Below are 57671 nucleotides of genomic sequence, written 5' to 3' on the forward strand. Positions count from 1 at the left end.
CATTGCCATGGTATTCACCGGCATCAGACACTTCAAACATTAAGGGGATGAAAACGACGTGAATGTATTAATTATCGGTAAAGGCGGAAGAGAACATACGCTGGCGTGGAAGGCAGCGCAAAGCAGCCTCGTAGAGAATGTATTTGCCGCTCCCGGAAATGACGGCATGGAAGCTTCCGCACAGCTTGTAAACATTGAGGAAAGCGACCACGCAGGGCTTGTCTCGTTTGCAAAAGAAAACCAGGTCGGCCTGACCATTGTCGGCCCTGAGGTTCCTTTAATTGAAGGTCTGGTGGATCAATTTGAAAAAGCGGGTCTGCGCGTGTTCGGCCCGTCAAAAGCCGCGGCGATCATCGAAGGAAGCAAACAGTTCGCTAAGGATTTAATGAAGAAATACGACATTCCGACCGCAGAATACGACACGTTTACATCCTTTGAAGAGGCGAAGGCATATGTGCAGGAAAAAGGTGCTCCGATTGTGATAAAAGCAGATGGACTTGCAGCTGGAAAAGGCGTTACTGTGGCTATGACAGAGGAAGAAGCAATTGCATGTCTGCATGACTTTCTTGAAGATGAAAAGTTCGGTGATGCGAGCGCGTCCGTTGTCATTGAAGAATATCTTTCTGGTGAAGAATTTTCTCTGATGGCCTTTGTCAAAGGGGAAAAGGTGTATCCGATGGTGATTGCCCAGGATCACAAGCGTGCGTTTGACGGAGACAAAGGCCCGAATACGGGCGGAATGGGCGCTTACTCTCCAGTTCCGCAAATTTCGGAAGAAACGGTCCGCCATGCTGTAGAAACCATCGTTAAGCCGGCCGCAAAAGCAATGGTACAAGAAGGCCGTTCCTTCACTGGCGTTTTGTACGCTGGATTGATGCTTACTGAAAATGGCTCGAAGGTCATCGAATTTAATGCCCGTTTCGGCGATCCGGAAACACAGGTCGTGCTTCCGCGCATGGAATCTGATCTGGTACAGGTGCTTCTTGATCTTTTAGATGATAAGGAAGTTGACTTAAGATGGAAGGATACCGCGGCAGTGAGTGTTGTGCTTGCTTCAGAAGGGTATCCGGAAAGCTACGCAAAAGGCACGCCGATCGGCAGCCTTGCAGTAGAAACTGAGCAGGTCGTGGTCTTCCATGCCGGAACGAAAGCAGAAGGCGGAGAGTTCGTTACAAACGGGGGGCGCGTCGCCAATGTGACAGCTTTTGATGAATCGTTTGAAGCGGCTAGAGACCGAGTGTACAAAGCGGTTGATGAAATATTCAAACCGGGACTCTTTTTCAGAAAAGACATTGGGGCACGCGCTTTAAAGGCTGCCCAAAAATAAGTGAGGAAAACCCGCAGATTAGCTGCGGGTTTTTTTGTTATCAAAAAGCGGGATGGCAGCTGGAAGAAGAAAGCACAACGAGCGTGGTTGGTTTTCCATGGGCCATCGAGGCGTCAATAAAATCCTCAAGCGTATGTACCGATTCAGTCACGACCTTTGTCACATAGCTGTACATACCCGTGATGCGGTGGTTTTCTGCTACATCAGGGTGCGATGTTGCAAAGGCGGCGTAGTGCTTGCAGCTTTTTGGCTCCATGAGAATAAAAGCGGTGACATGCTTGTTTAGTTTTTCGTAACAGATATTCGCGCTGTAGCCGGTAATCACTCCTTTGTCTTCAAGCTTCCTGACACGCTCCGCCGCGCTTGGCGAACTGAGTCCGACAAGCTTTCCCAGCTCAACCATCGTTAATCTGCCGTTTCGCTGCAAATGCGAGAGAATCTGAAGGTCTGTATCGTCCATTTGTCTGACTCCTTTACATATTTAGGCGAATGAATGAAAATTCCTTTGATCGTAAGGTAATGCTGTTGATTTACCTTCATTGTAGCATATGGATGCCGTCTTATTTTTTCTATAATAAAGTCATCAACGGGAGAGGAGGCATCATGTTGCCAGAATTACAGCGCTCTATTACTTGGATGCAAGGAACGGCGTTAACGATTGGAGCGGTTTTAGGATGCGGGATATTAATCCTGCCGTCTGTTACCGCGGATACGGCCGGTCCGGCTTCTTTATTTATCTGGGTATTCATGTCTTTTTTATCTTTTCTTCTCGTCGGCACGCTGGCACGGCTTGTGAAAATCGCGCCCAGCGCGGGAGGAATCACGGCTTATGTGCAGCTGGCTTTTCAGCAAAAAGCCGGAGCGATTTTGGGCTGGATCATGTTAGGGTCTGTGCCGATAGGCGTTCCTGTCATCGCTTTGACTGGCACGCATTACGTCAGTTACGTCACAGAGGCGGCGGATTGGCAGATTACATTGATTGCTGGTTGTATGCTGGCTATATCTATTTTGCTTCATATGAGAGGAATTCAACTATCTGCAAACATCAGTACACTCGTTATTTTCGTCATCGTATTTCTGCTTGTCACTTCTATTGCTGTGTCATTGCCACACGTCACGATAGCAGAATTCAAGCCGTTTCTTCCGCATGGCTGGTCTGCCGCGGGATCTGTTTCAGTTATGATTTTTTTCTCTTTTGTAGGCTGGGAAATGATTACCCCGTTGGCTGAGGAATTTCATCGCCCTGAAAAAGATGTCCCGCTCAGCTTGTTTTTGGCAGCGTCTTGTGTGGCAGGGCTGTATATCATGCTGTCATTTGTGACGGTGGGAACTCATTCATACGGTGAGAATGGAGAAATTGCATCGCTTGCCATGCTCATCTCAAAAGGAGCAGGGGAAAGCGGTGTATATGTCACGGTATGTTTAGCGCTGTTTATTACATTCGCCACCATTCATGCCAATATTGCTGGTTTTTCCAGAATGGTGTACGCATTGGCGAGGGAGGGGCACATTCCCGTATATTTTGGAAAACTGAATGCGACAAAACGTACGCCTATTCGCGTTTTGACAGCGATGACTGCAGTGTTTGGTTTAGTGCTTGCAGCGCATGGCGTGTTTCAAATCGATTTGACAACTCTGTTGAAAGGGCCGAGCGCAGCTTTCATCGCATCTTACATATGTACAATGGCGGCAGCACTGAAACTCCTGAGCTGGAGAGATTTAGGCTGGTGGATGGCGCTCGGAGCGTTTGTGGCGTGCACAGTGATTTACTCATTCAGCGGCTGGGCACTTCTTTATCCGGCAGTGCTGGCAGCTGCAGGATATTTCTATATGAAAACAAAGGGAGGGCATAAAAAAAAGCTTGATCATGTTTTGTGATCAAGCTTTTCCATTTATCCGTTTTGATGCTCGTTATTTCCAGAATCGCTATTTTGAAACATGTAGGTCACAGGGCAGAATCGAAGGATTCCCGAACCCGCTTTCATGGCCCCCATAAAGATGTAAAAGAGATGCATTCTGCACCAAGGTTTTTTCGTAAACTTTGCGCTGGCGGCTGACATAATCGTCAATCCGCAGGCGATTCTGAACACGGCATTGATGAGACTGATGTTTGGCTTCAAGGAAATCCGCTCCTTTTACTTAAAAAAGTTTTTTAATCGAACCTTCAAAAATTTGTAACGTTTTTATCGTGCGTGATGAGGAAGGATGTGATACCATGAGTCTAATACATGTAAAGGAGAGTATGTGAATGTCCGAACGCACCTTTAACTGGAAAAACAAAGACATCAGGGCACAGGTTGATGTTGTAGACTCAAAGCTGCTTCCAACGCTCCTTTTACGGAATGCTCTCGTCTTAAATCCATATGTAAAACAATGGCTGAAAAAAAACATTTGGATTTATCAGGACCGCATTGTTTATGTGGGTCATGAACTTCCGAATAGAGCCGAAGAAATTCATACAATTGATTGTGAAGGAAAATACATTGTGCCAGGTTATATTGAACCGCACGCACATCCTTTTCAAATATATAATCCCCAAACACTGGCGGAATATGTGTCTCAATACGGAACAACGACATTCGTGAATGATAACTTATTTTTGCTTTTGCAAAGCGGAAAAAAGAAAGCGCTTACGATTTTGAATGAACTCAAAAAACAGCCTGTCCAGTATTTTTGGTGGTCACGCTATGACCTCCAGACCGAGGTTTTGAACGAGGACCACGTCCTTCCGTTTGACGTCAGAAAACAGTGGATTGAACATCCGGATGTGATTCAAGGCGGAGAAATGACCGGATGGCCTCGCTTGGTAGATGGTGATGATTTAATGCTCCACTGCATGCAAGCTACAAAGAAACAGCGAAAACGCATTGAAGGGCATTTTCCCGGCGCTTCTGATAAAACGCTTACAAAAATGAAGCTGTTCGGTGCGGATTGTGATCATGAAGCGATGACAGGTGATGAAGTGATGAGAAGGCTGGAACTGGGCTATTATGTTTCCCTTCGGAACTCTTCCATTCGCCCCGATGTAAGAAAAATCTTGCAAGAACTGCATGAGAAGGGCTTCCGCTATTATGACCACTTCTTTTACACGACAGATGGCGCAACCCCGAATTTCTATAAAGGCGGCATGACAAACGAGCTGATTCGTATCGCGTTAGAAGAAGGCGTACCTGCAATCGATGCCTACAATATGGCATCATTTAATATCGCAAAGTATTACCAAATGGATGACTATTTAGGAGTTATCGGACCGGGTAGACTGGCATCGCTGAACATACTGGAAGATCCGTTAAATCCGAATCCAGTGACTGTTCTGTCAAAAGGGACCATTCTGCGTGAAGACGGCTGTGATTTGAAGGCGTTTACAAAGACGGACTGGCACAAAGGCGGTCTTGTCCCGCTTGAGCTTTCATATGATATGACGATGGATGACTTGCAGTTTTCTATGCCGATGGGCGTGAAAATGCGGAATGCGGTTATTATGGAGCCGTATATGATTGAGATCGACAATTCGATGGAACAGCTCTCGTTTGACCATGATGAAAGTTATTTGACGATGCTCGACAGACACGGGAAATGGCGCGTCAATACGATGATAAAAGGGTTTGCCTCAAGCGTGCAGGGATTTGTAAGCTCCTTTACGACGACGGGCGACATTGTCGCGATTGGAAAAAATAAAGCGGATATGCTGCTCGCTTTTGCCCGCATGAAAGAAATCGGAGGAGGAATTGTTTTAGCGGAGAATGGAAACATTCTGCATGAAATCCCGCTTGCGCTGTGCGGCTGCGCCTCTTCGGAAGCGTATGAAGACGTGCTTGAGAAGGAACAAAAGCTGAGAGATCTTTTGACTGAAAGAGGCTATGAGTTTTGCGATCCTATCTATACGCTGCTCTTTTTGCAAAGTACGCACCTTCCGTATATACGCATTACGCCAAGAGGAATCTTCGACGTCATGAAAAAAACTGTACTCTTTCCATCGATAATGCGTTAAAATATAAAAGAGCAGGGAGCCGACATATGAAAAAATGGATGACAGTTTGCGCGCTGTGTTTCGTGTTTTTTCTGCTGGTATCCTGCCAGCAGAAGGATGCTGTCCCGGATACTGCAAAGAAGCTGAAAGCTCCTTTAACGGGGCTAAAGACTGAACAGAAGGTGACTGAACGCCGGCCTGTTGCTGTTGTGGTGAACAATCACCCGAAGGCGAGGCCGCAGTCGGGTCTGTCCAAAGCCGACATTGTCATAGAAGCGCTAGCCGAAGGGCAAATCACAAGATTTCTGGCCATTTTCCAAAGCCAGATGCCTGAAACTGTCGGACCTGTGCGGAGCGCGCGGGAATATTTCGTCACTCTCAGCAATGGCTTTGACAGCATATTTGTCCATCACGGCTGGAGTCCCGGCGCCAAAGAGCAGCTGGAATCCGGAGCTGCCGATTATATGAACGGATTGGATTTTGACGGAAGCTTATTTTGGAGAGCTGATTTCAGCAAACCGCCCCACAATTCCTATACGTCTTATGATTACATAAAAAAGGCGGCAGAACAAAAGGGTTATAAGCTGAAGCAGGAAACAAATCCGCTGCTGTTTCAAACATCAGATGCAAAACCTGCAAATGAATCTTACAATGTTCGGGTAGATTATGGAACAAATAACGTTACAAATCTTGTCGAATACAACTATGATAAAAAAGCTGAATCTTATACAAGAAGCTCTGATGGTGTCATAACGACAGACCGGGAAACCGGAAAGCCGGTTGCAATGCAAAATATTTTCATTGTTGAAGCCAGCCATCATATTATTGATCAAGATGGAAGGCGGGACATCGACTTGGAATCAGGAGGAAAAGGTCTGTTGTTTCAGCACGGAAACGTCATTGAAACAGACTGGAAACAAGTGAATGGCAGAATTGTGCCGGTAAAAGACGGCAAGTGGCTTCCGTTTGTGCCAGGAAAGACTTGGATCAATATCGTACCTGATCTTGATGCGGCTTCCATTAGTAAAGGAGAAGGTGTGTAACGATGCAAATCGATAAATTACGCGGCAAAGAGCTGGACCAGTTATTTAACTCGATCTTATCGCTGAAAGACCTGGAGGAATGTTACCGATTCTTCGATGATCTATGCACAATTAACGAAATTCAATCGCTGGCTCAGCGCCTTGAAGTGGCGCGCATGCTTCGCGAAGGAAACACGTATCATAAGATTGAAACAGAAACAGGCGCTTCCACGGCTACGATTTCCCGTGTGAAACGCTGCTTAAATTACGGGAATGACGCTTATGAAATGGCGCTTGACCGTGTGAAAGAGACGGAAACTGAGTCTTCTTCAAAATAATAAACAACCGCCCTGCCGTTCGGCAAGGGCGGTTTCTTTATGAAACAAATTGGTGAATCAGGTTGTCGATATCGATGATACTGCCATCCTCTTTCCGATAGACAACATGCTCCTTGGAAAAATGAATCGGCGAATTGATCCCTGCTGCAGCTGCAAGATTAAACAGCCCCTCGCGCAGGGAAATGACGTAGTTGCAGACACGATGCTGTTTTTCCTCAACGCTCAATGCTTTTTGCAATTTCGGATCTGTCGTCGCCACACCTGCCGGACAGGTGTTGGTGTGGCAGACGAGAGCGCGGATGCAGCCAACGGAAAACATCATGCCGCGTGCGATGTTGACAAAGTCAGCGCCGAGGGCTAAGGCGACCGCGATTTTATCAGGAGTCAGGAGCTTTCCGGAAGCAAAGATTTTCAGCTGGCTGCGCAAGCCGTACTGTTTAAGAAGTGTATCAACAATAGGCAGCGCTGTCATAATTGGAAGGCCGACTGTATCCGCGAGCTCGTAAAAGGAAGCTCCGGTACCGCCTTCACTTCCGTCGATCGTGATAAAATCCGGATGCTTTCCGCTTTTCTGCATATAAGAGAAAAGCTCATGCAATTCTTCAGGATGCCCTGCGACCAGTTTGATGCCGACTGGCTTTTGTCCGACATCTCTAAGTTTTTCAATAAAGTCGAGCATTTCAGGAGGGTTTGAGAATTCATAAAAGCGGTTCGGGCTGTCAATCGACTTTCCAGGTTCGACATTCCGAATATCTGCCACTTCCTCTGATACTTTGGCGCCGTCCACATGGCCGCCGCGGGTTTTCGCTCCTTGTGCCAGCTTTAGCTCAAACGCTTTAATTTGGTCAATCCTGCTTTTTCTTTTAAATTCCTCCCATGAAAATTCCCCGTTTCTTTTGCGCACGCCGAATAGGCCCGGCCCGATTTGGCAAATGATATCGGCGCCGCCCTTTAAGTGATACTCAGACAATCCTCCCTCACCTGTATTCATCCAGGTGCCGCCTGCCTGATGGAGCCCTTTTGAGAGCGCCGTAACAGCCCGTTCTCCAAGAGAACCGTAGCTCATGGCAGACTGGCCGACTAATCCCTTCACATAAAATGGCTTCTCGCATGTATGCTCGCCAATCACCTGTACATCATCAGGATGGAGAAAATACGGGTCTGCCTTGATATGTTCGGCATGCTCCTTGCGTTTGAACAGATTGTCAGCATCCATTTTATAGATTTGGGTATCAATTTTTGGCGTTTGATTTACGTGCATTTCTTCCCTTTGTTTTGGAAACATAGCGTTACGGATATAATAGCCAGGTTTATCAAAATCTCTTACAGATCCAAAGCCCATCATTCTGCTTTTGTATTTGCCGGAGATGACGGTTTGCTCATATTCCTTTCGTGAAAAAGGCTGCTCCTCATTGTCATTGCTGTATAAATACTGTCTGAGCTCCGGCCCGATTTTTTCAAGGATATACCGAAACCTTCCGATGACGGGATAGTTGCGAAGAATTGAGTGCTCCTGCTGTTTTTCATCCTTTATGTAGATCCAGGCAAACAAGACGATCGGGATAGCGATGATCCCAATGATAAATGCGATGAGTGCTATTATGATGGTTTCCATCTCTCAGCCTCCCTTTTTATGTAACCATTTCCACAGTTGAACACTTTCCAAACAATAGCAGAAGGAATCTGGTGAAAAATGTGTGCTTCTGCCGATACAGGACTCACCATGCAGGTACTGCCATATGCTCTCTTTTTTTATGAAAATAGAATCAAAACACCTTTTTCAGTGAATAACGAGATTAACGGCTTTTTCCGTTTTTCCGCGCTATGTGAATTTGTTATAATGTTTAAATGGTAACAAACGAATGGAGGAACGTATGACGTGTACGATGTAACAGAGTGGAAGCATGTCTTTAAACTCGATCCAAATAAAGATTTGCCTGACGAACAGCTGGAGATTCTTTGCGAATCAGGAACGGATGCGGTCATTATCGGAGGCAGTGATGGTGTGACAGAGGATAATGTCCTGCGGATGATGTCTAAGGTAAGACGGTTTTTGGTGCCGTGTGTCCTTGAGGTATCAGCGATTGAAGCAATCGTTCCCGGCTTTGACTTATATTTTATTCCGAGTGTATTAAACAGCAAAAACGCGGATTGGATTGTCGGAATGCACCAGAAAGCCATGAAGGAATACGGAGAACTGATGTCTATGGAAGAAATCGTGGCGGAGGGCTACTGCATCGCAAATCCAGATTGCAAAGCCGCGGCACTGACTGAAGCGGACGCCGATCTGAATATGGATGATATTGTCGCCTATGCGCGTGTGTCGGAGCTGCTGCAACTGCCGATTTTTTATTTAGAATACAGCGGCGTGCTTGGAGACATAGAAGCTGTCAAGAAAACGAAGGCTGTATTGGAAACGTCCACCTTGTTTTACGGCGGCGGCATCAAGGATGCGGAAATGGCCAAACAGTATGCAGAGCATGCGGACGTGATCGTTGTAGGCAATGCTGTGTATGAAGATTTTGACAGGGCTTTGAAAACAGTAGCGGCTGTGAAAGGCGAGTAGTAAATTGTACGGATTTGGTTTATGATAGAACATATGTTTTGTATAGGCGGGTGAACAAATTTTGAATTATATTAGCAATCAATTACTAAGCGGTTTAAACCCCGTTCAGCAGGAAGCAGTCAAAACAACGGACGGGCCCCTTTTGCTGATGGCGGGAGCGGGAAGCGGAAAGACGCGTGTCCTGACACATAGAATTGCTTATTTAATGGCGGAAAAGCATGTGGCGCCGTGGAACATTCTGGCGATCACATTTACAAATAAAGCGGCACGCGAAATGAAAGAACGTGTGGAAAGCATCCTCGGACCCGGCGCGGACGATATCTGGATCTCCACATTCCACAGCATGTGCGTGCGGATCTTGCGCAGAGATATCGACCGGATTGGGATCAACCGAAATTTCTCCATTCTTGATACGGCGGACCAGCTTTCAGTGATCAAGGGGATTTTGAAGGAGCGCAATCTTGATCCGAAGAAGTTTGACCCGAGAAGCATCCTCGGCACGATCAGCAGTGCAAAAAACGAATTGACCGAACCGGAGGAATTCTCTAAAGTTGCCGGCGGCTACTACGATCAGGTGGTCAGCGATGTATATGCTGATTATCAGAAGAAGCTATTGAAAAATCAGTCGCTTGATTTTGACGATTTGATTATGACGACGATTAAACTGTTTGACCGAGTGCCGGAAGTACTTGAATTTTATCAGCGCAAATTCCAGTACATCCATGTTGATGAGTATCAGGATACGAACAGGGCGCAATACATGCTCGTTAAGCAGCTTGCCGAGCGTTTCCAGAACCTTTGCGTTGTCGGGGATTCTGATCAGTCAATCTACAGATGGCGCGGCGCGGATATCACCAACATCCTTTCATTTGAAAAAGATTATCCGAATGCAAGCGTGATTTTGCTAGAACAAAACTATCGTTCAACGAAACGGATTTTGCGCGCGGCAAACGAGGTCATTAAAAACAACTCTAACCGCAAACCGAAAAATTTGTGGACGGAAAACGATGAAGGCATCAAAATTTCCTATTATCGCGGTGATAATGAATTCGGTGAAGGACAGTTTGTGGCCGGTAAAATTCATCAGCTTCACAGCTCAGGCAAGCGGAAGCTGTCTGATATCGCCATATTATACCGGACAAACGCGCAGTCCCGTGTGATCGAGGAAACGCTTCTCAAAGCGGGCTTGAACTATAACATTGTCGGCGGCACAAAGTTCTATGACAGAAAAGAAATTAAAGACATTCTTGCGTACCTGCGCCTCGTATCCAATCCGGATGACGATATCAGTTTCACGCGCATTGTCAATGTGCCGAAGCGCGGAGTCGGCGCGACATCACTTGAAAAAATCGCTTCGTATGCGGCCATAAACGGCTTGTCATTTTTCCAAGCGATTCAGCAGGTTGATTTTATCGGCGTCAGTGCCAAAGCGGCAAACGCGCTTGACAGCTTTAGACAGATGATTGAAAACCTGACCAATATGCAGGATTACTTATCCATTACAGAGCTGACAGAAGAAATTCTTGATAAGACGGAATACAGAGAAATGCTGAAGGCTGAGAAATCGATCGAAGCCCAAAGCCGTTTAGAAAATATCGACGAGTTCCTGTCTGTTACGAAAAACTTTGAACAGAAAAGTGAAGACAAGACACTCGTTGCGTTCCTGACAGACTTGGCGTTGATCGCAGATATTGATCAGCTCGACCAGAAGGAGGAAGAGTCAGGCGGCAAGGATGCGATCACCCTGATGACACTGCACGCCGCGAAAGGACTGGAGTTCCCGGTTGTTTTCTTGATGGGGCTTGAAGAAGGCGTCTTCCCGCACAGCCGTTCACTCATGGAGGAAGCGGAAATGGAAGAAGAACGCCGCCTTGCGTACGTTGGGATTACAAGGGCGGAACAGGAGCTTTATCTGACCAATGCTAAAATGCGCACCTTGTTTGGCCGGACAAATATGAACCCGGAATCTCGCTTCATTGCTGAAATACCGGATGATTTATTGGAAAACCTAAATGAGAAAAAAGAAACAAGAGCGACGTCTGCGAGAAAAATGCAGCCGAGACGCGGCCCTGTTTCACGCCCGGTATCCTACGCCAGCAAAACAGGCGGCGACACCTTGAACTGGGCAGTCGGAGATAAGGCGGGCCATAAAAAATGGGGAACAGGAACTGTCGTCAGCGTAAAAGGCGAAGGAGAAGGGACGGAGCTCGATATTGCCTTCCCGAGCCCTGTCGGCGTGAAACGCCTGTTAGCAGCATTTGCTCCTATTGAAAAGCAGTAATTGAAGAGGAAAGGAAGAAGCAGATGGACAAAGAAACAGCGAAGCAGCGGGCAGAAGAACTGCGCCGCACCATCAACAAGTATAGCTATGAATATTACACCTTAGATGAACCGAGCGTCCCAGATGCCGAATACGACAGATTGATGCAGGAGCTGATTGCGATCGAGGAGGAGCACCCAGACCTCAGAACGCCTGACTCTCCTACGCAGCGCGTCGGCGGAGCCGTGCTTGAAGCGTTTCAAAAAGTCACCCACGGCACACCGATGCTCAGTCTGGGCAACGCCTTTAATGCTGATGATCTTCGTGATTTCGACCGCCGTGTGCGCCAAGCCGTCGGTGACGATGTGGCGTATAATGTGGAGCTGAAAATAGACGGTCTTGCTGTTTCTCTCCGTTATGAAGACGGCTATTTTGTCAGAGGAGCCACCCGAGGTGACGGAACGACGGGAGAGGATATTACGGAGAATCTGAAGACGATTCGCAATATCCCCCTCAAAATGAACCGTGAGCTGTCGATCGAAGTGCGCGGCGAGGCGTATATGCCGAAGCGTTCGTTTGAAGCACTCAATGAGGAACGGATTAAAAATGAGGAAGAGCCGTTCGCCAATCCGCGAAATGCCGCGGCGGGATCTCTCAGGCAGCTCGATCCGAAAATTGCAGCGAAACGAAACCTCGATATCTTCGTCTACAGTATAGCGGAGCTTGACGAGATGGGTGTGGAGACGCAAAGCCAAGGGCTTGATTTTCTCGACGAACTCGGATTTAAAACGAATCAGGAACGAAAAAAATGCGGCGACATAGAAGAAGTCATTACGCTGATCGATGAGCTTCAGGCGAAGCGCGCTGACCTGCCGTATGAAATAGACGGCATTGTCATTAAAGTCGATTCTCTCGATCAGCAGGAGGAGCTCGGTTTTACGGCGAAAAGCCCGCGCTGGGCCATCGCGTATAAGTTTCCTGCTGAAGAGGTCGTGACGAAGCTTCTCGATATCGAATTAAATGTCGGCCGAACGGGTGTGATTACGCCGACCGCGATTCTTGAGCCGGTAAAAGTTGCCGGCACAACGGTCTCAAGAGCATCCCTTCATAACGAAGATTTAATTAAAGAGAAGGACATTCGGATTTTGGATAAGGTTGTCGTCAAAAAAGCGGGCGATATCATCCCGGAAGTTGTGAATGTCCTCGTTGAACAGCGCACAGGAGAAGAAAAGGAATTCAGCATGCCGACGGAATGTCCTGAATGCGGCAGTGAGCTCGTCCGGATCGAAGGAGAAGTGGCGCTTCGCTGCATAAATCCTGAATGTCCGGCGCAAATCCGGGAAGGGCTGATCCATTTCGTTTCCCGCAATGCCATGAACATTGACGGGCTCGGCGAACGAGTGATCACACAGCTGTTTGAGGAAAACCTTGTCCGCAATGTGGCAGATTTATATAAGCTGACGAAGGAACGAGTCATCCAGCTCGAGCGCATGGGTGAAAAGTCCACTGAAAACCTGATCAGCTCCATCCAAAAATCAAAAGAAAATTCGTTAGAGCGTTTGCTGTTTGGGCTTGGCATCCGTTTTATCGGATCAAAGGCTGCAAAGACGCTTGCCATGCATTTTGAAAGCTTGGAGAACCTGAAAAAAGCCTCTAAAGAGGAACTTCTCGCGGTAGATGAAATCGGTGAAAAAATGGCTGATGCTGTGATCACCTATTTTCATAAAGAAGAAATGCTGGAACTCTTGAATGAACTTCAGGAGCTGGGCGTAAACACGCTCTACAAAGGCCCGAAAAAAGTAAAAGCAGAGGACAGCGATTCTTACTTTGCCGGTAAAACAATTGTTCTGACAGGAAAGCTGGAAGAGCTGTCAAGAAACGAAGCCAAAGCGCAAATTGAAGCGCTGGGCGGAAGGCTGACTGGAAGCGTCAGCAAAAACACAGACTTGGTCATCGCCGGAGAAGCGGCGGGAAGCAAGCTGACAAAAGCACAAGAGCTGAACATTGAAGTATGGAATGAAGAACAGTTAATGGGAGAGCTAAAGAAATAAGAGGAGTGTTTTCTATTGAAAAAGACGTTGGCATTGGCGGCAACGGCGGCAGTATTAATGCTGTCTGCCTGCTCGTCAGGTTTCGGGGGGGAGAAGGAGGAAGAGATTACGCAAAAGACGGCGAAATCGTCAGAAAAAGCGATTGTCCCGAAATATAATATCTCTGACTCCTATTACAAAATGGTGCTGCCGTTTAAGGCAGGCAAAGCGCGCGGCTTAACAACGGAACAGCTGAATACTAGGCTGGACATTGACGAGTTTGAAACAGGGCTGATGCGTCTTGCCCAAGATTCTTTCTCGACTGACGATTATCTGTTTCAAGAAGGACAATATTTAGATGAGGATACAGTATTAAGCTGGCTGGCACGGAAAAAAACGGGTTCTGATTTGAAAAAAGCCGAAAAAGAAGATAAAAACTTCAAAAATGAAGGCTTGAACCCAGCGCTCCCGAGCTCTGGTTCAACAGAAGAAAAGAACGAAAGCAGCCCGATTTATTTAGCCTCCATGCTTGAGCACGATTATTTAGTCAGAAAAGACAAGAATTCTATCCAGCTTGGCGGCGTCATGATCGGACTGGCGTTAAACTCCGTGTATTACTATCGTGAAAAAACTGGCGACCCGCAAAAAGAAGTGGAGATTAAAGACAGCACGCTTCGCCAGCAGGGAGAAAAAATTGCACAGGAGGTTATTAACCGCCTCCGTAAAAAGGATAATTTGAAGAATGTGCCGATTACCGTCGCGCTTTATAAGCAGGCGTCAAAAACATCGATTGTGCCAGGGAACTTCATCGCCAAAACAGAGGTCAAAGCAGGCTCTACTGATATCTCAAATTGGGATGACATCAATGAAAAATATGTATTCTATCCGGCGGATACAACCACAGCAGAAAAATACCCGGATGACACCGAGGTCTTTAAGCGGTTCAAAAATTCAATTGAAGAATATTTCCCGAACTATACAGGCGTTGTCGGTACAGCGCTGTATGATAATGATGAAATGAAGAAAATGAAGATTGACATACCAATGCAATTCTACGGAAAAAGTGAAGTTGTCGCGTTTACCCAGTTCTTAACGGGTGAAGTGATGGACTACTACTCTAAGAGCTCAGTTGATGTCGAAGTCAATATCACGTCCTCAGACGGACAGGAAGCGGTCATTATCCGCAATGCTGGAGATAAAGAGCCGACTGTTCACATTTATGACTGATAGAAAACCCTTGTGCCATATTGGCACAAGGGTTTTTATGTTACAATTAACAGGAAAAGGGAAAATATTTCCGCTTCTGCCGAAACACAAATCAAGGGGAGGTATGTTGATGCTGGAAATCGTGTGAAAACAATCATTATCAAATCTATAGCAATGAAAGGATGTTAGACGTGCATAAAGATATCAAAAAAATATTTCATGAAGAGCAGGTTTTGGCAGAAGCTGCAGCGAGATACGGTTTCTCAAAAGATCAGGTGCGTTTTCTGGCTGATGCGGAAAACTATGTATATGAATGTATGAAAGACAATCAACCTTATATTTTAAAGATTACCCATACGATTCGGAGATCTTCTGATTATATAATGGGAGAGATGGAATGGCTCCGTCACCTTGCAATAGGGGGAATTTCAGTAGCCAAACCGCTCCCGTCGCTGAACGGAAAAGACGTAGAAGCAGTGCCGGACGGAAACGGCGGGTCATTTTTATTGAGAGTGTATGAGAAAGCGCCAGGGCAAAAAGTGGATGAATCGGACTGGAATGAAACGCTATTTTATGAGCTTGGCAGATACACAGGCAGCATGCACAGCCTGACAAAAAGCTACAAATTGAGCAATCCCGCTTTCAAAAGACAGGAATGGGATGAAGAGGAGCAATTAAAGCTGAGAAAATATGTGCCTGAAGATCAGATAAAGGTGTTTCAGCAAGCCGATTCTTTGATGAATGAACTGCGGAGGCTCCCGAAAAGCCAGGACAGCTACGGCTTGGTACATGCGGATCTGCACCACGGCAATTTTAACTGGGATCATGGCAAAATCACGGCATTTGATTTTGATGATATCGGCTACAACTGGTTTGTTAACGATATTAGCATTCTTCTCTACAATGTCCTGTGGTATCCTGTTGTGCCATATGATGATAAAGCTGCGTTTACAGAAAAATTTATGACGCATTTTATGAAAGGGTACTGGGAGGAAAATGAGCTTGATCCTGCATGGCTGATGATAATACCTGATTTCCTCCGCCTTCGCCATATGCTGATTTACGGATTGCTGCATCAGATGTTTGACCTTAACACAATAGGAGAAGAGGAAAAAGAAATGCTGGCCGGTTTCAGAAGAGATATAGAGAATGGCACGCCGATTACAGCATTTGATTTTTCAGCACTGGTGTAGATAGAAAAAGCCAATGGGATTCCAGTCCCATTGGCTTTTATAATGTATCACACTTCACGCCGACTACGCCTTCAATGGCTTTAATGTCATAGTAGACATCGGTCGTGTATCTGTTTTTATGGACGCGGACCTTTACTTCCATAATTGGAAAATCCTTTTCGCCCAGGTCGTCGATCCGAACGGAGTGTGCTTTGATATCTCTTCTTTTCATTTCTTTTAAAATCTCTGTCATTTTGTCTTTATCAGAAAGTGACATTCTGATGCGGATGTCTTTTTCCTGCAGGCGGTCGGGGCCGATTTTTCTGACCACCCATGGGAGAAATTCCACGCTGATCAGGATGAAAAGAAGACTGGCAAACGCTTCTTTATAAAAACCGGCTCCCGTAGCCAGCCCGAGCCCCGCTGCCCCCCAGATCATGGCCGATGTCGTCAGGCCGGAAATGACATCATTGCTCTTTCGCAGGATGACACCGGCTCCGATAAACCCGACGCCGGAGATGATTTGTGCCGGCAGACGAAGCGGATCCATCATGATGCGGTAGTATTTAGGGAAATGATATGCCGCATTAATACTGACGATCGTCAGCATGCATGAGCTGACTGCGATGACGATACAGGTTTTTAATCCGAGCGGCTTATTTTTTAATTCGCGTTCAAGCCCGATGACCATGCCAATCAATGTGGCAATGCCCAATTTCAATAAAATATCAGGATCAATATACCAGCTCAACAGCAACTTCCCCCTTCTCTATGGTGTTTTTAAATAAATATGATTTTCTCACAGTATTTATAGCAAAACAAGAGCACAAAAGCCACCAAGCTGCGCTTGATGGCTTATTGCTTACTTTTTGCGTTTTAACAGCTTTTCCATGACACCGAATAATCGGTAAGAGGCTTTTGCAGGACGTTTTGTGATCATGCTGACAATGATGCCGGCAATCATACTGAGAATAAACCCAGGGATGATTTCGTACACACCGGTTGATTTTGCCAGGCCGGTTGTAATCCAGATCAACACGGTCGCAGCCCCGACAATCATGGCAGCAAGCGCGCCCCATTCGTTCATTCGCTTCCAGTACAGACTGAGCAGAATCGCTGGCCCGAAAGCTGAACCGAAGCCGGCCCAAGCGTATCCGACCAAATCAAGAATGGTGCTGTTCGGGTTCAATGACAAGAGTACCGCGATAACGGCAATGACTAAGACGGACAATCGCCCGATCATGACCAATTCTTTATCAGAAGCTTTTCGTCTGAAAAATGACCGGTATAAATCCTCTGTTACAGCACTTGCTGTGACTAAGAGCTGTGAGGAAATCGAACTCATGATGGCAGCCAAAATAGCTGACAATAAGAACCCTGTAATTAATGGGTGGAACAAGATTTTAGAGAAGATAATGAAAATCATCTCCGGATCCTTTACAGCAACTCCGAATTTATGGGCGTATGCAACACCGATTAAACCCGTCAGCACGGAACCTAGAACTGTAATGATCATCCAGCTCATACCGATTCGGCGTGCAGGTTTTAAATCTTTAATGTCTTTAATGGCCATAAATCGGACGATGATATGAGGCTGGCCGTAGTAGCCCAACCCCCAGGCTAAATAGGAAATAATGCTAATGACGCTCGCGCCTTTAAAAATATCCAATAAATGTGGATTAACAGCGTCGATTTCATGGAAAGTCGGAGCAACGCCGCCCACATGGGTAAAAGCAACGATCGGCACAAGCACTAGTGCTGCAAACATGATCGCACCCTGCACGAAGTCAGTCAGACTGACAGCAAGGAAACCGCCAAACAGTGTGTATAACACGACAACTGCAGTGGTCAGAAACAAGCCTAATTTGTAATCCGCACCAAAAGCAGATTCAAACAGCCGTCCGCCAGATACCATACCGGAAGAGGTATACAATGTGAAAAAGATCATGATGATCAATGCAGATACGATTTTCAGCAGTGATGAAGAATGCTGGAATCGTTTATCAAAGAAATCAGGAATCGTAATCGCATCATCCGCCGCTTCTGTATAAGCACGCAGCCTTGGAGCCAGCAGCAAGTAATTTGAGTACGCCCCGATTGTAAGACCTAAAGCAAGCCATAAGGTGGACAGCCCTGTCGCAAACATCGCGCCGGGAACACCCATCAGCATCCATCCGCTCATATCGGCCGCACCGGCAGACAAAGCAGTAACGAATGGTCCGAGGCCTCTTCCTCCAAGCATGTAATCATTGATGTCAGTGGTTTTCTTGAATGCATACCAGCCGATTAACAGCATGGCAATAAAGTAAATTCCTAAAGATATAATAATTTCAATACTCACGTTTTACCCTCTCTTCATTTCTAATAATGTTGCATCACCTCTCAAATTGATGGTGCCAGTTAAGCAGCCTGGCGTAAGTGCAAATCAAAAGAAATTCTTTTGCGGGTGCACTTGGTAACTTAACCTAACAAAGTATTCCCGGCCATTCAAGCGATGAAACCTTGATCATGAGCGAGAAATACCGTTACAAACCTAGAAGGGAATAAAGAATAAAACGCTTTCAAAAAATAATTAAAGTAAAAATATTCAGAAAAATATTTCGTTTCTCCTTCTCCTCATTTTAGTATAAAATATATAGGGTATTGTTTCGAAAACACAGGCCTGTCTTAAGGCGTTTTGTTGCTTTAAAGGGCTTGTTTTTGATATGATCAGTATTATATGACTTAACGGAGAAATATGTGGAGGTGGATCATATGTCACGAATTTCAATAGAAGAAGTAAAGCACGTTGCGCACCTTGCAAGACTTGCGATTACTGAAGAAGAAGCAAAAATGTTCACTGAACAGCTCGACAGTATCATTTCATTTGCCGAGGAGCTTAATGAGGTTAACACAGACAATGTGGAGCCTACAACTCACGTGCTGAAAATGAAAAATGTCATGAGAGAAGATGAAGCGGGTAAAGGTCTTCCGGTTGAGGATGTCATGAAAAATGCGCCTGACCATAAAGACGGCTATATTCGTGTGCCATCAATTCTGGACTAAAGGAGGGACACAAGAATGTCATTATTTGATCATAAAATCACAGAATTAAAACAGCTCATACATAAAAAAGAGATTAAGATTTCTGATCTGGTTGACGAATCTTATAAACGCATCCAAGCGGTTGATGATAAGGTACAAGCCTTTTTGGCATTAGATGAAGAAAGAGCGCGCGCATACGCGAAGGAGCTTGATGAGGCGGTTGACGGCCGTTCTGAGCACGGTCTTCTTTTCGGTATGCCGATCGGCGTAAAAGATAATATTGTAACAAAAGGGCTGCGCACAACATGCTCCAGCAAAATTCTCGAAAACTTTGATCCGATCTATGACGCTACTGTCGTTCAGCGCCTTCAAGACGCTGAAGCGGTCACAATCGGAAAACTGAACATGGACGAATTCGCCATGGGGTCATCTACCGAAAACTCTGCTTACAAGCTGACGAAAAACCCTTGGAACCTGGATACAGTTCCCGGCGGTTCAAGCGGCGGATCTGCGGCTGCGGTTGCTGCGGGAGAAGTTCCGTTTTCTCTTGGATCTGACACAGGCGGCTCCATCCGTCAGCCGGCATCTTTCTGCGGCGTTGTCGGATTAAAACCTACATACGGACGTGTATCTCGTTACGGCCTGGTCGCATTTGCGTCTTCATTAGACCAAATCGGGCCGATTACACGTACGGTTGAGGATAACGCGTTTTTACTTCAAGCGATTTCCGGCGTAGACAAAATGGACTCCACGAGTGCAAATGTGGACGTGCCTGATTTTCTTTCTTCATTAACTGGAGACATCAAAGGACTGAAAATCGCCGTTCCGAAAGAATACCTTGGTGAAGGTGTCGGCAAAGAAGCGAGAGAATCTGTCCTGGCAGCGCTGAAAGTCCTTGAAGGTCTCGGCGCTACATGGGAAGAAGTGTCTCTTCCGCACAGTAAATACGCGCTTGCGACATATTACCTGCTGTCATCTTCTGAAGCGTCAGCGAACCTTGCACGCTTTGACGGCATCCGCTACGGCTACCGCACAGACAATGCGGATAACCTGATCGACCTTTACAAGCAAACGCGCGCTGAAGGTTTTGGAAATGAAGTCAAACGCCGCATCATGCTTGGAACGTTTGCTTTAAGCTCAGGCTACTACGATGCGTACTACAAAAAAGCGCAAAAAGTGCGTACGTTGATTAAGAAGGATTTCGAAGACGTATTTGAAAAATATGATGTTATTGTTGGACCGACTACACCGACACCTGCGTTTAAAATCGGTGAAAACACGAAGGATCCGCTCACAATGTACGCAAACGATATCTTAACGATTCCGGTCAACCTTGCCGGCGTACCGGGAATCAGCGTGCCATGCGGATTAGCAGACGGTCTTCCGCTCGGCCTGCAAATCATCGGAAAACACTTTGATGAAAGCACTGTATACCGCGTTGCTCATGCATTTGAACAAGCGACAGACCATCATAAAGCAAAACCTGAACTGTAAGGGGTGAAAAGAATTGAACTTTGAAACGGTAATCGGACTTGAAGTCCACGTTGAGTTAAAAACAAAATCAAAAATTTTCTCAAGCTCTCCAACGCCATTCGGCGCGGAGGCGAATACGCAGACAAGCGTTATTGACCTCGGATATCCGGGCGTCCTGCCTGTCCTGAACAAAGAAGCCGTTGAATTCGCAATGAAAGCCGCTATGGCGCTCAACTGTGAGATCGCAACGGATACGAAGTTTGACCGCAAAAACTATTTCTATCCTGACAACCCGAAAGCGTATCAGATTTCTCAATTTGATAAGCCAATCGGCGAAAACGGCTGGATCGAAATTGAAGTCGGCGGCAAAACAAAACGCATCGGCATCACGCGCCTTCACCTTGAAGAGGATGCTGGAAAACTGACGCATACGGGCGACGGCTATTCTCTTGTTGACTTCAACCGCCAAGGAACGCCGCTTGTTGAGATCGTATCAGAGCCGGACATCCGCACGCCGGAAGAAGCGTACGCGTATCTTGAAAAGCTGAAATCCATCATCCAATATACAGGCGTTTCTGACTGTAAAATGGAAGAAGGCTCACTTCGCTGTGACGCCAATATCTCTCTTCGTCCGATCGGCCAAGAGGAATTCGGCACAAAAACGGAATTGAAAAACTTGAACTCCTTTGCGTTTGTTCAAAAAGGCCTTGAGCATGAAGAAAAACGCCAGGAGCAGGTTCTTCTTTCCGGCGGCGTCATCCAGCAAGAAACTCGCCGTTATGATGAAGCAACGAAGAAAACCATTCTTATGCGTGTCAAAGAGGGATCTGACGACTACCGTTACTTCCCAGAGCCGGATCTAGTCGAGCTCTACATTGATGATGAATGGAAGGAACGCGTAAAAGCAAGCATTCCTGAGCTTCCGGATGAGCGCCGCAAGCGTTATATCGAAGAGCTTGGCTTGCCTGCATATGACGCGATGGTTCTGACGCTGACAAAAGAAATGGCTGATTTCTTCGAAGAAACCGTTCAAAAAGGCGCTGAAGCCAAACAAGCGTCTAACTGGCTGATGGGTGAAGTGTCAGCTTACCTAAACGCAGAACAAAAAGAGCTTGCCGACGTTGCCCTGACACCTGAAGGCCTTGCCGGCATGATCAAATTGATTGAAAAAGGCACCATTTCTTCTAAGATCGCGAAGAAAGTGTTTAAAGAATTGATTGAAAAAGGCGGCGACGCTGAGAAGATTGTGAAAGAGAAAGGCCTTGTTCAGATTTCTGACGAAGGCGTGCTTCTGAAGCTTGTCACTGAGGCGCTTGACAACAATCCTCAATCAATCGAAGACTTTAAAAACGGAAAAGACCGCGCGATCGGCTTCCTAGTCGGACAGATTATGAAAGCGTCCAAAGGACAAGCCAACCCGCCGATGGTCAACAAAATTCTGCTTGAAGAAATTAAAAAACGCTAATAAAAAAGCAGCCCGCAGAGGCTGCTTTTTTTATGGTCAAATTGAGATAAAGACTGAGATGAGGGCCCGGAGCCTTTCAACTTCTTTGTCGTTGGTTCCGGTCAAATTGAACAGCATGCCTTTAATAATCGGCTTGCGCGGTTTATCCTGAGTCAATTCTTCCTCGATAACATCAAGTGACACGGTGATATCCTCGGGCAGCGTGCTGTTTTCTTTCACTTTCTGAATGTCCTCAAGCAGCTGGTCCTTCCCCGCAGGCATCGGGTTGAAAATGTCTTTTGACACAATCGGATTGAGTGCAGAACGGCTCAGCCCCTGTACAAGATCATCCAGTCTCTCAATAATAAAGGCTGAGATTTCTTCTGCATCGATATTAAGCTCACCGTTAAATACCATCACGTTCATATAAGAATGCACAATGCCTCTTGCCATGATGGACAGATCTGCGACATACCGCTCGATTCCTTCGCCATAGGATACCAGCAAGGCGTTCCGGTACAGCTTATCCGTCTCCATGGTTACTTTGTAAAAGTATTGCTTGATTTCTTGATTTTCCGGAATGATATTTTCGGTAAGCAAAAGAACGATAAAATCTTTATGATCACGAAAATCCTCAAATTGTGCGCCAATTTGTTTTTTCAAAACTTCTTTAGGCGGCTTTCCTGCGAGATCTTCTTCTATATTTTTCATTTTGTTCATAGACATACCGATATAATATTCACAGGCAGATAACAGCAGCGCTTCTTTCGATTTGAAGTGCAAATAAAAAGCGCCCTTCGAAATGCCGCATTCACTGGCGATTTCTTGGATCGTCGTAGCTGCGAATCCTTTTTTCGCAAATAAACGAATGCTGGTTTTTATGATTCTCTCTTTTTTTTCATTCATGACGTGCTTCCCCTTAATCCTTGAAAAATTTAGTAAAATTTTCTGGTATATGAGTTGACGTTGTTGCGTTATAACGTTTAGTATTATATAGAATGACCAGTCAGTCAATAAAAAATGTAATGGAGGATATGATGAATCACGTTATTAATTTCGTTCTGAAAAACAAATTCGCCGTATGGCTGATGACGATTATTGTAACGGCAGCCGGCTTGTATGCGGGTATGAATATGAAGCAAGAGTCTATTCCTGACGTGAACATGCCTTACTTGACGATCAGCACGACATATCCGGGTGCGACACCAAGCCAAGTGGCTGATGAAGTGACCAAACCGGTTGAACAAGCCGTGCAGAACTTGGACGGTGTCAGTGTTGTGACTTCGACGTCCTATGAAAACGCATCGTCGGTCATGATTGAATATGATTATGAGAAAGATATGGACAAAGCGAAAACAGAAGCAGCTGAAGCGTTAGAAAACGTCAGCCTGCCTGATGACGCGAAGGATCCGGAGATTTCACGCTACAGCTTGAACTCATTCCCGATTCTGACGCTGAGCGTGTCCAGTGATAAAGATAACCTGCAAGAGCTAACGAAACAAGTGGAGGACAGCCTCGTTTCTAAACTTGAAGGCATAGAAGGCGTTGCGTCCGTCCAAGTATCTGGCCAGCAGGTGGAAGAGGTTGAATTCTCTTTCAAAGAAGACAAACTGAAAGAATACGGCCTTGATGAAGATACAGTCAAGCAAGTGATTCAAGGTTCAGATGTGACAACTCCGCTTGGATTGTACACATTCGGAAATGAAGAAAAATCTGTCGTCGTCAGCGGCGATATTGAAACAATTAAAGATTTGAAGAATATGAGAATCCCGACGGCATCTGCTTCAAGTGCAGGCAGCAGCGCAGCATCTCAAGCGGGTGCGCAGAGTGCTCAAGCAGCTCAAAGCGCGCAAGCGGCAGCACAGGCGCAGCAAAGCGCAAGCACAGCAGTGCCGACGGTCAAGCTTTCTGACATTGCTACAATTAAAGATGTGAAAAAAGCTGAATCCGTTTCACGCACAAATGGCAAAGACAGCATCGGCATCAACATCGTCAAAGCAAACGATGCGAATACGGTAGAGGTTGCCGACAATGTCAAAGCTGAGCTGAAGAAGTTCAAAGAAGACCATAAAGGCTTCAATTACAGCGCAACTCTCGACATGGCGGAGCCGATCACACAGTCAGTTGACACGATGTTAAGCAAAGCCATTTTCGGTGCTATTTTTGCGATTGTGATTATTCTCTTATTCTTAAGAGATATCAAATCAACATTAATTTCGGTAGTTTCAATTCCATTATCATTGCTGATCGCACTCCTTGTGCTTCAGCAGCTTGATATCACATTAAATATTATGACGCTCGGCGCAATGACCGTTGCCATCGGACGTGTAGTCGATGACTCCATCGTTGTGATCGAGAACATTTATCGCCGAATGAGACTCAAAGACGAGCCGCTCCGCGGAAAAGCCTTAGTTCGTGAAGCGACGAAGGAAATGTTTAAGCCGATCATGTCATCGACGATCGTGACAATCGCGGTATTCCTGCCGCTCGCACTTGTAGGCGGACAAATCGGTGAATTGTTTATTCCATTTGCCTTAACGATTGTTTTTGCGCTTGCCGCATCCCTGGTGATTTCGATCACGCTTGTGCCGATGCTTGCACACAGCCTGTTCAAAAAATCATTAACGGGCGCGCCGATTAAAGCAAAAGAACACAAACCTGGCAGACTTGCAAACATCTATAAAAAAGTATTGAACTGGGCGCTGAGCCACAAATGGATCACGTCTATCATCGCTGTTCTGATGCTCCTTGGAAGCTTGTTCCTCGTACCGTTAATCGGTGCCAGCTACCTGCCGTCCGAGGAAGAAAAAACGATGCAGCTCACATACAGCCCAGAACCGGGTGAAACGAAAAAAGAAGCCGAAAATGAAGCTGAAAAAGCAGAAAAAATCCTGCTTGACCGCAAGCATGTCGATACGGTTCAGTATTCATTAGGCTCTGGAAGCCCGCTTGCCGGAGGAGATTCTAACGGTGCGTTATTCTATATCAAATATGAAAGCGACACACCTGACTTTGATAAAGAAAAAGATAACGTTCTGAAGGAAATCCAAAAGCAATCTGACCGCGGAGAATGGAAGTCACAGGACTTCAGCTCTTCAGGCAATAACAACCAATTAACATACTATGTGTATGGCGATTCTGAAAACGATATTAAAGACACGGTCAAAGACATTGAAAAAATCATGAAAGATGAAAAGGATCTGAAAAACGTAAATTCAGGCCTTTCCAGCACATATGATGAGTACACATTTGTCGCTGACCAAGAAAAACTAAGCAAACTCGGTTTAACCGCGTCTCAAATTTCTCAGGCCTTAATGTCACAAACATCGCAAGAACCGCTCACCACCGTGAAAAAAGACGGCAAAGAGCTTGATGTGAACATTAAGACAGAAAAAGACGAGTATAAGAGTGTGAAAGATTTAGAGAATAAAAAGATCACTTCCGCGACTGGCCAGGAAGTCAAAATCGGCGATGTGGCAAAAGTGAAAGAAGGATCAACATCAGATACCGTGTCAAAACGTGACGGAAAAGTCTATGCGGATGTCACAGGTGAGGTTACATCTGACAACGTCACAGCCGTATCAGCTGCTATCCAGAAGAAAATCGATAAGCTAGATCATCCTGATAACGTATCGATTGACACAGGCGGCGTATCAGCGGATATCGCTGATTCCTTCACGAAGCTCGGTTTAGCGATGCTGGCAGCAATAGCGATCGTTTACCTTGTGCTCGTGATTACCTTCGGCGGAGCACTAGCGCCATTTGCGATTCTGTTCTCATTGCCGTTCACAGTCATCGGTGCCCTGGTCGGACTTTACGTATCAGGTGAAACGATCAGTCTGAACGCAATGATCGGTATGCTCATGCTGATCGGTATCGTTGTCACGAATGCCATTGTCTTAATTGACCGCGTGATTCATAAGGAAGCGGAAGGCCTGTCTACGAGAGAAGCGCTCCTGGAAGCCGGCTCTACACGACTCCGTCCGATCCTGATGACAGCCATTGCGACAATCGGCGCCTTGATTCCATTAGCACTCGGCTTCGAAGGCGGAAGCCAAGTCATTTCAAAAGGACTCGGCGTCACGGTTATCGGCGGTTTGATCAGTTCAACGCTTCTGACGCTCTTGATCGTGCCAATCGTATATGAAGTATTGGCGAAGTTCCGCAAGAAAAAACCTGGAACAGAAGAAGAATAAAAAAACAAAAAGCCTCAGCTATGCTGAGGCTTTCAGCTTGTTGAAAAACCCTCGCATTCGTTGTCAGGTCTGCGCGTCGATGCTCACGAATTCTACATTCGCTCCGCTCCAATGCTCCCCCTTCCTAGACTACAAGGGTTTTCAATCAAGCTGAAAGAATGTTAAGGATGACAAAAGCTCAAAACAAGAATCAGTTTTGAGCTTTTGTGCGTTTTCACCTGTAAGATTATGTACATTTTGTTGCGATTTTTTTAACTCATAGTATAATTAAAGGTTGTTAGTGTAAAAATGGATCGGATACTCTTAAGTAGGATGATGAGATAATGAAACGTGCACGCATAATATACAATCCGACTTCAGGACGGGAGATCTTTAAAAAGCATCTTGCCCAGGTCCTGCAAAAATTTGAACAAGCCGGCTATGAAACCTCCACCCATGCGACGACATGCGCAGGAGACGCTACACACGCTGCCAAGGAAGCAGCATTGCGTGAGTTTGACCTGATCATTGCGGCAGGCGGAGACGGAACGATCAACGAGGTCGTCAACGGGCTTGCACCTTTAGACAACCGTCCGACACTCGGTGTGATTCCAGTCGGCACAACAAACGACTTCGCCAGAGCGCTCGGCATTCCGCGAGAGGATATTTTAAAAGCGGCAGATACGGTCATTAACGGCGTCGCCCGCCCGATTGATATCGGACAGGTCAACGGCCAGTATTTTATCAATATCGCCGGAGGAGGCCGTCTGACGGAGCTGACGTACGACGTGCCAAGCAAACTCAAAACGATGCTCGGCCAGCTTGCTTATTATTTAAAAGGAATGGAAATGCTGCCTTCACTTCGTCCGACAGAAGTCGAGATTGAATATGATGGCAAGCTGTTTCAAGGTGAAATCATGCTGTTTTTGGTCACGCTGACAAACTCCGTCGGCGGGTTCGAAAAACTCGCGCCGGATTCCAGCCTGAATGACGGCATGTTTGATTTGATGATACTAAAGAAAGCAAACCTTGCTGAATTTATCAGGGTTGCCACGATGGCGCTTCGCGGCGAACACATCAACGATCAGCACATTATTTATACAAAAGCGAACCGTGTGAAAGTCAATGTATCAGAAAAGATGCAGCTGAACCTGGACGGCGAGTACGGCGGTATGCTGCCGGGCGAATTCGTGAATCTGTACCGGCACATTCACGTCGTCATGCCGAAGGAGAAAGCGGAACAGCTGGATGACTAAAACTTGGCTTTGTAAGCCAAGCTCAGAATGTTGACAAAATCCTAAAACAGTTTTCGTTTTAGGATTTTGTCATCTTTTCAGCGTGATTGAAAACCTTTGAAGTCTAGGAAGGGCGAGCATTGGAGCGTACTTCCGCAGGATGCGGTGACAGCGGCGTTTGAGCAGGACGCTCTAGTTTTTAGCCGCTGGTCTTTTTACGTGAGCACCGAAGCACAGGACTGACAACGAATGCGAAGGTTTGCCTACACGCTGAAACTTGGCTTGAATAGGCCAAGTTTTTCTTTCGCTTAAAACTAGAGGTGATTATAGATGAAAATGAAACCCCCAGTAGAAAAAAACGAATACTATGACGTGACATTTGAGGATTTGACGCACGAAGGAGCGGGCGTCGCAAAGGTTCAAGGATTCCCGATCTTTGTGCCGAATGCCCTGCCCGAGGAAAAAGCCCAAATCAAAGTGACACGCGTCAAAAAAGGGTTCGCCTTCGGCCGTCTGATTGAGCTGAAGGAAGAAAGCCCGCATAGAACGGACGCCCCATGCCCGATTTACAAACAATGCGGAGGCTGTCAGCTTCAGCACATGACCTACGAAGGCCAGCTCCTGTTTAAACAGAAACAGGTCAAAGACGTCCTAGAACGCATCGGCAAGCTGGACCTGTCCAACGTCACCGTGCACCCGACACTCGGCATGGAAGACCCGTGGAACTACAGAAACAAAGCACAGGTGCCGGTAGGAGAGCGAGAAGGCGGACTCGTCGCCGGATTTTATCAGCAAAGAAGCCATGACATCATCGACATGAGCGCCTGCCTGATCCAGCAATCCAAAAACGACGAAGCCGTTCAAGCTGTCAAAGACATTTGCGCAAACTACGGTGTCAAAGCCTACAACGAAGAACGCCACAAAGGCTGGCTCCGCCACATCATGGTCAGATACGGTGTGGTAACGGGAGAAATGATGATCGTCTTCATCACAAGAACGAACGATTTTCCGCACAAAGCGAAGATCATCGAAGACATCACAGCGCAATTCCCGCACGTCAAATCCATCGTGCAAAACATCAACCCAAACAAAACAAACGTCATTTTTGGCAACGAAACAAACGTCATCTGGGGCGAAGAATACATCTACGACCTCATCGGAGACGTCAAATTCGCCATCTCCGCCAGATCGTTCTACCAGGTCAACCCAGAGCAGACAAAGGTGCTCTACGACAAAGCGCTTGAGTACGCGGAGCTTCAAGGTGAAGAAACCGTCATCGACGCCTACTGCGGCATTGGAACGATTTCTCTATTTCTGGCGAAGCAAGCTAAAAAAGTGTACGGCGTAGAAATCGTGCCGGAAGCGATTGAAGACGCCAAACGAAATGCTGAGCTCAACGGCATCACAAACGCTGAGTTCGCGGTCGGAGAAGCGGAAACCGTGATTCCAAAGTGGTATGAAGAAGGCATTACAGCTGATACGCTAGTCGTCGACCCACCAAGAAAAGGCTGCGACGAAGCCCTCCTACGCACGATTGTAGAGATGAAACCGAAGCGGGTTGTGTACGTGTCCTGTAATCCTGGCACGCTTGCGAGAGATTTGCGGGTGCTTGAGGATGGCGGGTATCAGACGCTCGAAGTGCAGCCTGTGGATATGTTTCCGCATACGAATCATGTGGAGTGTGTGGCTGTGCTAAAATTAATTAAATAAGAAGCAGATGGGTTCGAGAATCGATAAAAAATTCTCGGACTTCATCTGCTTTTATTTCAATTGTCTCAAGAAAGCGGGAAGTATTTCTTGAGTTAATTCTTGAAATTCTATAAAAGCATCTAACTGCTGTTTAATTCATCGATATTGGTTTCAAGAGAAGACTTCAATTGCTCGGTTTTAGAATTGATAATGTCCGTCTGGGCATTGATATCGCTGACACTCCATCATAATCTGCTTTGGATATTTTTTCGTTAATAAACAAATTGAGTGACTTCTTTTTCTTTTGTCTGAGCCGTTCTAATTCCTTCTCAAAGATTCTAATTTGCTTTACTGAATTCTTTTTCTGTTGAATAGATTGCTTACATTGATATAAAAATTTCCTGATTGTCCAAATCGATGCTAGATGTTTTAAAAAAGTGATCACAGCTGATTTCTAATATTAATAATTAAGAGTAGAAATAGACACTATTTCGCTCAGGATTGATGAGACAATGTGTCAATAGCTCAGCAATTTTATTTAGAAATGTAGTAATACAATTTGTATACATGAATTTTTCTCTATTATTCTTTAAAAATAAATAGTTAGTACAAAAGCCCCTTATATAAGCAGATTTTTTCAAAAAGTATAAATATTTGTAGCGTTTGACTTCTCATCGAATATTGGGGTTTTGTGCCCCATCCCTTTATTTTATAGAATACTCCAAAAAATATGGATGCTTATTAAGAAAAGAAATATGTAGTAGCAAATGTAGAGGGAGATTTTTATATGGTATTACTTTTTGTTGTACAAACTCTTATAATAATAGGTAATGATATCTATTTTGATGAATCAGTGAATAGGGTGTCAGTAGGTGATATGAGCGAAAAAATGATCAGTTACTACAATGAGATAAGCATCCTTAAAACTTGCTCATATTATCTCAATCTAGCTACATGAGAAGTATATTCGAAAAAAATTATTAAATGAGGTATATAACATGATTAACTTCCAAGATAAAGTAAGCTTCATTTGGTCAATTGCTGAGATATTACGTGGACCTTATAAACCAGAAGACTACGGTAAAATCATTTTGCCATTAGCAGTATTACGTCGTTTTGATTGCGTATTAGAGAGCACAAAGGAGGAAGTATTAGCTAAGGCAGAACGGTTTGCAGCAATGAATGAAGATGCTCGTGAACAGATTTTAAATCGTGTCTCAAAGCAAAACTTCCATAACACCAGCAAATATGATTTCAACAAGCTATTAACAGATTCAGATAACATTGCGGATAACTTACGTGATTATATAAATGGTTTTTCAAAAGTGGCTCGTGATATTATGGATCACTTTGACTTTGATCGCCAAATTGATAAGCTCGAACAAAATAACTTGTTGTACTTAACGATTAAACGCTTTAGTGAAATCGACTTACATCCAGAAACAGTGTCAAATATTGAGATGGGCTATGTATTTGAGGAATTAATTCGTCGTTTCAATGAAAATGCAGAAGCAGGGGATCACTATACGCCACGTGAAGTAATTCGCCTTATGACGCACTTATTATTCTTACATGACGATGCAAGCATTTTAACGAAGCCAGGTTTAACACAAACCTTGTATGACTGTGCAGCTGGTACCGGTGGGATGGGTTCTGTAGCACAAGAGTATTTACTAAGTCAAAACCCAACAGCACACTTAGAGTTCTTCGGCCAAGAAATTAATCCTGAATCATATGCGATTTGTAAAGCAGACTTGCTGATTAAGGGGGAAGACGCGCGTAACATTCGTTTGGGGAATACGTTATCAAAAGACCAATTCCCACGTGATAAATTCGATTACTTAATTTCAAATCCGCCATACGGAGTAGACTGGAAATCGTATGAGAAGCCAATTAAAGAAGAACATGAGAAACAAGGTTTTAACGGTCGTTTTGGTCCAGGTACACCAAGAACGAGTGATGGACAGCTACTATTCTTAATGCACTTACTGTCAAAAATGAAGCCAGTTACAGCAGAAAATCCACAAGGCTCTCGTTTAGCCATCATTATGAATGGTTCGCCGTTATTTACCGGTGATGCAGGCTCTGGTGAGAGCGAAATTCGTAAGTATCTGCTTGAAAACGACTTAGTAGAAGGTATTGTGGCATTGCCGAACGATCTTTTCTACAATACAGGCATTGCAACGTACATTTGGATTTTAACGAACAATAAAGCACCTCTTCATAAAGGGAAAGTACGGTTAGTCAATGCCGTAGACTTCTCGAAAAAAATGAAAAAGTCGATGGGTAGCAAGCGTAACGAAATTACAGAAGAGCAAATTAATGAGATTGTTCGTTTATACGGTGATGCACAGCCAAATGAGTACGTGAAGATTTTTGATAATGAGGACTTCGGCTACGCAAAAATTACAGTAGAACGTCCATTACGTTTAAACTTCCAAATCAATGAAGAGCGTCTTGCTCGTGTTGCAGAAGGAAAAGGTTTTGCAAACTTAGCAACCTCAAAGAAAAAAGGCGATGCAGGTCACTTTGAAATTGAAGAAGGTAAGAAGATGCAAACGCAAATTTTGTATATTTTACGCACCTTACAAAGCGAAAAAGTATATAAAAATCGTGACGAGTTCACGAAAGTAGTTAAAGCTGCGTTGAAACAAGCTGGTATTACTATCGGAGCACCTGTATTAAAAGCGATTTTAGCTGGTCTATCTGAAAAAGATGAAACAGCCGATGTATGTATGAAAAATAAAACAGACATCGAGCCAGATACAGACTTACGTGATACTGAAAACGTACCATTAAAAGAAAACATTCATGACTACTTTGCACGTGAAGTATTACCACATGTACCAGATGCATGGATTGATGAAACAAAAACAAAAATTGGCTATGAAATTCCTTTTACTCGCCAGTTCTATAAATACAAAGCATTACGCAGCTCAGCAGAAATTATGGAAGAGATTCGTGCATTAGAAGCAGAGATTGCAGAGCAGTTGAAGAAGGTGATGGGATGAAAATCAAATTAAAGTATATTTCTCGCATTAATATGGGACAATCACCAGATCAAGAAAGTGTTAATCAAGAAGGTGTTGGGACACCTTTTTTACAAGGGAAGGCAGAGTTTGGTGAATCACATCCCACTCCTGTAAATTATTGTGTTAAAGCAAATAAATTTTCTATGCCCAATGATATTTTAATGTCTGTTCGTGCACCAGTTGGATCATTAAATTTTTCAGACCAAAAGTATGTTATAGGGAGAGGTCTTTGTTCGATAACACCTAAGGATGGCTTAGATAGGGACTATTTATGGTATGGCTTAATAGAGGCTAATTCTAGACTTTTAACATTAGTAAAAGGAAGTACATTTGAAGCAGTAACAACTGAAGATGTGAAGAACTTGGAAATAGAAATTCCCTCAAATTTTGAAGAACAGCAAAGAATATCAAAGCTTTTATCCAAAAAAGATAAAGAAATCAGTGATTTAATAGTATCTAAGAATAAATTAATAAATTTATTAGAACAACAACGCCAATCAATCATCACAGAAGCTGTTACAAAAGGATTAAATTCAAATGTAAAAATGAAAGATTCAGGTGTTGAGTGGATTGGTGAAATACCTGAGCATTGGACTGTAAATAAGATAAAAAGAATTGTTGATATATTAACATGTGGCTATGCTAGCACTCCAACATATGTCGATGAATCCAAGGGTGTCCCTTTTCTATCTGCACAGAATGTAAGTAGATCTGGAAAATTGAAACTTGAGAAATATAATTACATATCTCAAGAACTTCATAATTCTCTAACAAAGTATAAAAAGCCTATGAAAGGGGATATATTACAAGTCCGAGTTGGTGCAGGGATTGGACAAACTTGTATTGTGGATGTTGATTTTGATTTCAGTATTTACGTTTCATTAAGTCATATTAGGGTTAAGAAGTTCATTCATAATAAGTATTTAACTTACATTTTAGGATCACGAAATTTTAATGAATATGCAAATATGCAAACATTACAAGCAGGTGGCGTAGGAAATTTAAATGTATCAGATTTAGAAAAATCTAAAATACCTTATCCATCTTTAAAAGAGCAGATTGAAATTGCAAGTTATTTAGAGGTTGAATGTTCTAAAATTGATAATTTAGTTGAAAGCATTAATAAGCAAATCGAAAAACTAAAAGAATACCGCCAAGCCCTTATCTATGAAGCGGTAACTGGTAAAATTGATGTGCGTGATATGGAACTTGATTAAGTGAGGTGAGTTGTGATGGCAGTGGATACTTCAGAAAAAGGTTTCGAAACGAATATCGAAATGGTCTTAATTGCGAATGGTTATAAAAAGCGTGTGCTTGAAGGTGAGACGAGTGCTTCTTTCAAGCAGCATGCCATCGACGTAGAAGAGCTATTTGCTTTTTTAGAGGATACACAGGAAAAACGTATGCGTACGTTAGAGAAATCGTATGGTCCTACTTATAAAGAACATGTGTTAAAGCGTATTAAAGACCAGCTACATAAACAAGGTTTGGTTGAATGTTTACGTAAAGGGATCAAAGACCGTGGTATGACATTACAACTTGCGTATAATCAGCCCCCTACGGATATGAATAAAACATTAAATGAACAGTATGGGAAAAACCGTTTTAATGTCGCTCGCCAAGTGTATTACAGTGATAAGCATTCCAATAGCTTAGATATGGTGCTGTTTTTAAACGGCTTACCACTTGTAGTGATGGAGCTGAAAAATCCATTAACAAATCAAACAGTTGAAGATGCGATGAAACAATTAAAGAATGACCGTGATCCACGCGAGCAGCTATTTAAATTTAATGAGCGTGTTGCTGTCTACTTTGCGGTTGATCCAGATGAAGTATTTATGACAACAAAGCTTGATAAAGGGAAAACATACTTCCTACCATTTAACAAAGGTAACAATGGCGGTAAAGGGAACCCGTTAGTGTATGACAATTACCGTACGCATTATTTATGGGAAGACATTTTGGCTCCTGATAGCTTGCTCGACATTTTATATCGCTTCATCTTTATTAAGAAAGACGATATTAAAGATTCAAACGGTGAAATAATAGGTGAGCGTCAAATGCTCATTTTCCCTCGTTTCCATCAGCTTGATGTTGTACGTAAGTTAGAAGCAGATGTTGCACAAAAGCTTGTCGGTCATAATTATTTAATTCAGCACTCTGCGGGTTCGGGCAAGACGAATTCGATTTCATGGCTTGCACATCGCTTAGCAAAACTACATAACGAGGAAAATGAATCGGTTTTTAGTAGTGTGATTGTGATTACCGATCGCCGAGTGTTAGATAAGCAATTGCAAGACGCAGTGTATCAGATAGAACATAAAGCAGGAATGGTCGAGCCAGTTGATAAAAACTCAGAGCAATTAGCACGTGCTATTAATAGTGAAACGCGCATTATTATTACAACGCTTCAAAAGTTCCCGTTCATTTTGGAAAAGGTAGCGGGCTTAGAGCGGAAAAAATATGCAGTTATTATCGATGAAGCGCACTCATCTCAAGGTGGTAAAGCATCTACTGCCTTAACAAATATTTTATCAGATAAGACGTTAGAAGCAGCTTATGAGGAAGACCGCATTGCCGAAGAAAATTTAGCTGATGTAGACGAGAAAATTGTGGAAGCCATTTTGAAAAGTGGGAAACAGGATAACGTATCGTTCTTTGCATTTACAGCGACTCCAAAGCCCAAGACGTTAGAGAAGTTTGGTACAGTTGGTATTGATGGTAAGCCAGAGGCCTTCCATCAATACACAATGCGCCAAGCGATTGAAGAAGGGTTTATTTTAGATGTACTTGAAAACTATACGACTTATAAAACGTTCTGGAAAATTGCAAAGACAGTTGAAGATGATCCGGAGGTATCAAAAAAACAAGCTACGAAAAAGCTAGCACAATACGTATCACTTCATCCACATAGCATTGCACAAAAAACAGAAATTATTATCGAGCATTATCGCAATTTCGTACAGCGCAAAATTGGTGGTCGTGCAAAGGCAATGGTTGTAACAGCGAGCCGTTTACATGCAGTACGTTTCAAAACGGCATTCGATAAGTATATTAATGAAATGGGCTACGATGATTTAAAAACAGTAGTTGCTTTCTCCGGTACTGTGAAAGATGGTGAGATTCATTATACTGAGTCAGAAATGAATCAGTTCTCTGAAAAAGAGTTACCTGAAAAATTTAATTCTGATGAATACAAAGTGCTACTTGTTGCGGAGAAATATCAAACTGGATTTGATGAACCATTGTTGCACACAATGTATGTAGATAAGCCATTAAGCGGTATTAAGGCAGTGCAAACACTATCTCGTTTAAATCGCACATGCCCTGGTAAAGACGATACATTTGTTTTGGATTTTGTAAATGATCCAGAAGACATAAAAGCGTCTTTCCAGCCTTATTATGAATCGACAAGTCTATCAAAAATTTCTGATCCGAATATCCTTTATGATATGCAGGCCGAGCTAGAGCCATATCAAGTATTTACTGAGGAAGAGGTGCAAAAGGTAAATGAGCTTGAAGTAACGGGTGGTGTGAAGAAGTCTACGAAGGCTCAAGCCGAGTTAAATGCGCTTCTCGATAAAGGTGTGGAGCGTTTTAAAAAACTTTCGGGAGAAGAACAATTCGCATTTAAACAAGTGGCTACGAAATTTATACGTACGTATGGCTTTGTGCTACAAGTTGTAACATTTATTGATTTAGATCTACACAAGCAATATATTTACCTGACGTACTTGTTACGTAAATTGCCACGTGGTCGAGGAGATAAAGACGTTTACTTGGCGGATGATGTAGCACTTGAATACTACCGCAATCAAAAAGTATTTGAAGGCAGCATTGAGCTTGAGAAAACGGGCGGCTACGACTTAGATCCTCAGGAACATGGTGCTGGTGGTGCAGCTGAAGATGAGAAGGTTCGTTTATCGAGCGTGTTAGAAAAGTTAAATGAGCGCTTTGGCACGCAATTCACAGAAACAGATTTCCTTTCTCGCGAGCAAGTGAAAGAGGATATGTTAAATGACGAAGACATTCGTCAAAAAGCAAAAAACAACACAAAAGAAAACTTCAAATTCGCCTTTGAAAAATCCTTTATGGACTTCGTTATTGACCGTATGAGCAGCAATCAAGAGTTCTTTATGAAGATTTTAGAGAACGACGAGTTTAAGGCTTATATTATGGAAGATATGATGAATGAAGTTTATGGAGAAGTGAATAGTTAGCTCTTTAGTTTGGACGGAGTTATGATTTTAATCTTTTAAGGTTAGTCTTGGCTCCGTTACATATATTATTTACAGAAAGGAAGTTTTTTATTGACGCATTATTACGATTCTAATAAGGTAGATATTTCGTCTATTACTATTGATGATAGGCAAAATATTATACCGGGTGTAAATTTAAGATATAGCTTATCAATTCCTTTTAAAAATCGAATGGAAGGTATTACTGTTACAGTAATATTAATGAATCCATCGGAAGCTGATTCAAATATTTCAGATAGAACTGTAAATAAATTAATTGATTTTTTCTATTGTTATACCCATGAGAAAATTCAAGTGAAAAAACTTTACGTAGGAAATGTTATACCTATATATGCTCCAAATCCAGCAGACACCTCAGCAAAATTGAAAAGTATTCACGGTGCAAATCTATTAAATCATGTTCAAAAGAATAATATTAATACAGTTAGTTCAATGATAAATGATTCAGATATAGTTGTCCTTGCATGGGGGAAACCAAATGTGAAAACTGTACACAACCTTTATTACTATTCTCAAGTATATAAAATCATAGAGGTAATTTCGAATACTGATAAAGATATTTTTGTATTTAATATGGGAAATACAAACACAATCTTAACAGAACATGGCGACCCCAGACATGCTGGACGGTCAGCAACTTTAATTGATTTAATCAAAATAAATAGTAATGAATTATTGGGATTAACGTGAAATATGGGAATTCATGGATACAATTGAAAAGATTTCAATACCAAAAATAGCCCAGCAGTAAAGACTGAGCCATTCTTGATTTATAGACCAAAGTAGTTTATTACAAATTCTTTGTCTTTCTTATCTTCAGGCAAGATACCTAAATTATATTCCCATACCACTTGCCGATGTGTTCCGTTTAAGTCTGAGGCGATGACATCGGTGTAATCATAGTCTATTGATAATTTACTGGTATTCTCAAGTTTAAGCGTTAAATTGGTCCAAGTATCTTGGTTGTTTGCTTTAAATTCTTCTCTTAACTCCTCGAATAACTCTTGAAGTTCAATTAATAAACTCACGTATATTTTTTTACTAACATCGAATTGTTTCGGTATATCATGAGAATAGATATACTCTTCACTTTGTGGTGTATTGAAGAAAAAGTAAACTTCTGATGAATCATCTAATATTTCCGCATAAAGAATGATTTTTGTCCAATCAGATGGAATCATGTCATTAAGGTGTTCTGCTATTTGTTGATATAACTGTCCCATATTAGAAATTAATTTAAATTTTTCCTTCGTTAGTCTTGATATAATCCTCTAAAAAGTCTCTTACCGTTTTCCTTTTTGGCATTAAACCTAGATTTTTATACACCCAAACAGCCTTTCTTTGAGATCCATTTAGCTCTGAAGCAATTACATCTTCATAATTATAATCTATAGAAAACTGGCCTGTCCTATCTAGTTTCAAAGTCAAGTTCGTCCAAGTTTCTGGATTATTTTCCTTATATTCTTCGCGTAATTCTTCGAATGATTCTTGAAGTTCGATTAATAAATCATCATAAATATCTTCGCTTACATTAAAATATTCTGGAATGTTATGTGAGTATAAGAATTCATTCTCGCCCGGTATATTAAAATAAAAATATACTTCCGAAGAGTCGTCTAATATTTCAGCGTAAAGATATACGTTTTCCCATTCAGAGGGAATGATTTCATTTATCTGATTTGCTATTCTTTGATACAAGTCACCCATTTTTGGTGTTTCCATGATCTCAACCTCCAGATTGATTCTTTAATGTTACTTTTTCGAAATCAGCATCTCCAATTCTGTACTTAACGATAAATTTGTCTGGTCTTAGTGAATCACCTTTATATATAGCTTTTATATTAACGTTAACTTTTTGCGGAGGTTCTTCTTTAAGAGCCTTTGCCCATTCCTGCTCCATTTCATACCACCTGCCGCCGCTCCTATTAATCTGAGAATTCATCGGCACGATATTGTCGAACTGGCCTGAGCCTTTGAATTGGGTGGCGATTAAATGGCCGCCGTCATCGTCAGGCATTCGGTCTTGGGGCTTTCCAGCATTCGTCTGTGCATATTGGTTTCGTTTTGCTTCTCCCAGCTGCAAGTCTGCTTTGACACTTGTAATTCTACCATAGTTGTCAGTCGTGTACGTGTAGCCTTCTTTTGTTTTGTAGATGATATTCGGCTTCAGTACTTTCTTTCTGCTCCATCTTGCGAAATGCTCGCCGTATTTGACTGTTACCGGCGGTACATGTGGCGCTGGAGTTCGTCTTCCGCTTGATGACGTTCCGTATGGTTTCGGAAGGATGACCTTGGCGAATTTCTGAAGTCCCTCTTTAAGTGTGACCCCGTTGACTGCGTTATAAGGAACGCCCGCCGGCACTAAGTCGTGACGCGGATGATACGGGAGAATATCAGCTAGAGTGAGATTTCCGATTTGATTTAACTTGGTTTTGACGTGTTTTTTTGATCCTTCAATGCCTGTGTTTACTTTTTGTTTGATGTGATCAACGGTTTGTTTTGAGACTGTTATGGCTTTTTGGGCTGTTGCTGATTTGCTTGCTGCTGTTTTGACTTTGGTCGTCACTTTGGCGGCTGTGCCAGTTTTTGAGACGGCTCCTACGCCTTTTGTGCCGACAATTGATGTGACAACAGTGCCAACCGCATATGACACCCATCTTGCTCTTGAGTAGGTGTCACCATTCACCATGTCTTTTTGATACGATTCTTCGATTGCCGCTGAAATGGCTTCATACGTTTTGATCGGGTGAGCCATCGCTCCGGTAATCGCTTCAACGGTTCCGCTCGGATCTGTGACCATATCCCATAGTCCTACGACCGCGTCTTTCCCGGAATCATAAAGGCCGACGGCGACCCCTTTGAAGCCTGCTTCAAGCTCACGCGTGTTTTCAATCTGTGTGAGGTATCTCTGTTGTTCAGCTGTCAGATTTTCATAGCCGATCGTTTTTGCCATTTCGTAGAATTCATCGGCATCCGCATAATCGTAGTTTTTCAGTCTTTCTTTCAATTTCTCAATCTCGCGTTCCTTCGCTTCCTCTTTTTTAATCTTCAAGTAAGCCTCAGTCCGCTTTTCAATGTCGCCTTTTTTCTTATGTATGTCACTCTCACGGTACGCCTTGGCGTTGTAGTGGATGGGTGTGGCGTTTTTGCCTTTGCCCGTTGCTTCTTGGAGCTTTTGGAAGTCGGATTTGATGAATTGTTCGTTTGGTTCTGACAGGGCGTATTCTGTTTTCAGGTCTTCGTCCAAGGCGTCCAATTTATCCAGTGTTTTTTTGCGTTTGTCGTTGGCATCGGCCAGCTCGTCTTTAAAGGTTTCTGTTGAAAACAGGTCGAGCGGGAGGATGTCGTCGATATCGTTCAGGATGTCTTTCATCGCTTTTTTCTGTTCGGACATGATGGATTTTGATTTTTTATGGGCATTTGCCAGTTCGTGCTCCAGGAAGGATTCTTCGATGTATGCGTCTGAGAGGCCTTTGTCTTCGGCGGCTCCGGCGATGCTGTTGAAAAATGCGATTTTCATATCAATGTAGTCGATCCATTGGTCGGTGACGCCGACGTGGTCGTGATAGAATGCTTTGATGTTGCTGGCGCCTTTTCCTGAGAATTCGCTGTCACTGAGATCAGCGACGCTTTTTAACGCTTTTCTCAAGTTGACCATTTGCGTTCTTAGTTCTTTGTACTCTTTTGCACGGTCTGTCGCTTCCGAAAGCAGTGTTTTCGCTTCAAATACTTTCATGACCATTTCCCTTCTTTTGTTCGCTCAATATCAAAATTTTACCACGGGGTGGGATGATGGTGGGTGTGAGAACGTGTTTTGGTGGAAAAATGAGTCATTTGGCATGTGTCTAAGTGCACGGTTTTGATAAGATAATGATAGATCAATAAAAAGGGGAAGAGCTCATTTGGATAAAGATTTCTTAATCATAAAGATCAAGGATATTCAAAAAGGCGACACGCTAACGAACCGCGCTTGCGGGAACTGGGATATGAAATTGTCCAGAGCAAAGGAATGTAAACGGGCAATTGTTGTTCGGAGCGGTGTGATTTTAAATGTTTACAAGATCGTTGACGCTTGGGAATCTGATGAACCAGCCAAAATCACTAAAACGAACAATAGATTCCGGTTTCAATTGGCAGAGTGCCGAGACTATTCTTATTTGATTGGCGGTACGCTGAAAACAAAAACGCAAAATCCGGTTTCGAGTCTATCCTTAGAAACCTTAATGGAACTAGTAAAATAAAAGGGGTCCAGCATGTATCTCTATAAAGTAAACAATCAAAATCAAATCGAAGATATTCGCGAGAAACCGTTTAAAAAAGAAAAAGAGATTCAGGATTTATGTGAAGCCAATCTTCAGCAAATGTTGGGGCTAGGGTTTGTGAAATCTGAATTCAGAATCAGTAATTTCCGCATTGATACGTTAGCGTTTGATGCTGAGACGAAATCTTTTGTGATTATCGAGTATAAAAATACGAAAAACTTCAGTGTTGTTGATCAGGGCTACGCCTACTTAGCGGCAATGCTCAATCATAAAGCAGATTTCATTCTTGAGTACAATGAAAATCATGATCTTCCGTTAAAGCGGGATGATGTAGACTGGTCGCAGTCGAAGGTCATTTTTATCTCACCTGTATTTACGGTGTATCAAAAGCAATCGATCCATTTTAAAGATCTGCCAATTGAATTGTGGGAGATTAAAAGGTACGAAAATGATCTGATCCAGTTGAATCAAATGAAGGCTGATGGCGTCTCCGAGTCGATTAAGACCATTTCACGGCAAAGTGAGACCATTCAAGAGGTCAGCAAAGAAATTAAAGTGTTTTCTGAAGAGGATCATCTTGCAGATAAACCGTTTGACATCATAGAGCTTTATCAGCAGCTAAAGGAATTCATTTTTAATTTAGACGATCATATTTCAATCAAACCGACAAAGCTTTATATTGCGTTTACATCTAATAAGCGAAACTTCGTTGATATTCTACTTTTAAAAAGTGGACTTAAGCTGTGGGTGAATATGAAAAAGGGTGAATTGCATGATCCCGAGGAGAGAATGCGCGATGTCTCTGAGACCGGCCACTGGGGAAATGGCGACTATGAGATTTTCATAAAAGATGATGAACACATTGAATATATCATGGGATTGATCAAACAATCCTATGAGAAAAATAAGTGAGAACTTCCATTGAGAAGTTCTTTTTTATTGGGTTACAAGGGATATGTACAGGGCGTGTTGAAAATGATATAGAGTTTTCAAACATTTACTGGGAGTTGTTTGTGTGAAAAAGCGTTTTATACTATTGGGCTTGTTCGCAAGTGTTTTTATGTTGGCTGTATATATTTACTCTCAAAATAAGAACACGTATCCTGTCCAATCTTCCACCATTCACCCCGAAGAAGACCGGATCTTTTTTATCTACTCCAATCCTTTCATAAAAGAAAGCGTGCTGCTTTCAACCTCTACAGGCGAACGGTTTAACAGGCGCACGTTTAAGGTGGAGGATGTTCCTTATATTCAATTGAAGTCATACAAATCCACAGACCTTGTATTATTGGCGGAACACGAGCCTTTTTACTACACGCTGGAGAATGATGTGATCAAAGAGCATCCGCTGTCAGATTCATTTGCGTTTTGGTATGAGGGGAAGGATGTGTCTGTTAAGGCCTATAATGTTGATACGACGGGAAATGAGATCCACTACAGGCGAACGGTTTAACAGGCGCACGTTTAAGGTGGGGGATGTTCCTTATATTCAATTGAAGTCATACAAATCCACAGACCTTGTATTATTGGCGGAACACGAGCCTTTTTACTACACGCTGGAGAATGATGTGATCAAAGAGCATCCGCTGTCAGATTCATTTGCGTTTTGGTATGAGGGGAAGGATGTGTCTGTTAAGGCCTATAATGTTGATACGACGGGAAATGAGATCCACATAAACGACAGAAAAACGAAAAAGGAATATAGCCTTACCTTGCCTTCGCTTGTCACGATGGGGGCCAGCGATGAGAACTATATTTATATCATTCAAAGCATGTCTATTTACGTGATCGATAGAAAAACAGAGGAAATGATTGAGACCCTGAGCTTAGCCTCGTACGCTGATCAATTCGCAGACTCGGAGGAATTTATTGTCGCGAGCTCGGAGCATGAATTGACTGTGATTGAAAAAGGGACATGGAAAACGACATATATTCCGTATCCTGAAGATCTTGAATATGCAGATACTGTGTATTATGACAAAGAAAGCGGCAGTTTTTACGTGGCGTACGAGGACAAAGAGGGTGAGGCGAACTTGCTGGAGTATGGGAAGGGATTTTCTTTTCATACATATAGTTTGAATTTCCCTTATATGGAGGCGAAGTTTAAGGGGAATTTATTGTATATAGTCGCCCAGGAAGAGCATAAAAAGGGCATCGGCGGCTATGTGGGTGTGTTTGATATCCATTCTAAGAAGATGCTTTATCAGTTTGATTTGCCTGAGGAACAGGTGAAGGTTCAGGATTTTGTTGTGGTTGACATTAAGTGAGACAAAGACCCTTGCGTAAAGTTTCTTTTTTGCGGAGAAAAACAAATTGACAGGGTGAAAAAGCAATTTCTTCCTTCTGTATTGTTTTCAAAATTTGGGATTGATAGAATATGACATATCTCATAGAGAAGGAGGGAAGCCATTGAGTCAAGCCATACCGTCTTCGCGTGTAGGTGTTAAGATTAATGAATGGTATAAAATGATTCGCCAGTTCAGTGTTCCGGATGCTGAGATTCTGAAAGCGGAGGTTGAGCAGGACATTCAGCAGATGGAAGAAGACCAGGATTTACTGATCTATTATTCTCTGATGTGTTTCCGGCACCAGCTGATGCTGGATTATTTGGAGCCGGGACAACCTTACGGGAATCGCCCTACAGTGACAGAGCTTCTTGAAACGATTGAGACCCCTCAGAAAAAACTCACAGGCCTTTTGAAATACTACTCTTTGTTTTTCCGCGGCATGTATGAATTTGACCAAAAAGAATATGTGGAAGCAATCGGATATTATCGCGAGGCGGAGAAAGAACTGCCGGTTGTGTCAGATGAAATTGAGAAAGCGGAATTCCATTTTAAAGTGGCCGAAGCGTATTATCACATGAAGCAAACCCATGTGTCGATGCATCATATTCTTCAAGCTTTAGACATTTATCAAAACAATCCCCTATACAGCATTAGAACGATACAAAGCTTGTTTGTGATCGCCGGCAACTATGATGATTTCAAACATTATGATAAAGCGCTCCCGCACTTAGAAGCGGCGCTGGATTTGGCAATGGACATTCAAAATGACAGGTTTATCGCCATTTCTCTATTGAACATCGCGAACAGCTATGACAGATCAGGAGACGATCAGATGGCTGTAGAACATTTCCAAAAAGCGGCGAAAGTAAGCAGAGAGAAAGTGCCTGATCTGCTTCCGAAAGTCTTGTTTGGGTTAAGCTGGACATTATGTAAAGCGGGCCAAACACAGAAGGCGTTTCAGTTCATAGAGGAAGGATTAGACCATATCACAGCACGTTCTCACAAATTTTATAAAGAATTGTTTCTGTTCTTGCAGGCCGTGTACAAGGAGACTGTTGACGAACGAAAAATTCATGATCTTTTAAGCTATTTCGAAAAAAAGAACCTGCACGCGTACATTGAAGCATGTGCCCGGAGTGCTGCCGCTGTTTTTGAAAGCAGCTGTCACTTTGAACAAGCTGCTGCGTTTTATCGGAAAGTGCTGAAAGCCCAAGAAGATATTCTAAAAGGAGAGTGTTTATATGCCTATTAAGAAAAAAGTGATGATGTGTCTGGCTGTTACTCTAGTTTTCGGAAGCATGTCGTTTCCATTCCTGACAAACTCCGGTGGATTTAAGGAATCAACAGATCGAAATACGACGTATATCGATCATTCCCCTTACAAACTTAGTGATCAGAAGAAAGCCCTTAGCTAGGGCTTTTTCTTGCTTTACGGAAGACGTTCCATTTTCCACATCGCGGCATTCCTTCTATTTCTAACGCAAGACACTCGAAACAACCAAACCATTTGAGGTATAATGGATAAAGTGAATAACAGTATTTAGATTGATATATATGAAAGAGAGTGGAACATCATGGGCCGTAAGTGGAACAATATTAAAGAGAAGAAGGCGTCTAAGGACGCAAATACGAGTCGAATTTATGCGAAGTTTGGCCGTGAGATTTATGTGGCGGCGAAACAGGGCGAGCCTGATCCGGAATCCAACCAGGCGCTGAAGGTTGTGCTTGAGCGTGCGAAGACTTACAGCGTGCCGAAAAACATCATTGAACGTGCGATCGAGAAGGCGAAGGGCGGAGCGGAAGAGAATTACGATGAGCTTCGTTATGAGGGCTTCGGGCCGAACGGATCAATGATTATCGTTGATGCGCTGACGAATAATGTAAACCGGACGGCGCCGGAAGTGCGTGCGGCGTTCGGGAAAAACGGCGGAAACATGGGTGTGAGCGGATCTGTTGCTTACATGTTTGACGCGACGGCTGTAATCGGTGTGGAAGGCAAAACTGCTGACGAAGCGCTTGAAATCCTGATGGAAGCGGATGTTGATGTACGTGACATTTTAGAAGAGGATGACAGCGCGATCGTGTATGCCGAGCCTGATCAATTCCATGCGGTGCAAGAGGCGTTTAAAAACGCGGGTGTCGAGGAATTTACAGTAGCGGAGCTGACAATGCTTGCGCAAAGTGAAGTAACGCTTCCGGATGATGCAAAGGAACAGTTTGAAAAATTGATTGATGCATTAGAAGATTTGGAAGATGTTCAGCAGGTATATCATAACGTTGATTTAGGCGAGTAAGGAGTGAGCAGGCTGTTATGGCCTGCTTTTTTTGTCCTGGAAATTGTTTTAGCTGTATGTAGGCGGCCGCCTATACGATCAGTAAGATATTCTCATACTCTGGACTGTAACCTATGTGAAGGAGAGAGTGAATATGACTGATACAAGACATATGTATGGCGGACCTGGTTGTGGTCATTATCAGGGCTTTGGTATTGGCTATCCGGGCTATGGCATGCAAAGCACAGGCCACCCGGGTTATGGCATGTATGGAGGCCACCCGGGCTTTGGCATGTATGGAGGCTACCCAGATCACGGCATACATGGAGGTGTCGGCGGCTATCCGGGATATGGAACGTACGGAGGATCCGGCGGTTACCCAAGCGGCGGCTATGGAGGCTCTCCGGGAACTGTAAGTTATCCGAACATGCACCATGAAAATGATGGCCATCACCACTATTATCACCATCATCATGATGGAAAAGATAATCTTCATCACCATCATCACCATGTTGGAAAGGATAATCATCACCACCATCATGATGGTCATTATGGCCACCATCACCACCATATGGGCCACTGGGGAAAAGACGGATATAAATAAAGAAGATGATGATAAAAAGAGGACACTCTTGCAGATCAAGAGTGTTTTTCACCTTTTTTCTTGACTGTTCAGTCTAGAAACTGGTAACATTTGTTTCAGGAGGTGATCGTTTTTTGGGGAGGAATAAAGAATTTGATACGGCGCTTGTTCTTCACAGGGCGATAGAGGTCTTCGGAGAGTATGGCTACGAAGGAACGTCTCTTCAGGATCTGCTCTCTCATTTAGGCATTGCGCGCCAAAGTTTGTATGATACGTATGGCACGAAGCGTGATTTGTTTTTGTCAGCTGTGAAAACGTATCTTGAAGGGAAAAACACTGCCGTTATGGAAAGGCTTGAAGCGCCAGGATCTGTAAAGGAAGCCATTCGTGATATTTTTCAAGAAGGTGTCAATGCTTTGAGGGATCCTGAACGGGCGAAGGCGTGCTATATCATTAACAGTGCGATTGAACAGATTCCGCATGACCCTGAGCTTGCCCGGTATTTTGAAAGACAATCCAAGCAGCTTGAGGACGCTTTTTATCAGGCGCTTTTAAGGGCGAAGGATCAAGGAGAATTGAATGGCGAAGATCCTGATATATCTGCGCTCGCCCGGTACCTGAATCAGAGTAGGCTGTCACTGACATTTATTGCAAAAGTGACGGCAGATATTGATCGTCTTCAGGACCATGTTGACGTGAGTTTATCAGTGCTTGATTAACATGTGGTAAAGAATTCTTTGCCCATGTGTGTATTTTTTGGACTGAATAGTCTAGAAATAAAAATGAGGTGATGATGAATGTTGATGAATGAGTTTGAAAAAGCATGTGAAACATTGAGAAAGTTTATGGCTTATATGCTTGAGAAGGACATGAAGAGCTGGACGGAGCTTTGGGATGAGAATGCTGTATTTGAGTTTCCTTATGCGCCGGAGGGATCACCAAAAAGAATAGAAGGAAAAGCGGCCATTTACAATTATATTAAGGATTATCCTAAGCAGATCCATCTTTCTTCATTTACCGCTCCGACAGTGTATCGTTCAGCAGATACGAATACGATGATTGCGGAGTTTCAATGTGACGGCCATGTGATTGAGACTGGGCTGCCTTATCGCCAAAGCTATATCAGTGTCATCGAAACGAGAGATGGCCGCATTGTGCGTTATAAGGATTATTGGAATCCGCTTGTTGTAAAAGAGGCCTTTGGAGGATCATTTTTGCAAACAGAGGAGAGTGGGAAATGATGAAACAGAATCCGATTTTAATCACAGGCGGGACCGGCACAACCGGCAGCCGAATCGCCAGCCGTTTAATAAAGCTGGGATACAGAGTGCGTATTGCAAGCCGAAAAAAGGGCGCGCTTGCAAGTGCGGAGTATGTGTATTTTGATTGGAAGGATGCCTCCAGTTTTACGCCTACTCTAGAACAGGTAAAAGACATCTATCTTGTTGCTCCGGTCGGTGTACTTGATCCGGCTCCCTATGTGCTTCCCTTTTTAAAGGAAGCAAAGCGTCTCGGCGCAAAGCGGGTAGTGATGCAAAGTGCGTCTGTTGTCTCCGAGAACGGTCCCGTGTTTGGCGCGCTTCACCAGGCAGTGCGCGAGTTTCCAGAATGGACGGTGCTGCGGCCCTCATACTTTATGCAAAATTTCATCAATGTCCAGCATCGCATGTCTATTCAAACGGAGGGCCGCATCACAACGGCTTCGGGTGAAGGAAAACTTGGGTTTATTGACGCTGATGACATCGCAGAAACAGCCGTCAGGGCTTTGATTGATGATGTTCCTCATCAAACACATCATATTCTGACAGGTCCCGAGGCGCTGAGCTATGCCGAAGCGGCAGAGATGATCGGTGCAGCGGCAGGACGCCGGGTGGAGCATGTCAGCATTTCTCGTTCCGAGCTGCAGCATAAAATGGAGGCAGGAGGTTTGCCCGCGGATTATGCCCATTTTATGGCGAAGCTTGATGAGGCAATCAGCCATGGTGCGGAACATCGGGTAACGGATACAGTGAAGCGTGTGACGGGAAAAGAACCTCGTTCGCTGTCAGAGTTTGCGGCTGCTCATGCTGCATATTGGAAACACTGACCTCATTTTGGACTGAATAGTCTAGAAAGACCTTCGGCTCTTCCGAAGGTCTTCTTATTGAAAAAGCTAAGCCGTGTTTCAGTCATAATCATGCCCCCTGCCTCATACCTATTAAGGTCATTGTTTTTGAGAAAGGAGGAGCCGGAATGAAGGATATGCAGCCGTTTACGCCTGTCAAATCATATACGCCCTTTCACAGCCGTTTTGATCCCTGTCCGCCTATAGGGAAGAAATATTACAGAACGCCCCCTAACCTTTATATGACCTTTCAGCCTGAGCACATGGAGCAGTTTTCGCCGATGGAGGCTTTGAGGAAAGGCACCCTTTGGAAGGATCTCTATGATTTTTATGAAAACCCTTATCGAGGGGGAGACGCACATGGCAAAAAAGGTTGATGCCGAATATTATCGTCAGCTAGAGCAAATACAGGCTGCTGATTTTGTGCTTGTTGAGCTGAGTCTTTATTTAAATACACATCCTCATGATGAAGATGCGTTGAAGCAATTCAATCAATATTCCGGCTATTCAAGGCACTTAAAAAGACAGTTCGAATCCTCTTACGGACCGCTTCTGCAGTTCGGCAACAGCCCCGCGGGCAAGGATTGGGATTGGGGAAAAGGGCCATGGCCGTGGCAAGTATAAGGAGGAATGCCTGAATGTGGGTGTATGAAAAGAAGCTGCAATACCCTGTCAAGGTCAGTACATGCAACCCGACGCTGGCGAAGTATTTGATTGAGCAGTATGGCGGAGCGGACGGCGAGCTGGCCGCGGCTCTCCGGTATTTGAACCAGCGTTATACGATTCCTGATAAGGTCATCGGCCTTTTAACAGATATCGGCACGGAGGAGTTTGCCCATTTGGAAATGATTGCGACCATGGTCTATAAGTTAACGAAAGACGCCACACCGGAGCAGCTGCGTGAAGCTGGGCTTGGCGATCATTACGTCAATCACGACAGCGCGCTTTTTTATCATAATGCGGCGGGCGTGCCGTTTACCGCGAGCTATATCCAAGCGAAAGGCGATCCGATTGCCGATTTATACGAAGATATTGCCGCAGAAGAAAAGGCGCGGGCGACGTATCAATGGCTGATTGATATTTCGGATGATCCTGATTTAAACGATTCCCTGCGTTTTTTGCGTGAGCGTGAAATCGTACACTCTATGCGCTTCAGAGAAGCGGTTGAAATTTTAAAAGAAGAACGGGATAAAAAGAAGATTTTCTAATAGGCAGATTGGCCTCTCTTTCATACACCCTTTTACATACAGAGAAAATGGTCTGTTTTTGCAGTTTGGTCTGCATTATAATCAAGGGTGTGTGCAAGCTTACTTTTTGATTGGGAGGCCTTTATGTCAGCTTTTAAGATTGAGAACGAAACGATTGCAGATGGATTTTACGCGTGTCCGGCCGTCTATGAGGATGCAGAATCGATTACCGGGTTGCTCGTCCGAACAGCTGAATGGCTCCGAGATCGGGGTTCTAACCAATGGAGCGGACTTCTGAAAGGGCAAGATATACATGATATCACGGGGTCAATTGAAAAGGGACATGTGTTTGTGTTTAAAAAAGATGAAGAGCTTGCGGCTGTCGTGATGCTGCTGCCTGAACCGAGCGAGTGGGACCGGACGCTTTGGGGAGACCATGGGCATGAGGAGTCCATTTATTTGCACCGCCTCGCAGTAAGCCGCCGGTTTGCGGGACAGGGGCTTGGAGCCCGCGTCCTTCAGTGGGCGGAGACGGGCATACACTTTCCGGAAAAAACGCGGATCCGGCTTGACTGTGTCGCTGATAGCGACGCCCTGCATTCCTTTTATCGGCGTATGGGATATGAATTCATGGGTGCTGATGCGTCCGGATATCATTTGTTTGAGAAAGAGATTACGGCAGAATAAGCGTCCTTTGCAGGGGGCTTTTTTGTCTTTTCTAAAAGGGAGGGCAGGCGATGTTGCGGCTAAAATTTATTTGTGTCAGGGATTGTGACGGCTTGTCTGTTTGCTGGCGTATCCGTTTTGATGCGGATGAGATTTCCTGACAAAAGCCGGCCAGAATGGATGTTGGCCGGGCTGATCGTCCTTGGTGTGTTTGCGATCTGGTACAGCCTCGTGTATGTACGCGGCTGGGAAGGGGCTGCGCTCGGAATGCTTGGATTCAATGTCATTTTCGGAGCCATTGCCGGATATTTGGTCGATAAGGCCATCCGGCGTTACAGGAAAAGATAAAGCTGCTGCCGTCTCTCATCATGTCGAAATTTTCACAGAACGGCAGGAATTTTCTTTCGAAAGGAGAAATACATATTACTTTAAAATGAAAGCGTTTTCCGGAGCGGGAAGGTGATGTTGATGATACAGAGTGTGACAAATGGGCTGAATCGTTTTTGTACGTGGGTGATGAGACTGGCCTATTTGAATGTGCTTTGGATTTTGTTTTCTCTTGCAGGCCTGGTTGTGTTTGGGCTGATGCCCGCTACTGCCGCGATGTTTACAGTGGCGAGAGAATGGGCGAAGGGGAATACAGATGCCCCGGTGTTTTCTGTCTTTTTTCGGGCGTTTAAAAAGGAATGGCGGGCATCACAGATCCTCGGGCTTATCGTTGTGACGGCTGCCCTGTTTCTGTTTGCGGATATGCGGATAGCGGCTCAGATGGACCAGCCTGTGCTCGTCAATGTATTCCTGAGCATTAGTTTGATTTTCGCGTTTGTTGTGCTGTATGTGTTCCCGGTATTTTCTCATTTTGACGTAAAAATCAAAGAGGTGCTGAGCCTCAGCTTTTTCATTGCCTTCAGCCGTCCGGCGGTGACGCTTTTGATGGCGGCGGGCGCTGTCGGTGTGCTTTGTCTCGTTCTGTTTCATGTCACGTTTCTATTGTTTTTCAGCGGGAGTTTACTCAGCCTGATCTTAACGAAGCTGTCCTTTAAAGCGTTTCGGTCAATGGATCAGCGGCAGGAGAAAGAAAAGGCGGCATGAAGAAAAGAGTTGCTGGCTGGTACAGGCGGATGAAAATTAAGGATAAGCTGTTTGTGTTTCTATCGTTGATTATGGCCGTATCCTTTCTGTTTGTATACAGCGGGGTCCAGTATGCCTTTCATGTGTATGATGAGCAGATTTACCGCAAGTCCTCGGAGGTGCTTCGGATGTCTTCTGAAAGGATCGAAGACGAGCTGAAGAAGATAGAGGATGTGTCATATGAAATCATTACAGACGAACAGATTCAGCGCATCCTGAGCATGCAAAATCGGGATGATACGTATGATCAATATCAAATGAAGCAGGAGCTTTGGGATCAGCTTGCGGGATATGCCAGCGATGAAAAGTACATCGATTCCATTCATTTGATTGATGCCCGCGGCTCAGAGTATTCAGCCGGAAGCAGTTCTTCAGATCTTTTGCAGAAGGAGCAGGAAGAGGTATTTAAGCGAGCGAAAGCGAAAAATGGAAGAAATCTTTGGATGACGCTCGGCGGTTCAGATCCTGTCTTGATTTCAGCACGGCAGATCAGGTCCTATCACCAGCTGAGTCTGAACGGGTTGGGCATGGTGCTGATCCAAGTCAATGTAAAACAGATGATTCGTGATGTGCCGAAGGATTGGGGCGATTCAGTCGGAGACATTATGATTGCTGACCAAGGCGGGAATTTGGTGTATACGGCACATGCATCAGCGCATGTTCCTGAGGCAGCAAAAGAGACGCTGAAGCACCCCGGTTATGACTTGATAAAAAAGAATGGCAAACGTTACTTTATTTCTTATCTTCAATCATCCTACCAAAATTGGAGCTACTATAACGTTATCCCCTTTGATCAGATGTTCGCGAAAATTTCCTTTATGAAAACAGTGATCGGCACATGCTTTCTCCTCTTTTTCTGTGTGGTTTTGCTTTTCGGAAGGAAAATCGCCAACAGTATCACGGAGCCGATTGAACAGCTTGTGACCGCGATGAAATCGGTACAGCACGGCGGCATTGAAGCGAGTGTGTCGCTTTCTCTGCCGAAACATACACAGGATGAGGCCGGCATGCTGAACCGCCATTTTACTGTCATGATGAAACGGATTAATGAGCTGATGGAAGAAAATGTGGAAAAACAGCTCATTATTAAAGAAACCGAATTGAAAGCACTGCAAGCCCAGATCAATCCGCATTTTTTATATAACACGCTCGAGTCCATCAATTGGCTGGCAAAGGCGAATCAGCAAAAGCAAATCTCAAAAATGGTGGAATCGCTTGGTTTTCTTCTGCGAAACAGCATACATATGAAAAAGGATATCGTGACCATTCAGGATGAGGCGGACATTGTACGTCACTATATGACCATTCAGCGATTTCGATTTGAAGAGCGCCTGAATTTCACGTTGGATATTGACGATGAGGTGAAGCATTGCCTCATTCCGAAACTGACGCTCCAGCCGCTTGCGGAAAATGCGATTCAATACGCGCTTGAACCCTTTGCAAGGCCATGCGCCATCCGGATTCAGGCGAAAAAGGCGAAGGAATGTGTCTGTATTACGGTCGAAGATAACGGTCCTGGCATGGATGGACGGATTCTTGAATCAACGGGCGGAAGAGGAATCGGACTTTGGAATATCCGCGAGCGAATCAGCCTGACATTCGGAGAGCCATACGGATTGCAGATTCATAGTGAGCATGAAAAGGGGACGAGGATTGTGATCACAATACCGTGCCGAAATGAGGTGGTGTGATGTATAAAATACTGCTGGCTGATGATGAGAGGATTATCCTTGATGGAATGGCGGGAATCATTGAGTGGAAGGCGCTTGGCGCTTCATTAATCGGCAAAGCGCAGAATGGGAATGAAGCATATGACAAGATATTAGACAAGCAGCCGCATATTGTTATTACAGATATCAAAATGCCCGGCATGGACGGGCTTGAGCTGATCAAAAAGGTGTCAGCCGTCAGCCCGTCGGTGCAATTTATCGTCCTGTCCGGGTTTGGAGAGTTTGAGTACGCAAAGGAAGCCATGAAATATGGGGTGAAGCATTATTTGCTGAAGCCCTGCAATGAACAGCAGATTATCAGCTCGCTGGAGGAAATCATTGCTGAGCTGAAGCGGCAAGATGTGCACAAAAAGAAAACAGCCCATCTGAAACACGAGCTGGACCATATCCGTTCCTTTGCAGCCGATCAATACTTGGAAGGCTTGATCGCCGGGGTGGCCCAGCTGTCTCCGCCGCCTTCACTTGCCGGAAAAAAGATCCGCCTCTTGATCTTAAAAGGGGAACAATCTATTGATGCCACAGCCAGAGAGGCACTCGGGTCGGCACTGACAGCGGTTTGCAGCAGCAGAGAATGGACCGTGCTCGCCGTAGAGGAGAACGCCGCTGAAAAGGCGGCGGAGGTTTTTGCGGACCGCAAGATGGCCATCAGTCAGGCGGGAGAACTTCGGCACGCGGGGCAGCTGTTTCGTGATACAGCCGAAGCGTCTGGAGACTTACGCGGAAGCGCAGTGATTTCAAAAATGATCAGGCTTATTTCCGACGAGCTCAGAAATCCGAATCTGTCCTTAAAATGGGCGGCGAAGGATATGCTGTTTATGAATCCTGATTATCTCGGGAAGTTATTTAAGCAGGAAACAGGCGAGAAATTTTCCCAATATGTTACACGAGTGCGTCTTGAACATGCGATGAAACAGATGAAAATGAGGCGGGACGCGAGTGTATCAGAAATTGCTGAAGAAATCGGGTTTGGCGATAATCCGAAGTATTTCAGTCTTGTTTTTAAAAAATATACCGGTCTGACACCGTCAGAATTCAGAAGAAAACAGGGAGGCGCTTCCGCAGGATAGCCATCTCTGTTTTTTTGACTTTCGCCACTGTTTTTTGAGTGTTTCGCCCTATCCGAACGCTTTAAAATAAAATGTAAGCACTTACATTAAAAGGGGGGATTGGTTTGAAGAAGATTTGTTACGTGCTGTTATCCCTGGTCTGTGTCTTTTTTTTCAGCGGGTGTTCAGCTGGTGAAGAGGCCTCGGGAAAAAAAGAAGACGTTACACTCAGAATCGCGTGGTGGGGCGGGCAGCCAAGACATGATTATACAACAAAGGTAATTGAACTTTACGAGAAAAAGAACCCGCATGTCCATATTGAAGCGGAATTTGCGAACTGGGATGACTACTGGAAAAAGCTTGCGCCCATGTCTGCCGCCGGCCAGCTTCCTGATGTCATTCAAATGGATACCGCTTACTTAGCCCAATACGGAAAGAAGAACCAACTGGAGGATTTAACGCCGTATACAAAGGATGGAACGATTGACGTCAGCTCAATCGACGAGAATATGCTGTCGGGCGGAAAAATCGACAATAAGCTATATGGATTTACGCTAGGTGTCAACGTGCTGTCTGTGATTGCCAATGAAGATTTGCTGAAAAAAGCCGGTGTGTCTATCAATCAGGAAAACTGGACGTGGGAGGATTACGAGAAGCTGGCGTATGATATTCAGGAAAAAGCCGGTGTCTACGGTTCCAACGGAATGCATCCGCCTGATATTTTCTTCCCTTATTATTTGCGCACAAAGGGTGAGCACTTTTATAAAGAAGACGGCACTGGCCTCGCGTATCAAGATGATCAGCTGTTTGTCGATTACTTTGAGCGGCAGCTGAGGCTGGTGAAAGCGAAAACGTCCCCAACACCTGATGAAAGCGCACAGATTAAAGGGATGGAAGACGATTTTATCGTCAAAGGCAAATCAGCGATTACATGGAACTACTCCAATCAATATTTGGGCTTTGCCCGGCTGACAGACTCGCCGCTGTCTCTCTATCTGCCGCCGGAGCAAATGAAGGAAAAGGCGCTGACATTGAAGCCGAGTATGCTGTTTTCCATTCCGAAAAGCTCTGAGCATAAAAAAGAGGCAGCGAAATTTATTAATTTCTTCGTGAATAATGAGGAAGCGAACCAGCTGATTAAAGGCGAGCGAGGCGTTCCAGTCTCCGACAAGGTGGCGGATGCGATTAAACCGAAGCTGAATGAGGAAGAAGCCAACATCGTGGAGTATGTAGAAACCGCGTCAAAAAACATCAGCAAAGCCGATCCGCCAGAGCCTGTGGGAAGCGCGGAGGTCATCAAGCTGCTGAAGGATACGTCAGATCAGATTCTGTATCAGAAGGTATCGCCGGAAAAAGCCGCCAAAACGTTCCGGAAAAAGGCCAATGAGATATTAGAGAGGAATAATTGACGGGAAATGGGGCTGACGCAATGAAAAAAAGCCGGAGTATAAGAAAAGACAATCTGGCGGGATATGCTTTTATTTCTCCGTTTATCATCGGGTTCCTATGCTTTACAGTAATTCCGATGGGGGCGTCCCTGTTTCTGTCCTTCACGAGCTATGACTTGTTTACGGCGCCGAAATGGATCGGGCTCGACAACTTTAAGGAAATGTTTACGGGTGACGAAAAGTATTGGCAGTCTCTGAAAGTGACGTTTACGTATGTGCTTGCCGGGGTTCCGCTCCGCCTCGGCTTCGCGCTTTTTATCGCTGTCATTTTAAACAATGCAGCAAAAGGAACGGCCATTTACAGAACGCTCTTTTATCTGCCTTCGATCATCGGCGGGAGCGTCGCCGTGGCGATTATGTGGCGCAATATTTTTGGCAATGACGGGGTCATCAATGCGCTGCTGTTTTTTGTCGGGATTGATCAAAAAATTCTTTGGTACCAGAATCCGACAAGTGCGCTGTGGACATTGATTCTGCTGTCCGTCTGGCAGTTCGGGTCGTCAATGCTGATTTTTCTAGCCGGGCTAAAAAACATTCCGTCTTCGTATTTGGAAGCGGCAAGTGTGGATGGGGCAAATCGGGTGCAGCGTTTCTTCAAGATCACACTTCCGATCCTTACACCGATTATTTTCTTTAATCTTGTGATGCAGACGATTTCTGCTTTTATGACATTTACACCTGCCTATATCATTTCGAAGGGCGAGGGCGGGCCGCTTGACGGGACACTTCTCTATTCGCTTTATTTGTTCCAGCGTGCGTTTAACTATTTTCAAATGGGCTACGCATCGGCGATGGCGTGGGTCATGCTTGTCATTGTCGGGCTGATTACGCTCATATTGTTTAAAACATCATCATATTGGGTTCATTACGAGTCAAAGGAGGAATGACGGATGGAGCCGGTCAACGAGCCTGTCAGGAAAGCCCCGGTTTTTGAAAGAAAAAAAGCCGGGCGCGTCAGTCCCAAACGCATACTGTTCCATGTTTGTACAGGAACACTGGCGGTGTTACTGCTGTACCCGGTCATTTGGCTGTTTGTCAGCTCGTTTAAAGAAAGCGCCAGTATTTTTACAACCTCTCATTCACTCATTCCAGACCCTTTTATTCTCAGTAACTATGCTGAAGGGTGGAAGGGGATCGCGGGACAGCCGTTTCTGACGTTTATTAAAAACTCGGCGATTATTGTCGGGCTGTCAACAATCGGTGCCGTCCTGTCATCGGCTGTCATTGCGTACGGATTTGCGCGTATTCCGTTTAAGGGGAAAAAATTTTGGTTTGCGTGCATGATGGGGACGTTAATGCTGCCTCATGAAGTATTGATGATTCCGCAGTATATTATGTTTGCGAAATTAGACTGGCTGAATTCCTTTAAACCAATTGTCGTTCCGCAATTTTTCGGGCATGCGTTTTTTATCTTTCTGATGATCCAGTTTATCCGGACGATTCCCGAGGAGCTGGATGAAGCCGCGCGAATCGACGGATGTGGGCGCTTTGCCTGCTTTTGGCGGATCATTCTCCCGCTGATTGCCCCCGCGCTTGCGACGTCTGCGATTTTCTCCTTCTATTGGAAGTGGGAGGAGCTGATTCAGCCGCTCTTGTATTTGAATAAGCCGGAGCTTTACCCTGTTTCACTTGCGCTGAAGCTTTTTCTCGATACAGAGTCGGCTTCGAACTGGGGCGCGATGTTTGCCATGTCGGCCGTCTCGTTATTGCCTGTGATTCTTGTATTCTTTTTGTTTCAGAAATATATCGTTCAGGGCATCAGTACGACCGGATTAAAATAAAAAGGAGTGTTGCAGATGGCACAGCTTATTTTTGATGAAGAAAAGGTGACGTCGGTTATTGACCGGATCGTGAAACGGACATTTCAGATGGATTTTGCGTGGGATTGGCCGGGCGGCGTCGCGTTTTACGGCGTAGCGGAGGCCTATGAAGCGACAGAAAACGAGGAATATATCAATCTGCTAAAAACGTGGGTGGATGAACAGCTGGAGGATGGGCTGCCGCCGCTTTCGATCAACGGAGTTTCCATCGGGCATACGCTTTTGTTCCTCCACAAGGTGACGGGTGATGACGTGTATTTGGAAACAGCGGCCGAGATGGCGGAATATGTGCTGCATAAGGCGCCGCGCTTTGGCGAGGGGATCCTTCAGCATACGGTGAATGCGGCAGAATACGTATTCCCTGAACAGGCATGGGCGGATACGCTGATGATGGCTGGGCTGTTTATGCTGAGAATCGGGCGGGTCATGGAGCGTGAGGATTATTTTGAAGACGGCCTGCGCCAGTTTCACGGACATGAGGATGTGCTTCAGGACCCTGTCACGAATTTGTACTACCACGCCTGGGACAACAAAGCGAAAAATCATCTGTCGGGGATTTATTGGGGCAGGGCGAACGGCTGGGCGGCACTCACGATGGCAAAGGCGCTCCCGCTCATTGAGGTGACACATCCTTCCTTTATGATCATCGACGGATCGCTCAGAGACCAGCTGAGCGCGCTTGTCCGGCTTCAGGATGAATCAGGGCTGTGGCATACGATTTTGGATGATCCGGATTCTTATCTGGAGGTTTCGGCATCAGCGGGAATTGCTTCTGCTCTGATGTCGAGCGGAAAGCTGTATACAAAATATGTGCAGAAATCGCTTGCCGCCATTTTGGATGCGGTGGAAGAGGACGGACGGGTCAGCAAGGTATCGGCCGGGACAGCCGTCATGAAAAATGCCGAAGGATA

At 44.5% G+C, this 57671-nt stretch carries 50 protein-coding genes and 3 pseudogenes (2 of these 53 running past the window's edge); 44 read left to right on the forward strand and 9 right to left on the reverse strand.

Annotated elements, in window-relative coordinates:
• Together purH and purD are read left to right on the forward strand one after the other, a co-directional pair.
• Positions 1-43: the end of a bifunctional phosphoribosylaminoimidazolecarboxamide formyltransferase/IMP cyclohydrolase gene (gene purH, locus MHH79_RS03585; RefSeq protein WP_063335617.1), read on the forward strand. 1496 nt of this gene lie to the left of the window's left edge; the window shows 43 of its 1539 coding nt (coding positions 1497-1539); its start codon lies off the left edge, out of view; it ends in the stop codon at positions 41-43.
• Positions 44-58: 15 nt separating this feature from the next.
• The gene (gene purD, locus MHH79_RS03590) at positions 59-1327 is read left to right on the forward strand and encodes a phosphoribosylamine--glycine ligase (protein ID WP_100506735.1); all 1269 of its coding nucleotides are present in this window, start codon (positions 59-61) and stop codon (positions 1325-1327) included.
• A gap of 40 nt (positions 1328-1367) precedes the next feature.
• Here purD and MHH79_RS03595 read toward each other — a convergent pair whose 3' ends face one another.
• Entirely contained in the window at positions 1368-1787 is a 420-nt protein-coding gene (locus tag MHH79_RS03595) for an Lrp/AsnC family transcriptional regulator (RefSeq protein ID WP_015252648.1), read from the reverse strand.
• 143 nt (positions 1788-1930) lie between these two features.
• On the opposite strand from MHH79_RS03595, the gene MHH79_RS03600 reads away from it, so the two are divergent.
• Positions 1931-3205 carry an amino acid permease gene (locus tag MHH79_RS03600; protein ID WP_100506736.1) on the forward strand — a complete coding sequence of 425 codons (1275 nt, stop codon included), beginning with the start codon at positions 1931-1933 and terminating at the stop codon, positions 3203-3205.
• A 14-nt stretch (positions 3206-3219) separates the two neighbouring features.
• On the opposite strand, the gene MHH79_RS03605 is transcribed toward MHH79_RS03600, so the two are convergent.
• The gene (locus MHH79_RS03605) at positions 3220-3447 is read right to left on the reverse strand and encodes a DUF2892 domain-containing protein (RefSeq protein WP_063335620.1); all 228 of its coding nucleotides are present in this window, start codon (positions 3445-3447) and stop codon (positions 3220-3222) included.
• A 128-nt stretch (positions 3448-3575) separates the two neighbouring features.
• On the opposite strand from MHH79_RS03605, the gene MHH79_RS03610 reads away from it, so the two are divergent.
• From MHH79_RS03610 to MHH79_RS03620, 3 genes are read left to right on the forward strand one after another with little or no spacing between them, the layout of a single operon-like run.
• Positions 3576-5318 (forward strand): adenine deaminase, encoded by a 1743-nt coding sequence (locus MHH79_RS03610; RefSeq protein WP_063335621.1) that lies wholly within the window; start codon positions 3576-3578, stop codon positions 5316-5318.
• A 26-nt stretch (positions 5319-5344) separates the two neighbouring features.
• Positions 5345-6340, forward strand: a complete 996-nt coding sequence (locus MHH79_RS03615; protein WP_015715446.1) for a DUF3048 domain-containing protein — start codon at positions 5345-5347, stop codon at positions 6338-6340.
• Between the two features lie 2 nt (positions 6341-6342).
• A complete protein-coding gene (locus MHH79_RS03620; RefSeq protein WP_003219429.1) occupies positions 6343-6657 on the forward strand; it encodes a YerC/YecD family TrpR-related protein in 315 nt (104 codons plus the stop codon).
• 37 nt (positions 6658-6694) lie between these two features.
• Here the strand turns inward: MHH79_RS03620 and MHH79_RS03625 are convergent, their stop codons facing one another.
• Entirely contained in the window at positions 6695-8272 is a 1578-nt protein-coding gene (locus MHH79_RS03625; RefSeq protein ID WP_340034990.1) for an FMN-binding glutamate synthase family protein, read from the reverse strand.
• A gap of 264 nt (positions 8273-8536) precedes the next feature.
• On the opposite strand from MHH79_RS03625, the gene MHH79_RS03630 reads away from it, so the two are divergent.
• The 5 genes from MHH79_RS03630 (at position 8537) to MHH79_RS03650 (ending at position 15912) form a co-directional block, all read left to right on the forward strand.
• A complete protein-coding gene (locus MHH79_RS03630; protein WP_029726604.1) occupies positions 8537-9223 on the forward strand; it encodes a heptaprenylglyceryl phosphate synthase in 687 nt (228 codons plus the stop codon).
• A 61-nt stretch (positions 9224-9284) separates the two neighbouring features.
• Positions 9285-11504, forward strand: coding sequence for a DNA helicase PcrA (gene pcrA, locus MHH79_RS03635; RefSeq protein ID WP_015383008.1), 2220 nt, complete (start codon positions 9285-9287; stop codon positions 11502-11504).
• 23 nt (positions 11505-11527) lie between these two features.
• Positions 11528-13534, forward strand: a complete 2007-nt coding sequence (gene ligA, locus MHH79_RS03640; protein ID WP_063335624.1) for an NAD-dependent DNA ligase LigA — start codon at positions 11528-11530, stop codon at positions 13532-13534.
• A gap of 15 nt (positions 13535-13549) precedes the next feature.
• The gene (locus tag MHH79_RS03645) at positions 13550-14740 is read left to right on the forward strand and encodes a CamS family sex pheromone protein (RefSeq protein ID WP_076458660.1); all 1191 of its coding nucleotides are present in this window, start codon (positions 13550-13552) and stop codon (positions 14738-14740) included.
• Between the two features lie 161 nt (positions 14741-14901).
• The gene (locus MHH79_RS03650) at positions 14902-15912 is read left to right on the forward strand and encodes a phosphotransferase enzyme family protein (protein ID WP_080030642.1); all 1011 of its coding nucleotides are present in this window, start codon (positions 14902-14904) and stop codon (positions 15910-15912) included.
• A gap of 37 nt (positions 15913-15949) precedes the next feature.
• Here MHH79_RS03650 and MHH79_RS03655 read toward each other — a convergent pair whose 3' ends face one another.
• Positions 15950-16648 (reverse strand): MgtC/SapB family protein, encoded by a 699-nt coding sequence (locus tag MHH79_RS03655; protein WP_010886431.1) that lies wholly within the window; start codon positions 16646-16648, stop codon positions 15950-15952.
• Between the two features lie 105 nt (positions 16649-16753).
• A complete protein-coding gene (opuE, locus tag MHH79_RS03660) occupies positions 16754-18232 on the reverse strand; it encodes a proline transporter OpuE (protein WP_003242814.1) in 1479 nt (492 codons plus the stop codon).
• A 413-nt stretch (positions 18233-18645) separates the two neighbouring features.
• Between opuE and gatC the strand changes: the two genes are divergently transcribed.
• From gatC to gatB, 3 genes are read left to right on the forward strand one after another with little or no spacing between them, the layout of a single operon-like run.
• Entirely contained in the window at positions 18646-18936 is a 291-nt protein-coding gene (gene gatC / locus MHH79_RS03665) for an Asp-tRNA(Asn)/Glu-tRNA(Gln) amidotransferase subunit GatC (RefSeq protein WP_003219442.1), read from the forward strand.
• 15 nt (positions 18937-18951) lie between these two features.
• Positions 18952-20409, forward strand: a complete 1458-nt coding sequence (gene gatA / locus MHH79_RS03670; protein ID WP_003242878.1) for an Asp-tRNA(Asn)/Glu-tRNA(Gln) amidotransferase subunit GatA — start codon at positions 18952-18954, stop codon at positions 20407-20409.
• Between the two features lie 13 nt (positions 20410-20422).
• Positions 20423-21853: an Asp-tRNA(Asn)/Glu-tRNA(Gln) amidotransferase subunit GatB gene (gene gatB, locus MHH79_RS03675; RefSeq protein WP_003219444.1), complete on the forward strand. Its 1431-nt coding sequence runs from the start codon at positions 20423-20425 to the stop codon at positions 21851-21853.
• Here the strand turns inward: gatB and MHH79_RS03680 are convergent.
• A pseudogene (locus MHH79_RS03680) lies at positions 21850-22738 on the reverse strand (TetR/AcrR family transcriptional regulator). The gene gatB and the pseudogene MHH79_RS03680 sit on opposite strands and share 4 nt — an antisense overlap.
• A gap of 131 nt (positions 22739-22869) precedes the next feature.
• On the opposite strand from MHH79_RS03680, the gene srfP reads away from it, so the two are divergent.
• The 7 genes from srfP to MHH79_RS03715 all read left to right on the forward strand — a co-directional run bounded on the left by srfP (position 22870) and on the right by MHH79_RS03715 (position 36912).
• A complete protein-coding gene (srfP, locus tag MHH79_RS03685; protein ID WP_063335627.1) occupies positions 22870-26028 on the forward strand; it encodes a surfactin resistance protein SrfP in 3159 nt (1052 codons plus the stop codon).
• A 323-nt stretch (positions 26029-26351) separates the two neighbouring features.
• Complete coding sequence (locus tag MHH79_RS03690; protein ID WP_003233894.1) at positions 26352-27263, forward strand: diacylglycerol kinase; 912 nt, start codon at positions 26352-26354, stop codon at positions 27261-27263.
• A gap of 309 nt (positions 27264-27572) precedes the next feature.
• Positions 27573-28952: a 23S rRNA (uracil(1939)-C(5))-methyltransferase RlmD gene (gene rlmD, locus MHH79_RS03695; protein ID WP_340034991.1), complete on the forward strand. Its 1380-nt coding sequence runs from the start codon at positions 27573-27575 to the stop codon at positions 28950-28952.
• A 977-nt stretch (positions 28953-29929) separates the two neighbouring features.
• Positions 29930-31942 (forward strand): class I SAM-dependent DNA methyltransferase, encoded by a 2013-nt coding sequence (locus MHH79_RS03700; protein WP_340034992.1) that lies wholly within the window; start codon positions 29930-29932, stop codon positions 31940-31942.
• Complete coding sequence (locus tag MHH79_RS03705; RefSeq protein WP_340034993.1) at positions 31939-33180, forward strand: restriction endonuclease subunit S; 1242 nt, start codon at positions 31939-31941, stop codon at positions 33178-33180. The genes MHH79_RS03700 and MHH79_RS03705 overlap by 4 nt, the downstream gene beginning before the upstream one ends.
• Before the next feature lie 15 nt (positions 33181-33195).
• Complete coding sequence (locus MHH79_RS03710; protein ID WP_340034994.1) at positions 33196-36183, forward strand: type I restriction endonuclease; 2988 nt, start codon at positions 33196-33198, stop codon at positions 36181-36183.
• 90 nt (positions 36184-36273) lie between these two features.
• A complete protein-coding gene (locus MHH79_RS03715) occupies positions 36274-36912 on the forward strand; it encodes a DUF1643 domain-containing protein (RefSeq protein ID WP_010333275.1) in 639 nt (212 codons plus the stop codon).
• A gap of 80 nt (positions 36913-36992) precedes the next feature.
• Here MHH79_RS03715 and MHH79_RS03720 read toward each other — a convergent pair whose 3' ends face one another.
• The 3 genes from MHH79_RS03720 to yeeF are packed head-to-tail and all read right to left on the reverse strand — an operon-like array spanning position 36993 to position 39958.
• On the reverse strand, positions 36993-37445 hold the full coding sequence (locus MHH79_RS03720; protein ID WP_340034995.1) for an antitoxin YezG family protein: 453 nt from the start codon (positions 37443-37445) through the stop codon (positions 36993-36995).
• Positions 37446-37458: 13 nt separating this feature from the next.
• Complete coding sequence (locus MHH79_RS03725; protein WP_019713534.1) at positions 37459-37944, reverse strand: antitoxin YezG family protein; 486 nt, start codon at positions 37942-37944, stop codon at positions 37459-37461.
• A 4-nt stretch (positions 37945-37948) separates the two neighbouring features.
• Positions 37949-39958, reverse strand: a complete 2010-nt coding sequence (yeeF, locus tag MHH79_RS03730) for an LXG family T7SS effector deoxyribonuclease toxin YeeF (RefSeq protein ID WP_340034996.1) — start codon at positions 39956-39958, stop codon at positions 37949-37951.
• 166 nt (positions 39959-40124) lie between these two features.
• Between yeeF and MHH79_RS03735 the strand changes: the two genes are divergently transcribed.
• The 23 genes and pseudogenes from MHH79_RS03735 to yesR form a co-directional block, all read left to right on the forward strand.
• The gene (locus tag MHH79_RS03735; RefSeq protein WP_309529810.1) at positions 40125-40463 is read left to right on the forward strand and encodes a hypothetical protein; all 339 of its coding nucleotides are present in this window, start codon (positions 40125-40127) and stop codon (positions 40461-40463) included.
• 12 nt (positions 40464-40475) lie between these two features.
• Entirely contained in the window at positions 40476-41396 is a 921-nt protein-coding gene (locus MHH79_RS03740; protein ID WP_095252651.1) for a DUF5655 domain-containing protein, read from the forward strand.
• 103 nt (positions 41397-41499) lie between these two features.
• Positions 41500-41937, forward strand: coding sequence for a hypothetical protein (locus MHH79_RS03745; protein WP_309529809.1), 438 nt, complete (start codon positions 41500-41502; stop codon positions 41935-41937).
• Positions 41915-42751: pseudogene (locus tag MHH79_RS03750) on the forward strand (hypothetical protein); the annotation flags it as partial. The gene MHH79_RS03745 and the pseudogene MHH79_RS03750, both read left to right, overlap by 23 nt.
• Positions 42752-42893: 142 nt before the next feature.
• The gene (gene rapH / locus MHH79_RS03755; protein WP_340034997.1) at positions 42894-44024 is read left to right on the forward strand and encodes a response regulator aspartate phosphatase RapH; all 1131 of its coding nucleotides are present in this window, start codon (positions 42894-42896) and stop codon (positions 44022-44024) included.
• Complete coding sequence (phrH, locus tag MHH79_RS03760; RefSeq protein ID WP_029317430.1) at positions 44014-44187, forward strand: phosphatase RapH inhibitor PhrH; 174 nt, start codon at positions 44014-44016, stop codon at positions 44185-44187. Before rapH ends, phrH begins: the two co-directional genes overlap by 11 nt.
• Positions 44188-44346: 159 nt before the next feature.
• Positions 44347-45066, forward strand: a complete 720-nt coding sequence (locus MHH79_RS03765) for a YebC/PmpR family DNA-binding transcriptional regulator (RefSeq protein ID WP_003242611.1) — start codon at positions 44347-44349, stop codon at positions 45064-45066.
• Positions 45067-45199: 133 nt separating this feature from the next.
• Positions 45200-45649: a spore coat protein YeeK gene (yeeK, locus tag MHH79_RS03770; protein ID WP_063335642.1), complete on the forward strand. Its 450-nt coding sequence runs from the start codon at positions 45200-45202 to the stop codon at positions 45647-45649.
• A 113-nt stretch (positions 45650-45762) separates the two neighbouring features.
• Entirely contained in the window at positions 45763-46347 is a 585-nt protein-coding gene (locus tag MHH79_RS03775) for a TetR/AcrR family transcriptional regulator (protein ID WP_181218504.1), read from the forward strand.
• A 78-nt stretch (positions 46348-46425) separates the two neighbouring features.
• Positions 46426-46869: a nuclear transport factor 2 family protein gene (locus MHH79_RS03780; protein ID WP_309529806.1), complete on the forward strand. Its 444-nt coding sequence runs from the start codon at positions 46426-46428 to the stop codon at positions 46867-46869.
• Positions 46866-47731, forward strand: a pseudogene (locus tag MHH79_RS03785) (NAD-dependent epimerase/dehydratase family protein); the annotation flags it as partial. The gene MHH79_RS03780 and the pseudogene MHH79_RS03785, both read left to right, overlap by 4 nt.
• A 129-nt stretch (positions 47732-47860) precedes the next feature.
• Complete coding sequence (cotJA, locus tag MHH79_RS03790; protein ID WP_003219489.1) at positions 47861-48109, forward strand: spore coat-associated protein CotJA; 249 nt, start codon at positions 47861-47863, stop codon at positions 48107-48109.
• On the forward strand, positions 48093-48356 hold the full coding sequence (gene cotJB / locus MHH79_RS03795) for a spore coat protein CotJB (RefSeq protein WP_003219491.1): 264 nt from the start codon (positions 48093-48095) through the stop codon (positions 48354-48356). Before cotJA ends, cotJB begins: the two co-directional genes overlap by 17 nt.
• A 14-nt stretch (positions 48357-48370) precedes the next feature.
• Positions 48371-48940, forward strand: a complete 570-nt coding sequence (gene cotJC / locus MHH79_RS03800) for a spore coat protein CotJC (RefSeq protein ID WP_003233850.1) — start codon at positions 48371-48373, stop codon at positions 48938-48940.
• Between the two features lie 123 nt (positions 48941-49063).
• Positions 49064-49606, forward strand: coding sequence for a GNAT family N-acetyltransferase (locus MHH79_RS03805; RefSeq protein ID WP_100506753.1), 543 nt, complete (start codon positions 49064-49066; stop codon positions 49604-49606).
• A 72-nt stretch (positions 49607-49678) separates the two neighbouring features.
• Positions 49679-49933, forward strand: coding sequence for a YesK-like family protein (locus tag MHH79_RS03810; protein ID WP_340034998.1), 255 nt, complete (start codon positions 49679-49681; stop codon positions 49931-49933).
• 114 nt (positions 49934-50047) lie between these two features.
• A complete protein-coding gene (locus MHH79_RS03815; protein ID WP_100506755.1) occupies positions 50048-50677 on the forward strand; it encodes a YesL family protein in 630 nt (209 codons plus the stop codon).
• Complete coding sequence (gene yesM / locus MHH79_RS03820; RefSeq protein ID WP_340034999.1) at positions 50674-52407, forward strand: two-component system sensor histidine kinase YesM; 1734 nt, start codon at positions 50674-50676, stop codon at positions 52405-52407. Before MHH79_RS03815 ends, yesM begins: the two co-directional genes overlap by 4 nt.
• On the forward strand, positions 52407-53513 hold the full coding sequence (gene yesN / locus MHH79_RS03825; RefSeq protein ID WP_123374331.1) for a two-component system response regulator YesN: 1107 nt from the start codon (positions 52407-52409) through the stop codon (positions 53511-53513). The genes yesM and yesN overlap by 1 nt, the downstream gene beginning before the upstream one ends.
• A gap of 104 nt (positions 53514-53617) precedes the next feature.
• Positions 53618-54901, forward strand: coding sequence for an ABC transporter substrate-binding protein (locus tag MHH79_RS03830; protein ID WP_340035000.1), 1284 nt, complete (start codon positions 53618-53620; stop codon positions 54899-54901).
• A complete protein-coding gene (locus MHH79_RS03835) occupies positions 54898-55827 on the forward strand; it encodes a sugar ABC transporter permease (protein WP_003233835.1) in 930 nt (309 codons plus the stop codon). The genes MHH79_RS03830 and MHH79_RS03835 overlap by 4 nt, the downstream gene beginning before the upstream one ends.
• A 3-nt stretch (positions 55828-55830) precedes the next feature.
• On the forward strand, positions 55831-56721 hold the full coding sequence (locus MHH79_RS03840) for a carbohydrate ABC transporter permease (RefSeq protein ID WP_047182239.1): 891 nt from the start codon (positions 55831-55833) through the stop codon (positions 56719-56721).
• A 15-nt stretch (positions 56722-56736) separates the two neighbouring features.
• Positions 56737-57671, forward strand: the 5' portion of a protein-coding gene (gene yesR / locus MHH79_RS03845; protein WP_063335648.1) for a rhamnogalacturonyl hydrolase YesR. Its footprint extends 100 nt past the window's final position; 935 of the gene's 1035 nt are visible here — the first part of the coding sequence; its start codon is at positions 56737-56739; its stop codon lies beyond the right edge, outside the window.

The sequence above is a fragment of the Bacillus sp. FSL K6-0993 genome, assembly GCF_037977205.1.
In the GTDB taxonomy this organism is placed as follows: Bacteria; Bacillota; Bacilli; order Bacillales; family Bacillaceae; genus Bacillus; species Bacillus subtilis.

Excerpts from the sequence above, each read along its gene's own strand:
- MHH79_RS03815 (WP_100506755.1), top strand. The coding sequence starts at position 50,048 with ATGTTGATGATACAGAGTGTGACAAATGGGCTGAATCGTTTTTGTACG.
- MHH79_RS03740 (WP_095252651.1), top strand. The coding sequence starts at position 40,476 with ATGTATCTCTATAAAGTAAACAATCAAAATCAAATCGAAGATATTCGC.
- cotJB (WP_003219491.1), top strand. The coding sequence starts at position 48,093 with ATGGCAAAAAAGGTTGATGCCGAATATTATCGTCAGCTAGAGCAAATA.
- yeeK (WP_063335642.1), top strand. The coding sequence starts at position 45,200 with ATGACTGATACAAGACATATGTATGGCGGACCTGGTTGTGGTCATTAT.
- MHH79_RS03625 (WP_340034990.1), bottom strand. The coding sequence starts at position 8,272 with ATGGAAACCATCATAATAGCACTCATCGCATTTATCATTGGGATCATC.
- MHH79_RS03690 (WP_003233894.1), top strand. The coding sequence starts at position 26,352 with ATGAAACGTGCACGCATAATATACAATCCGACTTCAGGACGGGAGATC.
- MHH79_RS03710 (WP_340034994.1), top strand. The coding sequence starts at position 33,196 with ATGGCAGTGGATACTTCAGAAAAAGGTTTCGAAACGAATATCGAAATG.
- MHH79_RS03595 (WP_015252648.1), bottom strand. The coding sequence starts at position 1,787 with ATGGACGATACAGACCTTCAGATTCTCTCGCATTTGCAGCGAAACGGC.
- MHH79_RS03700 (WP_340034992.1), top strand. The coding sequence starts at position 29,930 with ATGATTAACTTCCAAGATAAAGTAAGCTTCATTTGGTCAATTGCTGAG.
- yesN (WP_123374331.1), top strand. The coding sequence starts at position 52,407 with ATGTATAAAATACTGCTGGCTGATGATGAGAGGATTATCCTTGATGGA.
- ligA (WP_063335624.1), top strand. The coding sequence starts at position 11,528 with ATGGACAAAGAAACAGCGAAGCAGCGGGCAGAAGAACTGCGCCGCACC.
- gatA (WP_003242878.1), top strand. The coding sequence starts at position 18,952 with ATGTCATTATTTGATCATAAAATCACAGAATTAAAACAGCTCATACAT.
- MHH79_RS03780 (WP_309529806.1), top strand. The coding sequence starts at position 46,426 with ATGTTGATGAATGAGTTTGAAAAAGCATGTGAAACATTGAGAAAGTTT.
- cotJA (WP_003219489.1), top strand. The coding sequence starts at position 47,861 with ATGAAGGATATGCAGCCGTTTACGCCTGTCAAATCATATACGCCCTTT.
- MHH79_RS03720 (WP_340034995.1), bottom strand. The coding sequence starts at position 37,445 with ATGGGACAGTTATATCAACAAATAGCAGAACACCTTAATGACATGATT.
- MHH79_RS03615 (WP_015715446.1), top strand. The coding sequence starts at position 5,345 with ATGAAAAAATGGATGACAGTTTGCGCGCTGTGTTTCGTGTTTTTTCTG.
- cotJC (WP_003233850.1), top strand. The coding sequence starts at position 48,371 with ATGTGGGTGTATGAAAAGAAGCTGCAATACCCTGTCAAGGTCAGTACA.
- rlmD (WP_340034991.1), top strand. The coding sequence starts at position 27,573 with ATGAAAATGAAACCCCCAGTAGAAAAAAACGAATACTATGACGTGACA.
- yesM (WP_340034999.1), top strand. The coding sequence starts at position 50,674 with ATGAAGAAAAGAGTTGCTGGCTGGTACAGGCGGATGAAAATTAAGGAT.
- MHH79_RS03600 (WP_100506736.1), top strand. The coding sequence starts at position 1,931 with ATGTTGCCAGAATTACAGCGCTCTATTACTTGGATGCAAGGAACGGCG.
- MHH79_RS03650 (WP_080030642.1), top strand. The coding sequence starts at position 14,902 with ATGTTAGACGTGCATAAAGATATCAAAAAAATATTTCATGAAGAGCAG.
- MHH79_RS03620 (WP_003219429.1), top strand. The coding sequence starts at position 6,343 with ATGCAAATCGATAAATTACGCGGCAAAGAGCTGGACCAGTTATTTAAC.
- gatC (WP_003219442.1), top strand. The coding sequence starts at position 18,646 with ATGTCACGAATTTCAATAGAAGAAGTAAAGCACGTTGCGCACCTTGCA.
- srfP (WP_063335627.1), top strand. The coding sequence starts at position 22,870 with ATGAATCACGTTATTAATTTCGTTCTGAAAAACAAATTCGCCGTATGG.
- MHH79_RS03805 (WP_100506753.1), top strand. The coding sequence starts at position 49,064 with ATGTCAGCTTTTAAGATTGAGAACGAAACGATTGCAGATGGATTTTAC.
- MHH79_RS03705 (WP_340034993.1), top strand. The coding sequence starts at position 31,939 with ATGAAAATCAAATTAAAGTATATTTCTCGCATTAATATGGGACAATCA.
- MHH79_RS03765 (WP_003242611.1), top strand. The coding sequence starts at position 44,347 with ATGGGCCGTAAGTGGAACAATATTAAAGAGAAGAAGGCGTCTAAGGAC.
- MHH79_RS03725 (WP_019713534.1), bottom strand. The coding sequence starts at position 37,944 with ATGGAAACACCAAAAATGGGTGACTTGTATCAAAGAATAGCAAATCAG.
- MHH79_RS03840 (WP_047182239.1), top strand. The coding sequence starts at position 55,831 with ATGGAGCCGGTCAACGAGCCTGTCAGGAAAGCCCCGGTTTTTGAAAGA.
- MHH79_RS03610 (WP_063335621.1), top strand. The coding sequence starts at position 3,576 with ATGTCCGAACGCACCTTTAACTGGAAAAACAAAGACATCAGGGCACAG.
- yeeF (WP_340034996.1), bottom strand. The coding sequence starts at position 39,958 with ATGAAAGTATTTGAAGCGAAAACACTGCTTTCGGAAGCGACAGACCGT.
- phrH (WP_029317430.1), top strand. The coding sequence starts at position 44,014 with ATGCCTATTAAGAAAAAAGTGATGATGTGTCTGGCTGTTACTCTAGTT.